General features: G+C 36.2%; 64 protein-coding genes and 1 riboswitch (2 of these 65 running past the window's edge). Of the genes, 58 read left to right on the forward strand and 6 right to left on the reverse strand.

What is annotated here, in order from left to right; genetic code table 11:
• From pstC to phoU, 4 genes are all read left to right on the forward strand, one after another.
• Positions 1–872 carry the 3' portion of a phosphate ABC transporter permease subunit PstC gene (gene pstC, locus AC3EA5_RS04960; protein WP_488607319.1) on the forward strand. 76 nt of this gene lie to the left of the window's left edge, so the window shows 872 of its 948 coding nt (coding positions 77–948); the start codon falls outside the window, past its left edge; its stop codon occupies positions 870–872.
• Position 873: 1 nt separating this feature from the next.
• Positions 874–1752 carry a phosphate ABC transporter permease PstA gene (pstA, locus tag AC3EA5_RS04965; protein ID WP_394187737.1) on the forward strand — a complete coding sequence of 293 codons (879 nt, stop codon included), beginning with the start codon at positions 874–876 and terminating at the stop codon, positions 1750–1752.
• 93 nt (positions 1753–1845) lie between these two features.
• Complete coding sequence (gene pstB, locus AC3EA5_RS04970; protein ID WP_488607532.1) at positions 1846–2604, forward strand: phosphate ABC transporter ATP-binding protein PstB; 759 nt, start codon at positions 1846–1848, stop codon at positions 2602–2604.
• Between the two features lie 19 nt (positions 2605–2623).
• Positions 2624–3283, forward strand: coding sequence for a phosphate signaling complex protein PhoU (phoU, locus tag AC3EA5_RS04975; protein ID WP_488607320.1), 660 nt, complete (start codon positions 2624–2626; stop codon positions 3281–3283).
• Positions 3284–3319: 36 nt separating this feature from the next.
• Here the strand turns inward: phoU and AC3EA5_RS04980 are convergent, their stop codons facing one another.
• Positions 3320–3793 carry a hypothetical protein gene (locus tag AC3EA5_RS04980; RefSeq protein WP_488607321.1) on the reverse strand — a complete coding sequence of 158 codons (474 nt, stop codon included), beginning with the start codon at positions 3791–3793 and terminating at the stop codon, positions 3320–3322.
• Positions 3793–4140 carry a hypothetical protein gene (locus AC3EA5_RS04985; protein ID WP_488607322.1) on the reverse strand — a complete coding sequence of 116 codons (348 nt, stop codon included), beginning with the start codon at positions 4138–4140 and terminating at the stop codon, positions 3793–3795. Before AC3EA5_RS04985 ends, AC3EA5_RS04980 begins: the two co-directional genes overlap by 1 nt.
• A gap of 171 nt (positions 4141–4311) precedes the next feature.
• On the opposite strand from AC3EA5_RS04985, the gene rpmG reads away from it, so the two are divergent.
• The 5 genes from rpmG to AC3EA5_RS05010 all read left to right on the forward strand — a co-directional run bounded on the left by rpmG (position 4312) and on the right by AC3EA5_RS05010 (position 8784).
• Positions 4312–4461, forward strand: coding sequence for a 50S ribosomal protein L33 (gene rpmG / locus AC3EA5_RS04990; RefSeq protein ID WP_394187741.1), 150 nt, complete (start codon positions 4312–4314; stop codon positions 4459–4461).
• 54 nt (positions 4462–4515) lie between these two features.
• Positions 4516–5097, forward strand: a complete 582-nt coding sequence (locus AC3EA5_RS04995) for a 5-formyltetrahydrofolate cyclo-ligase (RefSeq protein WP_488607323.1) — start codon at positions 4516–4518, stop codon at positions 5095–5097.
• A complete protein-coding gene (locus AC3EA5_RS05000) occupies positions 5094–5285 on the forward strand; it encodes a YqgQ family protein (RefSeq protein WP_488607324.1) in 192 nt (63 codons plus the stop codon). Before AC3EA5_RS04995 ends, AC3EA5_RS05000 begins: the two co-directional genes overlap by 4 nt.
• A gap of 272 nt (positions 5286–5557) precedes the next feature.
• Positions 5558–7459 (forward strand): LTA synthase family protein, encoded by a 1902-nt coding sequence (locus AC3EA5_RS05005; protein WP_488607325.1) that lies wholly within the window; start codon positions 5558–5560, stop codon positions 7457–7459.
• 209 nt (positions 7460–7668) lie between these two features.
• The gene (locus AC3EA5_RS05010; RefSeq protein ID WP_488607326.1) at positions 7669–8784 is read left to right on the forward strand and encodes a YqgU-like beta propeller domain-containing protein; all 1116 of its coding nucleotides are present in this window, start codon (positions 7669–7671) and stop codon (positions 8782–8784) included.
• A gap of 39 nt (positions 8785–8823) precedes the next feature.
• Here AC3EA5_RS05010 and AC3EA5_RS05015 read toward each other — a convergent pair whose 3' ends face one another.
• Positions 8824–9003: a DUF2759 domain-containing protein gene (locus AC3EA5_RS05015; RefSeq protein WP_394187748.1), complete on the reverse strand. Its 180-nt coding sequence runs from the start codon at positions 9001–9003 to the stop codon at positions 8824–8826.
• A gap of 162 nt (positions 9004–9165) precedes the next feature.
• On the opposite strand from AC3EA5_RS05015, the gene AC3EA5_RS05020 reads away from it, so the two are divergent.
• The gene (locus tag AC3EA5_RS05020) at positions 9166–9804 is read left to right on the forward strand and encodes an MBL fold metallo-hydrolase (protein WP_488607327.1); all 639 of its coding nucleotides are present in this window, start codon (positions 9166–9168) and stop codon (positions 9802–9804) included.
• Positions 9805–9855: 51 nt separating this feature from the next.
• Here AC3EA5_RS05020 and AC3EA5_RS05025 read toward each other — a convergent pair whose 3' ends face one another.
• On the reverse strand, positions 9856–10098 hold the full coding sequence (locus AC3EA5_RS05025; protein ID WP_394187750.1) for a DUF2626 family protein: 243 nt from the start codon (positions 10096–10098) through the stop codon (positions 9856–9858).
• Positions 10099–10425: 327 nt separating this feature from the next.
• Between AC3EA5_RS05025 and AC3EA5_RS05030 the strand changes: the two genes are divergently transcribed.
• The 12 genes from AC3EA5_RS05030 to gcvPB all read left to right on the forward strand — a co-directional run bounded on the left by AC3EA5_RS05030 (position 10426) and on the right by gcvPB (position 19674).
• The gene (locus AC3EA5_RS05030; RefSeq protein WP_394187751.1) at positions 10426–10803 is read left to right on the forward strand and encodes a Spx/MgsR family RNA polymerase-binding regulatory protein; all 378 of its coding nucleotides are present in this window, start codon (positions 10426–10428) and stop codon (positions 10801–10803) included.
• A gap of 127 nt (positions 10804–10930) precedes the next feature.
• Positions 10931–11992, forward strand: a complete 1062-nt coding sequence (gene comGA, locus AC3EA5_RS05035) for a competence type IV pilus ATPase ComGA (RefSeq protein WP_488607328.1) — start codon at positions 10931–10933, stop codon at positions 11990–11992.
• Positions 11985–13019 (forward strand): competence type IV pilus assembly protein ComGB, encoded by a 1035-nt coding sequence (gene comGB / locus AC3EA5_RS05040; RefSeq protein ID WP_488607329.1) that lies wholly within the window; start codon positions 11985–11987, stop codon positions 13017–13019. Before comGA ends, comGB begins: the two co-directional genes overlap by 8 nt.
• Positions 13020–13028: 9 nt before the next feature.
• Complete coding sequence (comGC, locus tag AC3EA5_RS05045) at positions 13029–13349, forward strand: competence type IV pilus major pilin ComGC (RefSeq protein WP_488607330.1); 321 nt, start codon at positions 13029–13031, stop codon at positions 13347–13349.
• The gene (gene comGD / locus AC3EA5_RS05050) at positions 13342–13770 is read left to right on the forward strand and encodes a competence type IV pilus minor pilin ComGD (RefSeq protein WP_488607331.1); all 429 of its coding nucleotides are present in this window, start codon (positions 13342–13344) and stop codon (positions 13768–13770) included. Before comGC ends, comGD begins: the two co-directional genes overlap by 8 nt.
• On the forward strand, positions 13760–14059 hold the full coding sequence (locus AC3EA5_RS05055; protein ID WP_488607332.1) for a hypothetical protein: 300 nt from the start codon (positions 13760–13762) through the stop codon (positions 14057–14059). Before comGD ends, AC3EA5_RS05055 begins: the two co-directional genes overlap by 11 nt.
• A complete protein-coding gene (gene comGF, locus AC3EA5_RS05060; RefSeq protein ID WP_488607333.1) occupies positions 14044–14484 on the forward strand; it encodes a competence type IV pilus minor pilin ComGF in 441 nt (146 codons plus the stop codon). Before AC3EA5_RS05055 ends, comGF begins: the two co-directional genes overlap by 16 nt.
• The gene (locus AC3EA5_RS05065; RefSeq protein WP_394187758.1) at positions 14459–14644 is read left to right on the forward strand and encodes a hypothetical protein; all 186 of its coding nucleotides are present in this window, start codon (positions 14459–14461) and stop codon (positions 14642–14644) included. Before comGF ends, AC3EA5_RS05065 begins: the two co-directional genes overlap by 26 nt.
• A gap of 36 nt (positions 14645–14680) precedes the next feature.
• Complete coding sequence (locus AC3EA5_RS05070) at positions 14681–15193, forward strand: shikimate kinase (protein ID WP_394187759.1); 513 nt, start codon at positions 14681–14683, stop codon at positions 15191–15193.
• Between the two features lie 151 nt (positions 15194–15344).
• Positions 15345–15433: riboswitch (glycine riboswitch) on the forward strand.
• Positions 15434–15746: 313 nt separating this feature from the next.
• Entirely contained in the window at positions 15747–16850 is a 1104-nt protein-coding gene (gene gcvT / locus AC3EA5_RS05075) for a glycine cleavage system aminomethyltransferase GcvT (RefSeq protein WP_488607334.1), read from the forward strand.
• 24 nt (positions 16851–16874) lie between these two features.
• Positions 16875–18221, forward strand: coding sequence for an aminomethyl-transferring glycine dehydrogenase subunit GcvPA (gene gcvPA, locus AC3EA5_RS05080; protein ID WP_488607335.1), 1347 nt, complete (start codon positions 16875–16877; stop codon positions 18219–18221).
• A complete protein-coding gene (gene gcvPB, locus AC3EA5_RS05085) occupies positions 18184–19674 on the forward strand; it encodes an aminomethyl-transferring glycine dehydrogenase subunit GcvPB (RefSeq protein ID WP_488607336.1) in 1491 nt (496 codons plus the stop codon). The genes gcvPA and gcvPB overlap by 38 nt, the downstream gene beginning before the upstream one ends.
• Positions 19675–20039: 365 nt before the next feature.
• Here the strand turns inward: gcvPB and AC3EA5_RS05090 are convergent, their stop codons facing one another.
• On the reverse strand, positions 20040–20420 hold the full coding sequence (locus AC3EA5_RS05090; protein ID WP_394187763.1) for a rhodanese-like domain-containing protein: 381 nt from the start codon (positions 20418–20420) through the stop codon (positions 20040–20042).
• Between the two features lie 98 nt (positions 20421–20518).
• On the opposite strand from AC3EA5_RS05090, the gene AC3EA5_RS05095 reads away from it, so the two are divergent.
• The 27 genes from AC3EA5_RS05095 (at position 20519) to AC3EA5_RS05225 (ending at position 46773) form a co-directional block, all read left to right on the forward strand.
• Positions 20519–21355 (forward strand): lipoate--protein ligase family protein, encoded by an 837-nt coding sequence (locus tag AC3EA5_RS05095; protein WP_488607337.1) that lies wholly within the window; start codon positions 20519–20521, stop codon positions 21353–21355.
• A gap of 180 nt (positions 21356–21535) precedes the next feature.
• The gene (locus AC3EA5_RS05100) at positions 21536–24100 is read left to right on the forward strand and encodes a vitamin B12-dependent ribonucleotide reductase (protein ID WP_488607338.1); all 2565 of its coding nucleotides are present in this window, start codon (positions 21536–21538) and stop codon (positions 24098–24100) included.
• A gap of 50 nt (positions 24101–24150) precedes the next feature.
• A complete protein-coding gene (locus AC3EA5_RS05105; RefSeq protein WP_488607339.1) occupies positions 24151–24630 on the forward strand; it encodes a hypothetical protein in 480 nt (159 codons plus the stop codon).
• A 66-nt stretch (positions 24631–24696) separates the two neighbouring features.
• Complete coding sequence (aroQ, locus tag AC3EA5_RS05110; RefSeq protein ID WP_488607340.1) at positions 24697–25137, forward strand: type II 3-dehydroquinate dehydratase; 441 nt, start codon at positions 24697–24699, stop codon at positions 25135–25137.
• Positions 25137–26198: a M24 family metallopeptidase gene (locus AC3EA5_RS05115; RefSeq protein WP_488607341.1), complete on the forward strand. Its 1062-nt coding sequence runs from the start codon at positions 25137–25139 to the stop codon at positions 26196–26198. The genes aroQ and AC3EA5_RS05115 overlap by 1 nt, the downstream gene beginning before the upstream one ends.
• A gap of 19 nt (positions 26199–26217) precedes the next feature.
• Positions 26218–26775 (forward strand): elongation factor P, encoded by a 558-nt coding sequence (gene efp, locus AC3EA5_RS05120; RefSeq protein ID WP_394187771.1) that lies wholly within the window; start codon positions 26218–26220, stop codon positions 26773–26775.
• A 718-nt stretch (positions 26776–27493) separates the two neighbouring features.
• On the forward strand, positions 27494–27703 hold the full coding sequence (locus tag AC3EA5_RS05125; RefSeq protein WP_394187773.1) for a SpoIIIAC/SpoIIIAD family protein: 210 nt from the start codon (positions 27494–27496) through the stop codon (positions 27701–27703).
• A gap of 406 nt (positions 27704–28109) precedes the next feature.
• Positions 28110–29012 carry a stage III sporulation protein AE gene (locus tag AC3EA5_RS05130; RefSeq protein ID WP_394187775.1) on the forward strand — a complete coding sequence of 301 codons (903 nt, stop codon included), beginning with the start codon at positions 28110–28112 and terminating at the stop codon, positions 29010–29012.
• 1 nt (position 29013) lies between these two features.
• Complete coding sequence (locus tag AC3EA5_RS05135) at positions 29014–29175, forward strand: hypothetical protein (RefSeq protein WP_488607342.1); 162 nt, start codon at positions 29014–29016, stop codon at positions 29173–29175.
• Positions 29176–29230: 55 nt separating this feature from the next.
• The gene (locus tag AC3EA5_RS05140; protein WP_488607343.1) at positions 29231–29674 is read left to right on the forward strand and encodes a hypothetical protein; all 444 of its coding nucleotides are present in this window, start codon (positions 29231–29233) and stop codon (positions 29672–29674) included.
• A complete protein-coding gene (locus AC3EA5_RS05145) occupies positions 29671–30204 on the forward strand; it encodes a SpoIIIAH-like family protein (protein ID WP_488607344.1) in 534 nt (177 codons plus the stop codon). Before AC3EA5_RS05140 ends, AC3EA5_RS05145 begins: the two co-directional genes overlap by 4 nt.
• A gap of 193 nt (positions 30205–30397) precedes the next feature.
• Complete coding sequence (gene accB / locus AC3EA5_RS05150; protein WP_488607345.1) at positions 30398–30910, forward strand: acetyl-CoA carboxylase biotin carboxyl carrier protein; 513 nt, start codon at positions 30398–30400, stop codon at positions 30908–30910.
• Positions 30911–30921: 11 nt separating this feature from the next.
• Positions 30922–32271, forward strand: coding sequence for an acetyl-CoA carboxylase biotin carboxylase subunit (gene accC, locus AC3EA5_RS05155; protein WP_488607346.1), 1350 nt, complete (start codon positions 30922–30924; stop codon positions 32269–32271).
• Positions 32272–32286: 15 nt separating this feature from the next.
• Complete coding sequence (locus AC3EA5_RS05160; protein WP_394187786.1) at positions 32287–32694, forward strand: Asp23/Gls24 family envelope stress response protein; 408 nt, start codon at positions 32287–32289, stop codon at positions 32692–32694.
• A gap of 137 nt (positions 32695–32831) precedes the next feature.
• Positions 32832–33212 (forward strand): transcription antitermination factor NusB, encoded by a 381-nt coding sequence (gene nusB / locus AC3EA5_RS05165; RefSeq protein WP_394187788.1) that lies wholly within the window; start codon positions 32832–32834, stop codon positions 33210–33212.
• Between the two features lie 23 nt (positions 33213–33235).
• Complete coding sequence (folD, locus tag AC3EA5_RS05170) at positions 33236–34096, forward strand: bifunctional methylenetetrahydrofolate dehydrogenase/methenyltetrahydrofolate cyclohydrolase FolD (protein WP_488607347.1); 861 nt, start codon at positions 33236–33238, stop codon at positions 34094–34096.
• An 89-nt stretch (positions 34097–34185) separates the two neighbouring features.
• On the forward strand, positions 34186–35538 hold the full coding sequence (gene xseA / locus AC3EA5_RS05175) for an exodeoxyribonuclease VII large subunit (RefSeq protein WP_488607348.1): 1353 nt from the start codon (positions 34186–34188) through the stop codon (positions 35536–35538).
• Between the two features lie 2 nt (positions 35539–35540).
• Positions 35541–35783, forward strand: a complete 243-nt coding sequence (locus tag AC3EA5_RS05180) for an exodeoxyribonuclease VII small subunit (RefSeq protein ID WP_394187793.1) — start codon at positions 35541–35543, stop codon at positions 35781–35783.
• Positions 35780–36664: a polyprenyl synthetase family protein gene (locus tag AC3EA5_RS05185; protein WP_488607349.1), complete on the forward strand. Its 885-nt coding sequence runs from the start codon at positions 35780–35782 to the stop codon at positions 36662–36664. Before AC3EA5_RS05180 ends, AC3EA5_RS05185 begins: the two co-directional genes overlap by 4 nt.
• A 92-nt stretch (positions 36665–36756) precedes the next feature.
• On the forward strand, positions 36757–38661 hold the full coding sequence (dxs, locus tag AC3EA5_RS05190) for a 1-deoxy-D-xylulose-5-phosphate synthase (RefSeq protein ID WP_488607350.1): 1905 nt from the start codon (positions 36757–36759) through the stop codon (positions 38659–38661).
• Positions 38658–39476: a TlyA family RNA methyltransferase gene (locus tag AC3EA5_RS05195; protein WP_488607351.1), complete on the forward strand. Its 819-nt coding sequence runs from the start codon at positions 38658–38660 to the stop codon at positions 39474–39476. The genes dxs and AC3EA5_RS05195 overlap by 4 nt, the downstream gene beginning before the upstream one ends.
• 502 nt (positions 39477–39978) lie before the next feature.
• Complete coding sequence (ahrC, locus tag AC3EA5_RS05200) at positions 39979–40428, forward strand: transcriptional regulator AhrC/ArgR (protein ID WP_394187800.1); 450 nt, start codon at positions 39979–39981, stop codon at positions 40426–40428.
• Positions 40429–40443: 15 nt separating this feature from the next.
• Positions 40444–42135, forward strand: a complete 1692-nt coding sequence (recN, locus tag AC3EA5_RS05205) for a DNA repair protein RecN (RefSeq protein ID WP_488607352.1) — start codon at positions 40444–40446, stop codon at positions 42133–42135.
• A 116-nt stretch (positions 42136–42251) separates the two neighbouring features.
• Entirely contained in the window at positions 42252–43205 is a 954-nt protein-coding gene (locus tag AC3EA5_RS05210; RefSeq protein ID WP_394187803.1) for a SpoIVB peptidase S55 domain-containing protein, read from the forward strand.
• A gap of 280 nt (positions 43206–43485) precedes the next feature.
• Entirely contained in the window at positions 43486–44280 is a 795-nt protein-coding gene (gene spo0A, locus AC3EA5_RS05215; RefSeq protein WP_394187805.1) for a sporulation transcription factor Spo0A, read from the forward strand.
• Between the two features lie 197 nt (positions 44281–44477).
• Complete coding sequence (locus AC3EA5_RS05220; protein ID WP_488607353.1) at positions 44478–46049, forward strand: flagellar assembly protein A; 1572 nt, start codon at positions 44478–44480, stop codon at positions 46047–46049.
• Entirely contained in the window at positions 46042–46773 is a 732-nt protein-coding gene (locus AC3EA5_RS05225) for a glycerophosphodiester phosphodiesterase (RefSeq protein WP_488607354.1), read from the forward strand. The genes AC3EA5_RS05220 and AC3EA5_RS05225 overlap by 8 nt, the downstream gene beginning before the upstream one ends.
• Positions 46774–46778: 5 nt before the next feature.
• On the opposite strand, the gene AC3EA5_RS05230 is transcribed toward AC3EA5_RS05225, so the two are convergent.
• Positions 46779–47024 (reverse strand): DUF2627 domain-containing protein, encoded by a 246-nt coding sequence (locus tag AC3EA5_RS05230; RefSeq protein ID WP_394187811.1) that lies wholly within the window; start codon positions 47022–47024, stop codon positions 46779–46781.
• Between the two features lie 122 nt (positions 47025–47146).
• Here AC3EA5_RS05230 and AC3EA5_RS05235 point away from each other — a divergent pair, with 122 nt between their 5' ends.
• The 9 genes from AC3EA5_RS05235 to AC3EA5_RS05275 form a co-directional block, all read left to right on the forward strand.
• On the forward strand, positions 47147–49198 hold the full coding sequence (locus tag AC3EA5_RS05235) for a sigma-54 interaction domain-containing protein (RefSeq protein WP_488607355.1): 2052 nt from the start codon (positions 47147–47149) through the stop codon (positions 49196–49198).
• Positions 49199–49334: 136 nt separating this feature from the next.
• The gene (gene yqiS, locus AC3EA5_RS05240) at positions 49335–50240 is read left to right on the forward strand and encodes a phosphate butyryltransferase (protein ID WP_488607356.1); all 906 of its coding nucleotides are present in this window, start codon (positions 49335–49337) and stop codon (positions 50238–50240) included.
• 25 nt (positions 50241–50265) lie between these two features.
• Positions 50266–51360 (forward strand): branched-chain amino acid dehydrogenase, encoded by a 1095-nt coding sequence (gene bcd / locus AC3EA5_RS05245; RefSeq protein WP_394187817.1) that lies wholly within the window; start codon positions 50266–50268, stop codon positions 51358–51360.
• Positions 51361–51384: 24 nt separating this feature from the next.
• A complete protein-coding gene (gene buk / locus AC3EA5_RS05250; protein ID WP_488607357.1) occupies positions 51385–52473 on the forward strand; it encodes a butyrate kinase in 1089 nt (362 codons plus the stop codon).
• A gap of 15 nt (positions 52474–52488) precedes the next feature.
• Positions 52489–53919 (forward strand): dihydrolipoyl dehydrogenase, encoded by a 1431-nt coding sequence (gene lpdA / locus AC3EA5_RS05255; protein ID WP_488607358.1) that lies wholly within the window; start codon positions 52489–52491, stop codon positions 53917–53919.
• 30 nt (positions 53920–53949) lie between these two features.
• On the forward strand, positions 53950–54960 hold the full coding sequence (locus AC3EA5_RS05260) for a thiamine pyrophosphate-dependent dehydrogenase E1 component subunit alpha (RefSeq protein ID WP_488607359.1): 1011 nt from the start codon (positions 53950–53952) through the stop codon (positions 54958–54960).
• On the forward strand, positions 54960–55943 hold the full coding sequence (locus AC3EA5_RS05265) for an alpha-ketoacid dehydrogenase subunit beta (RefSeq protein WP_394187824.1): 984 nt from the start codon (positions 54960–54962) through the stop codon (positions 55941–55943). Before AC3EA5_RS05260 ends, AC3EA5_RS05265 begins: the two co-directional genes overlap by 1 nt.
• Before the next feature lie 20 nt (positions 55944–55963).
• Entirely contained in the window at positions 55964–57271 is a 1308-nt protein-coding gene (locus AC3EA5_RS05270) for a dihydrolipoamide acetyltransferase family protein (RefSeq protein WP_488607360.1), read from the forward strand.
• A gap of 233 nt (positions 57272–57504) precedes the next feature.
• Positions 57505–57671, forward strand: partial view of a methylmalonyl-CoA mutase family protein gene (locus AC3EA5_RS05275; protein ID WP_488607361.1) — the beginning only. It continues 1474 nt past the right edge of the window; 167 of the gene's 1641 nt are visible here — the first part of the coding sequence; its start codon is at positions 57505–57507; its stop codon lies off the right edge, out of view.

The raw sequence follows: 57671 nt of genomic DNA on the forward strand, positions 1-57671 counted from the left end.
AACGAATTGAAAAATCAATTCCTATTATATTATTTCTAATTGCATCTATTTCGGTGTTGACCACATTTGGTATTGTGTTTACACTAATTTTTGAAACAATAGAGTTCTTTCAACGCGTACCATTCTTAGATTTCATTTTTGGGAAAGAATGGCTTCCGTTTTCAAATAAGGAACCGCTATATGGAATTCTTCCTTTAATTGCGGGTACCTTGAAAGTAACAGCTATTGCTGTAGTGGTTGCGGTACCATTTGGACTAGCTTCGGCTGTTTATTTAAGTGAATATGCTAGTGATAACACGCGAAGAATCATTAAGCCTATTCTAGAAGTTCTTGCTGGTGTTCCAACAATTGTTTACGGCTTCTTTGCTTTAACCTTTGTAACACCATTATTACAGCAATTCATACCGGATTTAAAGATATTCAATGCATTAAGCCCGGGTATTGTAGTTGGTATTATGATTTTACCAATGATTGCTTCATTATCTGAGGACGCAATGACATCTGTTCCGAATTCGATTCGTGATGGAGCATTAGCACTAGGGGCTACTAAACTTGAAGTTGCTGTAAAAGTAGTACTACCAGCTGCACTATCAGGTATTATGGCGTCTATTGTCTTAGCTGTGTCAAGAGCGATAGGCGAAACAATGATTGTTTCGTTAGCAGGTGGATCGACACCTCGTTTCGATTTAGACATGACAGATTCTATTCAAACCATGACAGCTTATATTGTTCAAGTTTCTACTGGTGATGCAGGATTTGGTACAACAATCTATTATTCCATTTACGCAGTTGGATTCACGTTATTCTTATTTACACTTCTCATGAACTGGTTAGCTCATGCTATCTCAAAACGGTTTAGGGAGGAATATTAAAATGCGTCATATTGATCACAAAAATGTCGTTAAGCGTATGGGAAGCCGGATGATTTTGAACAAAACATTTAAAGCCATCTTTTTCATGGCCACATTATTCGCGCTTTTATCTTTAGCGATACTGTTTTATCGAATTGTCAGCCAAGGAATTGGCTTTATATCCATAGATTTCTTTACGAACTTTGGTTCTCGTATTCCTGAAAATGCAGGGATAGTTGCTGCATTAGTAGGTTCCCTTTGGATGATGGCGGTAATCGCTCCTGTTTCTTTAATTTTAGGAGTTGGCTCAGCCATTTATTTAGAAGAATATGCTAAGAAAAATAAACTAAATGATTTTATTCGAATGAATATAGCAAATCTTGCAGGTGTTCCTTCAGTAGTGTTCGGTCTTTTAGGTTTAACGATTTTTGTACGAGCACTAGCATTAGGTAATAGTATTTTAGCCGCTGGATTTACAATGAGTTTGTTAATTTTGCCAGTAATCATCGTAGCTTCACAAGAAGCAATTCGTGCTGTTCCTAAGGAATTACGCGAGGCTTCATATGGTATGGGTGCGACGAAATGGCAAACAATTTCTAAAGTTGTATTACCGTCAGCTATTCCAGGAATATTAACTGGTGGAATATTAGCATTATCACGAGCAATAGGAGAAACTGCTCCGCTTGTTGTAATCGGGATTCCTGTTATTATTCAATTCCTACCTGACAACCTACTAAGTCAATTTACTGCATTGCCAATGCAAATTTTTGACTGGGCGAAAAGACCACAGGAAGCATTTCAAAGTGTAGCTGCTGCTGGAATTATCGTATTAATGATGTTTTTATTAATAATGAATTCAATTGCAGTAGTGATTCGTAATAAATTCCAAAAAAGGTATTAAGCCATAGCGGCATGGGAGGGTTTCAAAATGGTTCAAGTAAACTTAAATAAACCACAATTTAAAGAAACAACTGATTCAAATCAAAATGTAAATATGAATAATATCGTGTATGATACAAAACAATTAAATTTATGGTATGGGAATCATCACGCATTAAAAAATATTGATCTTGCTATTAAAGAGAACGAAGTGACAGCAATTATCGGACCATCAGGGTGTGGGAAGTCCACATATATTAAAACGTTAAATCGTATGGTGGCATTAGTCCCATCTGTGAAAACGTCTGGACAAATCATTTATCGAGATCGCAATATTTTTGATAGTGATTATAATGTAGAAGAGCTTCGTACAAGAGTAGGAATGGTTTTTCAAAAGCCGAATCCTTTTCCAAAGTCTATTTTCGATAACATTGCTTATGGACCAAGAATTCATGGTATCAAAAATAAGAAAACGTTAGATGAAATAGTAGAAAAAAGCTTAAGAGGTGCAGCCATTTGGGATGAAGTAAAAGACCGCTTACATGAAAATGCATACGGTCTTTCAGGTGGGCAACAACAACGGATTTGTATTGCACGTGCTTTGGCAATCGAACCAGATGTCATTTTAATGGATGAGCCTACATCTGCTTTGGATCCAATCTCAACTTTAAAAGTAGAAGAATTAGTACAAGAATTAAAAGAAAACTACTCAATTATTATCGTGACTCATAACATGCAACAAGCAGCTCGAATTTCAGATAAAACTGCATTTTTCTTAAATGGTGAAGTGATTGAATTCGACCAAACGGATACCATTTTTTCTACGCCTTCTGACAAACGTACAGAAGATTATATTTCGGGACGATTTGGTTGATTAAGGAGGAGAATGAACAATGGTAGTAAGAGAGAAATTTGAAAATGATCTTCGTGGTGTTCAAGAACAGTTTATAGCACTTAGTAAGCTTTCCATATCGACATTGGATAAATCAATTACAGCTCTTTTGAATCAGGACGTTGATATCGCCTTATCAATAATTCAAAATGACATGTATATAAATCGAATGGAAGAAGAAATTAATGATCGTGTAATTTTGTTACTTGCTAAGCAACAACCCGTTGCAACCGATCTGCGTAGATTGATTGTTATGCTTAAAGCAGCTCATGATATGGAACGTGTAGGGGATTATGCGGTTAATATTGCAAAAGAGACAATTCGTATAGGGAAGTCAGAATTTGTCTATCCAATACGCAATATTGAACAAATGAGAGATAAAACAATTGTCATGCTTGAACAAGTGATGCTAGCTTTCACTGAAGAAAATGTGGAGAAAGCGAGAGAAATCGCTGCTCTTGATGATCAGGTAGATAGCTTATATGGGGAAACGATCCAGCAATTATTAAGTGTTGGTGCAGAACATCCTGATAAATTAAGTCAAATCACTCAATTATCTTTTGTTTGTAGATACTTAGAGCGTTCTGCTGATCACGCAACGAATATTGCAGAGCAATTGTTCTACTTAGTAAAAGGTCGCCATTACGACTTAAACAATTAAGCAAAAGGCTTATCCAATTGGATAAGCCTTTTATCGTCATTTCGTTATAAGATTCGCAATTTCTGCAATTGTCATAGATGAATTGAGTTCATAGGTGCCAATTTGAATACCTTCTGACAACTCTTTATCTTCTAGATATTGATCAAAATCTTTGCGGTTTTTAATAATATTCGTTTGTTCCAATATCGAGCTAATATCAGTTGATGTCATTCCTGAGCGTATAATAAGAACTGTTTTCACTTGATCAGATGAAGGTTCATCAACTTCTTCAACTTGTTCGTCTGTATTATTTTCTTTAGACATAGCTTCTAAATCGAGCTGTATTTGAGCCAGTTGTTCTTTTGAAGTAGATAGCTGTGCTTGTAAAGACTTTAATTCTTCTGACTTAACTAGCTCATATCCGTTAGGTGCAGCCTTACTAACGTCAGAAGAATTAGGCATCGAAATAAATGTAAATAAAATGCCAGCAGTAAACAATCCAATACCAAGACCTCTGATTATAGATGACATCAGCGTTTACCTCCAATTACCGAATGTACCTGTTCGATAGAAAGGGCTGATCGTTTACTAATTTCCTCATCATTATAACCTTGTTGATGAAGTGCGAGTACTTGGTTAACCAAAATGTCATGTATCGGCTTTTTTTGTGTTTTACTCGATTTTAAGCTAATTTTAGGATCAATCATCAATTCTTCTTCTACAACTTTAAGTCGTCTTTTCAGTTGATTGATATCTTGATAATAATCAATTGATAAATCTTCAATTTCTTTTTCTAAGCGTTTCACTGGACTCTTCATAAAAAAAGAAAGAACAATTAATACCACGCCTGTAACCATAATCAATATTTCTAGTGTCATACTTCTCACCTCAATTAGCTTCTTTATTTTATTTTAGCATAATCACGAAGTTTTGAATGAAATGTTTAATTTCATACTAGATTTTTTCAGTAGCTATGCTATAATAGGTTAGTCGTATAAATCATGCTCAAAAATGATAACTTGAATCCTGATTAAATGGGAGGGATAAAGATGCGCGTTAATATTACACTAGCTTGCACAGATTGCGGCGAGCGCAACTACATTTCTAAGAAAAACAAGCGTAACAACCCGGAACGTCTTGAAATGAAAAAGTATTGCTCACGTGAAAAGAAAATGACTGTTCACCGTGAAACAAAATAATAACATTTAACCAAAACCTTGCGAGGTTTTGGTTTTTTTCATGGAGGGTTTTAATTGGACAAAACAATTATGCGTAATGAAGTCTTGGCTATATTAAAAGAAATGGACTCACAAACATATCAAACTCGTTCTGCTCAAATCACACAAACTTTGCTGAATGAGGAACAAATCCTTCAATCAAAAATCATCGGTATTACCATTTCCTCATTTCCTGAAGTTGATACTTGGCATTTAATTGAACATCTTTGGTCACTTGGCATTCGTGTAGCAGTACCAAAATGTCATGCTAAAACAAGAGATATGCAATTTTACGAAATTACTTCGTTCGATCAATTAGAAATTGTTTATATGAAATTACATGAACCGAAACCAGAAATTACGAATAAAATAAATGCGGAAGACATATCTTACCTTATCGTTCCTGGTGTTGTTTTTGATTCTTTAGGATATAGAGTTGGTTTTGGCGGCGGTTATTATGATCGCTTCTTACAAAAATATAAAGGTCCAACGATATCATTAGCATTTGATGAACAAGTGGTACCGTCAGTGCCAAAAGAACGTCATGATTTGCCAGTGGATATTGTTCTAACAGATCAAAATAAATGGATATGTCATTCTCAAAGAGGTAAGTCATGAAAAACTTATACGATGTTATGCAATTGTTGAAAAAATATGGGACATATATTTATACGAAAGATCGACTTTCGGATGCCATGTTAATGGAGGATGAAGTTCGAGAGTTATATAATGCTGGTGTTTTGGATTTGAAAGATTTTCAAATGGCCATTCTAATCCTTAGACAGGAAGCTACGAAGCATAAATAACCATTTATATAGGAAGAATTGATAATCTTACTGGTTATCATTTTTTTTTGGAATAAATGCATTTTCGAGAGATTATAAATAAATATAAAAAATTTGAAACTTTTTTGAGTTTTATCCGTCTAATAAAGGGTATGTGAAATGATGAGACATTTGTATATGATAACTGATGCATATGAACTGTAAGTTGCGATATTGTAAAAAAAGTATTAAGATATAATAATGTTCTCTCGAATATCTTACTAAAGATAAGGGAGATTAGAGGAGGATGTTGAATGAAGACCTTTAATTGGCCAAAACATTCGATTCTGGCAATTGCCATAGTATTGACATGGATTAAAACATATGTTGTTTATCATATAAGTTTTGACATGAAAATTGAAAATGTTATGCAACAATTAATATTGTTTTTGAATCCACTTAGTTTTCTATTGTTTATTTATGGAGTTTCACTTTTCTTTAAATCCGTGAAAGCTAGAAATCGATATTTACTGATTACCAGCAGCGTACTTGCAATTATTTTATATGCAAACGTAGCTTTCTATCGCTTCTTTAGCGATTTCATCACGTTGCCGGTATTATTCCAAACGAGCAACTTCGGGGATCTAGGAGCTTCTGCTGCAGAAAGTATTTTCTTAACAGATGTATTGTATTTTGCAGATGTTGTGATCCTTTTCATCGTAATGAAATTTATCGTGGTTGAAAAAGAATTTGGCGTTATTAAACCTGCTATTCGCAAAGCTTACTTTGTTTTAGCAGCAGCAGTGTTGTTTTTAAATTTGGGATTATCTGAAACAGAACGTCCACAACTTTTAACACGTAGTTTTGATCGTGAGTTATTAGTTAAAAATATCGGGACATATAACTACCATATCTATGATATTTATATTCAGTCAAAATCTCATGCTCAACGAGCTTTAGCTGATGGTAGTGAACTTGTAGAAGTAAATAACTTTGTTCGTTCTAATCAAGCAGAACCGGATGTGGAAGTTTTCGGATTAGCTGAGGGTAAAAACTTGATTGTTGTTTCACTTGAATCACTTCAAACATTTGTGATGAATGAAGAAATGAACGGTCAAGTTGTTACACCATTCTTAAATGAGTTATCTAGCGATAAAGATACATTCTACTTTCCAAATTTTTATCATCAAACGGGATTAGGCAAAACTTCCGATTCTGAATTTCTAGTTGAAAATGGATTATATCCATTAGGCGGTGGAGCTGTATTCTTTACTCATAGTGGGAATACGTATAACTCTATGGCTGAAAGACTAGGAGACAACGGTTATTTTACGAATGTAATGCATGCTAATAACAAGAGTTTCTGGAATCGTGACATGATGTATAATGCTTTAAATGTTGATAAGTTTTACGATGTTGATAGCTACACAGTTGAAGATGGTGATGCTGTAAACTGGGGTTTAAAAGATATACCTTTCTTTGAGCAATCTGTCGATCATATGACAGAAATGCCACAACCTTTTTACTCTCGCTTAATCACTTTAACGAATCATTATCCTTTCCATTTAGATGAACCAGATCAATTCATTCCAGAGTATGATTCCAATTCAGGAACATTAAATCGTTATTTCCAGACTGCGCGTTATATGGATGAATCGGTTAAACTCTTGTTTGAAGATCTAAAAGAAAAAGGACTTTACGAAAATTCAATTATCGTTATGTATGGAGATCACTATGGTATCTCTGAAAATCATAATGATGCAATGGCACAATATTTAGGGAAAGAAATTACTCCTTTTGAAAGTGCTCAATTGCAACGCGTACCATTCTTCATTCACGTTCCTGGATCTGATAAAGGTCAAGTGGTTGAAGAAGTATCTGGACAGATTGATATTCGACCAACACTACTACATTTGCTTGGTATTGAAACAAGTAAAGATATGCAACTAGGTGCAGATGTTTTCTCTGAAGATCACGAAGAATTTGTCGTGTTTAGAGATGGACGGTTTGTAACTAAAGATTTTGTTTATGCTGGGAATACATGCTATGAGAAAGAAACAGGTTTGGCAACTGATGCAGCATCATGTGCTCCTTATACAGAGCGCGCAGCTGAAGAACTAGGCTACTCAGATCAAATTATCAATGGTGATTTACTCAGATTTTACGATGTGAAAACGGGTAATTTATTAATTGATGAAGCGAATCAATCAAAATAAAATTTAAAACCGTTTGTGATGAGCAGATTATTGCTTATTACAAACGGTTTTTTTAGTTATGTTAGGGAATCTGTTGAGATTTCTACTGCATAAAGACATGAATTTATTCTCGTTACAATTCAAGAAAATACTCTACCGAAATAAATATGCAATTGCCTGAAACAAATTATGATTTTAAACGTACTACTTTATAAGAGGAGGTGGTCTGTTTGAAACGGTTGATAATAATCTTGGTAGTAATTCTGTTTATATATGGATGTAAAGATGATGAACCTAATGTGGTTGTTTCTACAGAACTACCTCCAGTGGAACGTCCTGACAGTTCAAATGAAGCCAAAGAAGTAAAGATCCCTTCACCATATGTTGCGAGAAGTGAAGAGTTCGACCGTGTCATTGGTTGGATTTCTGAAACAGAAATAATGTTTTTGGAGAACAATATGGAAGGGTCACATGTTTATACATACGATTTAAATTCCAATAAAAAGACACATCATGCAACTGTTGAAATGCCTATAAATGATGTAATTATACATCCTTCCAAATCTCATTTTACTTTACTCATGTCAGAAAATTCACTTCAAGCAATAATTGGAATATATGAAATGGGTGGTACAAAGGTAGATGAATTAACTATAGAGTCTTCTGAAATCGTATTTGAGTGGCACCCATCTCAAGTTGAATTGATGTCGGTAACTGCTTTTTATGAAGATTGGACGTTCGATACTTTTAGGTACTCGAGTAAAACTCAAATATTGGAATTAATTTCATCTTCTCAGCCGTTTTTGGAATGGGCTTCGGTTAATGAATTAGTGGGGGTGGAGTGGAAGGAAAATGATGCGTTATCTGGAGGTCCACTAACGACAATTTCTATTTCAGATGGTTCTATCTCTAAGTCTAAGGAGAGTAACTATATATTTGTTGACTACTTTGAAAATTTATCATTAACAGTTCAAATTGATCAAGAAAGGGAACTATTTATTTACAAACTTTCTGATTTGAAAAATAAAACGGAGAAAATATTTGAAACTCCTGCAATCAGTAATTATTCACAGTGGTTTATTCCGGAAATTATTTGGACAAATCAAGAATCATTTTTAACTTATATTTCACCTAATCCAGGTCTCTTAGATGTAAATCAGAGTCGATTAGAATTAGTGGAATTTAGTTTTAAATCCGCAAACGAACGTGTTGAATTTGATGAAGGGTATGTTCAATTGATTTGCTCGCCTAATGGGGAGTACTGTTTAAAGGGAGAAGGTTTGTTCACAATAATTAATTTGAACAGTGGGGAAGAACTGAAGTGGATTGAATATATTACGGAATGAAAAAAGCTGACGAATTAATCGTCAGCTTTTTCGTATTGATTAATGTAGTGATGGTGGATAGCCTTGGTCTATAATTGTCATTACAGTGAACCAAGCGAAAATAGCAAAGGTTGCTACATTAAAGACTACACCTAAAAGGTTTTTCTCTTTAATAGCTTGAACGGTTCCTACTGCACCGAGAATTGCCACAAGGCCAAAAATAACCATTAATAAGTTCATTAAGGACACTCCTTTTGACATTAGAAAATGAATGTCGAATACACGTTTCATGTACCATTATATGTTTTATTCAAGCATTTGTCGAGGATAAAAAGTGAACGTTCTTTGAACGTGTATGTTTTCCTACGGCGCTATCTGATACAATACACGAGAGGTGATTTCATGTTAAATATACGTACCTATCCACTTGGACCATTACAAACGAATTGTTATGTTGTTTCAAATAAGGATAAAGAATGTTTAGTATTTGATCCAGGTGAAGAAGGATTAAAATTAATCAAAGAATTGAAGAAAATGCAGCTAAAACCATTAGCAATTGTTTTAACACATGCTCATTTTGATCATATTGGAGCAGTGGATGCTGTGAGAGATGAATTTAAAGTTCCTGTTTATATTCATAAGGCTGAAAAAGATTGGTTAACGAACCCGCTTAAAAATGGTTCATCAAGATTTAATGAGCTGCCTAATATATCTGGAAGACCAGCCGATATCTTAATTGATGATGAATCTACGCTTGAAATCGGTACTTTCTCTTTTCAAGTCATCCATACTCCTGGACATTCTCCAGGTAGTTTAACATTTTGGTTTAAACATGATGAATTTGCAATCGTTGGAGATACTTTATTCCAAGGGAGTATAGGACGAACTGATCTTCCCAATGGAAATGAAAAAGTATTAATGAAATCGATTCATGAAAAAATATTGACGCTTCCTGAACAAACCATGTGCTATCCTGGTCACGGCTACCCAACTACACCTGAAGAAGAAATGAATCATAATCCATTTTTAAACGGTTTTTAACAAAATAAAACAGCTTGCATCATAAGATGCAAGCTGTTTTTGTGTTTTTGATTAATGTCCTGCTCCTGGTACGTGGATAAACGTTGTATAGTACGTGAAGCCTGCAAAGAAGATTGTTAAGTAAGCTCCAAAAATATAGATATACATACGTTCTGTAAGGTTCAAGAACCCTAGAAGAAGGAATAAACCAGTGTTCGCTAACATTAATAAAGAAGCTTCTGTCATATCACCTAAATGAAACATAACTGCAAAAATACCTGTCCAGAAACCCATAACTTTATACATATTGTTCATGAGTAGTCCCTCCTTTAAAAAACCATACAATAATCTCTTACTTATTATAAATGATTCTAATTGAAAATGTAAACTCTAGATTGTCTATAGATTGTGACAAACAAGTGTAGAGTGAAAATTTCTAATCTAATTTGAATGAATTTGTTTAAATTGGTTGAGGTATTGAGGTTCGTGAAAATGATTTAAGCCATAAAAATAAGGCTTATACAAAATGAAAAGCAAAGTCCAAAATTTTATTTTTAAATACTGAACAATTGACGTGACAAAACATATACAAATATTGTACAGTATGTATAACGTAAAAATAATGAAATGGAGGAATTAGAAATGAATCCTGTTACATTCTTTACTTATCCATCATGTACATCTTGTCGTAAAACGAAGAAATGGTTGGTTGCAAATAACGTGGAGTTTAAGGAAAGACATCTATTCCGCCAAACTCCAACTGCGGAAGAATTATATTCTTTGTTATCATTAACAACAGAAGGACTCGATGAAATATTAGCTACGAGAAGTCAGTCATTTAAAGACTTAAATGTAGAAATAGAAGATCTTCCACTTTCTCAAGTTGTAGAATTGATTATTCAAGATCCAAAATTATTAAGACGTCCAATTATTTCAGACGGAAAACGCTTAGTAGTGGGGTATCAACCGGAACATTTAAAAAGTTTTATAAGCAAAATTAAATTTTCTGAAGCTGTTTAATAGGTAAAATTAAAATTTCCTGCCATAAAAGGTAGGGAATTTTTATTTTAAGGGAAAAGCTTCCATTTCAAACGAACTGAAAGTATAATTCTCTCAACAGGCGAAGAGCGGTCATCGGCTGTTTTGGATGATTGGTAAGTATATGGTAATTGAGTTTAATATTATCGAACAAAAATGTCTCAAGTTGTTAACACGAGGACTTTTGGCCAATGCCTCTGATATACATCTTGTTCCTAATCCCGATATGTATACGATTTATTTTAGACATCACTCAAATTTGATTCCTACAGGTAAGCTTCACCTGGATATAGGAGATCGAATTATTTCATACTTCAAATTTTTATCCTCTCTCGATATTAGTGAAAAACGAAAACCTCAAAGTGGTTCTTTCGAACAAAACATTTCCGATAAAAAATGTTTTTTTAGAGTATCAACACTCCCAACGATCCACAACAAAGAAAGTCTTGTCATTCGTATGCAATTACACGATGAAACAAGACCCTTACATGAATTAATGTTAGAACCAGCAGACGCAATTGTTTTTCAAGATCTTATGAAGGAAAAACAAGGATTAATTTGTCTAACTGGTCCTACTGGTTGTGGTAAAACGACCACTATGTATTCATTGACAAGTTATAGTTCACATCAATTAAATCGACATGTTATTTCGCTTGAAGATCCAGTCGAAAATAATCAGTCTCATTTACTTCAAATCCAAGTGAATGAACGATCAGGTGTTACCTATTCAGCTGGATTAAAAGCTATTTTAAGGCATTCACCCGATGTCATTATGATTGGTGAAATTCGTGATGTTGAAACTGCACGAGCAGCAATACAAGCTGCCTTAACAGGACACTTGGTCTTAACAACTGTGCATTCCAAAAATACGGTAGGTTGTCTATTTAGATTAATGGATTTAGGGATAACCATTGATGAATTACAACAAGCCCTTGTTTGTGTATCTTCTCAACAATTACTCACAAGTTTTGAGGTGCAGAACGATGGGGAGCGGGAAGCGAGTCGCGGCTCGATATATGAAATATTGCATGGTGACACACTTCATCAAGCAATGGCAACGATTAAAGCAGGAGGAATATTTACTATGCCTCCTCATTTAACTCTCAGAGCAAAAATTGAGAAAGCTTTTATAAGTGGTGAATTTCAAGTAGGCGGATTTGAATATGGCTAAACAAGATCAAATTCCTAAAAAACTTCAGAGTCAGTTTTTATTGAGATTGTCTAACTTATTAGATGAGGGATATACCTTTCATTCATCTCTATTAATGTTACTGCCATATCATGTTAAATGTGAGCATGAAGTCTCTAGAAAGATAGATGAAACCTTAAGAAATGGTAACGGAGTCATTGAGATATTTATATTATTAGGTATTTCTGAAGATTATCTCCTTCCAATTGAAATGGCTGAATCACATGGTAGGTTAAATATCGCTATAGGAACACTTCAAAGGCATCTTTCGATGAAAGAGCGTGCAAAGGCGAGTTTAAAGAAAATCATGATGTACCCATTATTTTTATTTATTATTCTTGGTGGTTTGTTTATAGCTTTTAGAACATATTTTCTTCCAAATATGAAGACTTTGGTGGCTTCAAGGCAGTCAGCTAATCAAGATGAAATATTGAATTGGACAAACACATTACTGCACGTACCCGATATGTTAATTTCAATAACCATAGGGGGTTTCTTTCTATATTTTCTTTTTCATCAATGGTTAAAAAGAAAATCATTTGACTTTCAATTAAAAACACTTAGAAAAACACCTTATTTTTCAAGTTGGATGAAGATATTTTGGACAAGATCATTTGCACAAGAACTAGGTACGTTATTAGCCAGTGGTATTTCCCTATTAAAAGCTTTAGACCTTTTAAGAACTCAAACAAATCAGCCCTTTATTCAAGTGATTAGCATGCAAATATATCAAGCGATTAGCCTTGGCGAAAGTGTTGAAAAAGCCGTAACAATCGCTGGTTGTTTCTTGAAAGAGTTTCCAGCTTATATTTCCCATGGAGAAGCGAGTGGTCATTTAGCAAAGGAATTATTAATATTTAGTGACCTCCTAACAGAACAAATTGAAAATAAGGTAACAAAAAATTTGGCGTTTGTTCAACCCATTCTATTTGGAATACTAGCAATTTGTATATTAGGTGCATACTTATCAATTTTACTTCCTGTTTACGGAATGATCGATTTTATTTAGGAGGAACATATGAAAAAAATCAGAAATCAGTTTGGATTTACCTTAATCGAGATGATGGTTGTATTATTAATCATTTCTGTGCTTATTTTAATTGCTATTCCTAATGTAACAAAGCATTCTGCGACTATTGATCAGAAGGGTTGTCAAGCATATGTGAAAATGGTTCAAGGACAAGTAGAAGCATACCGGATGGAGTTGAATGGAGTTCCTACAGTGCAAAATTTGGTGGATACAGAGTATTTAAATGCTGATCAAATCACTTGTCCTGATGGGAGTACGCTTTCAATTGACTCCTCTGGTGTAGTTAGTTCAATTGATGTAATTGAATAGCCGTGGATATACTCTCCTTGAAGTTTTGCTCGTTCTGAGTATTGTAGGAACAATCACAATGAGTGTGATCTTTATGAGTAATTCGTATTTTGAAAAGAAAGCTTTTTCATTGTTTATGAATCAATTTAAGTTAGATATTTACCATATGCAAAATTATTCAATCGTTAATAGTTCACAAACAGAACTTGTATTTGGGAATAATGGAACAACTTATACTACTAGAAAATCTTTTTTTGAACCTATTGTTCATAGGAGTTTGCCTAAAGGAATCAAACTCTCAACTAAAAGTACGTTAAAAAGTATTGCATTTAACCCGAATGGTTCAATCGTAAATTTTGGTACTTTAACATTCGATACAACAGATTCTATAAAAACGGTGAGAATATATATTGGAAAAGGAAAGATGACAGTTGAGGAATGAAAAAGGATTTTCTTTTGCAGAAGCAATGTTGACTTTGACTGTAACGATGGTGATATTTGGCTCGCTGCTACCAATCTGTTATCGAATGTTCGCTAAATTAAACGATCAAAAGATCGATGTTCATTTAGCCTACACATCACATCAAGCTGCTATCGAACGGGGAAACGGAATCCTAACGGGAAACCGTGTTATGGATAAAGTGAATTACTCATGGACATGGGAAGAGAGATTGCTTTGCATTGATTACACAAAAACAGAGATTACTTATCAATCATGCGAAAATTATTAACAAGCAATGGGTATACATTCGTCGATGCTTTGGTTCAAATCATGGTATTTTTACTTTTTTCCAATATGATTTTCTTCTACTTTGAATGGCTTATAGATTCCGAGAAATATTTGACTCATACAGAAGAAATGGAATTTGAATTGTTTTCACTAGAAATTTTACCGTATTTATTAAATTTACAACATGTAGAGGAACAACCAAATAGTGTTGGAATACGATTTCGACAGTCCGAAGAAGAATTTGATATTGAGTTCACAGGAAATTTAATCCGTAAACAAAAAAATAGATTAGGTCATGAACCTATGTTGTTACATATTACTAAGAGTCAGTTTCAACTAAATGGTACAAAGTTAACGATAGCTGTTGAATTTGAAAGTGGACTTAAGAAGGAACGTGTTTATGAACTTTCATTTGCTGAGGAATGAAAAAGGAATTCTTTTGCCTGCTGCATTGATTTTATTATTTGTAATCAGTGGATTACTGATTGTTTTTGTGGGGGCTTATGTAACCCAAATGGGAATTTATGAAATGTTGGAAAGTCGCTATATATCTGCTACGATAGTACAAATGGAAAATCAAGAATAAAAATGATTCGATGATCCGTAATAAGCGGGGTATAGTATGAGAAAAATTTATTTAGTCGGTTTCATGGGTAGTGGGAAGAGTGCGATCGGTAGAAGGTTAAGTTTTTTGTTGAAAATTCCCTACTATGATATGGATCAAGAAATTGTGAAAAAAGTAGGGATGTCTATTCCAGATATTTTTAGGGAATATGGCGAGCCGTTCTTTAGGGAGCAAGAGAGAGCGTTTTTGAAGACATTTCGAGATGAGTGGTGTATTGTGTCAACTGGCGGTGGAGTTGCAATTGATGCATTGAATAGGAGACTCATGAGGCAAACGGGTTTAGTTCTATTTTTGGATGCAACGTTTCCTGACATTTGGAAACGGATTCACAAAGATGTTAACAGACCCATTGTACAAGCGTCTACTAAAGAGGAGTTAGAATCACTTTATACTTATAGAAAGCGTTTCTACAAATCTGTTGCTCATATAACAATTAGAACAGAAGGCCGTTCATTGAGACAAATAACTGAATATGCTGCTTTTCAAGTGAATAGACTAAAAGGCGAATGAATATCTCGAATCTTAGATTATTGTTCGTGAATGGCTGTTGTAGTAAAAAAGATTGCGCTTTCCTTGTGTTCAATGTTAGGATATAGACAAAGCGGTAAACGCTTTATGAACATTGAATTTTTTATATTCCAAAACAGTTGTTTTGGGGCGGATGAGTATACGGGGAGAGAACGCAAATAGCGTCGCCGAAGGAGCAAGTTAAATAACGAATCTCTCAGGCAAAAAGACTCGTATAGGACGCATCTCTGGAGAATGCTATATCAATATATAGCTACCAAAGAGGAAAGCCGATTTCAGGTAAACTTTCAGGTGCCAGGACAGAGAATCCCTTTAATAAGGGGATTCTCTGTCCTTTTTTGTACTGATTAGGAAACAATAGTTTACAGATTTCAGTAGTAGAGAAAATTAGCTTGAATCATTTTTGGTACTAGTTATTCTAGTATTGATACGAGAATGTAAGTTTAGGAAGATCAATAAACAAAAACAACATCGTGTGCAATATACTTGTATTCTTTGTTTTTTGATTATTGTGTTAAAAAAGGAGGAAATGAAAATGTCAGAGCAATTACAACGTACTCCCTTGTTTGACGTATATGCATCATATGGTGGGAAAACAATTGATTTTGGTGGCTGGGAGTTACCAGTACAATTTTCTAGCATTAAATTAGAACATGAAGCGGTTCGTACCAAAGCGGGATTATTTGATGTATCTCATATGGGTGAAATTATTGTAAAAGGTGAAGATAGTTTGTCTTATTTACAGCGCATATTAACAAATGATTTGTCAAAGCTTCAAGGTGGACAAGCGATGTATTCTGCGATGTGTTATGAAGATGGTGGTACAGTAGACGATTTATTAGTTTATAAAATTGCTCAGCATCATTACCTTTTGGTTGTTAATGCTTCTAACATTGAGAAAGACTTTGAATGGATGAAAGGTTTCTTATTCGGTGATTTGGCAGTTTCGAACGTGTCTGATTCTTATGGTCAAATAGCATTTCAGGGACCTTTAGCGGAAACTGTTTTACAAAGATTAACGAAAGAAGACCTTTCAGAAATAACATTTTTTAAATTTAAAACACAAGTGAAAATAGGCGAATATGAATATCTAGTTTCAAGAACTGGTTATACAGGTGAAGATGGCTTTGAAATCTACGGAGATCCGGAAGAAGTAAAAGCTTTATGGCATGAAATTTTAAAAGAAGGTAAGGATGACGGCGTTTTACCATGTGGTTTAGGTGCACGTGATACATTACGTTTTGAAGCTTGTTTAGCGTTGTATGGCCAAGAACTTACAAAAGATATTTCTCCACTTGAAGCTGGAATTGGCTTTGCTGTGAAATTGAAGAAAGAAGATGACTTTATTGGACAGAAAGCACTTGTCCAACAAAAAGAATCTGGCATACCACGTAAATTAGTGGGACTTGAAATGATTGATAAAGGGATTCCTCGTACTGGTTATCCAGTATTTATTAATAATGAAAAAATCGGTGAGATTACAACCGGAACGCAGTCACCAACATTAAAGAAAAATATTGGTTTAGGTTTAATCGATCGAAAATTCAGCGATCTTGGAACAGAAGTAGAAGTTGAGATTCGTGGAAAGCGTTTAAAAGCAGTAACAGTTGCGACACCATTTTATAAACGACAAAAATAATTGTTGGAAAGAGGTTGTGCCCGGATGAAACATCGTTACTTACCAATGACAGAGCAAGACCAAAAAGATATGTTAGATACAATTGGAGTTTCTTCTATAGATGAGTTATTTTCAGATATACCTGAAAAAGTAAGGTTTAAAGGTCAATATAATATCAAACCAGCTAAATCTGAATCATCTCTACTAAAAGAACTTTCTCAAATGGCTGCCAAAAATGCAGATAACAAGACGTATGCTTCGTTTTTAGGTGCAGGTGTATACGATCACTATAAACCGATTATTGTAGATCACGTTATTTCTCGTTCGGAATTTTATACGGCATATACGCCTTACCAACCGGAAATTTCTCAAGGTGAACTTCAAGCTATTTTTGAATTTCAAACAATGATTTGTGAGTTGACGGGAATGGATTTAGCCAACTCTTCCATGTATGACGGTGGTACAGCTTTGGCTGAAGCGGGAATGCTAGCAGCTGGTCATACTAAGCGTAAAAAACTATTGATTTCAGGTGCAGTTAATCCGGAATCTCAAGACGTTGTGCGTATGTATGCTTTAGGACAATCGATTGAAGTCGTTCAAATTCCAACTAAAGATGGCGTTACAGATCTTGATGCACTTAACGAGTTAATTGATGATAATACAGCAGCTGTGCTTGTTCAATATCCGAACTTTTATGGTCAAGTTGAGGATTTACGTAAAGTTGAAACAGTAACTCACGAAGCGAAAGCCTTAATGGTTGTTTCTTCTAATCCACTGGCACTTGGTATTTTAACTTCACCAGGTAAACTTGGAGCTGACATTGTAGTTGGGGATGCTCAGCCATTTGGAATCTCTGAATCATTTGGGGGACCACATTGTGGTTATTTTGCTGTTACTACGAAGTTAATGCGTAAAGTTCCAGGACGTTTAGTTGGTGAAACAACAGATGAAGTGGGACGTAGAGGATTTGTCTTAACATTACAAGCTCGTGAACAACATATTCGTCGTGATAAAGCAACTTCCAACATATGTTCGAACCAAGCATTAAATGCATTAGCAGCTTCTGTAGCGATGACTGCACTTGGTAAAAAAGGTGTTCAAGAAATTGCGACACAAAATATTTTAAAAACGAATTATGCTAAAAAAGCTTTCGAAGCTCAGGGGTTTGAAGTTGTATATCAAGGTCCTCATTTCAATGAAATCGTTGTTAAAGCAGATACCGATATCACTGTTCTAACAAAAGAACTGTTGAAAAAGGGTATTATCGGTGGATTTGACTTAGGTAAAGTTGATGATAAGTTAGCAGGACATGTATTAATTGCTGTTACTGAACAACGTACAAAAGAAGAAATCGATGCGCTTGTGCAAGAAATGGGGTCTTTCCGTGCATAAAGATAATCAACCACTAATTTTTGAAATTACAAAAGAGGGACGCGTAGGATATAGCTTACCTGAACTTGATATACCAGAAGTTGACTTAGCTTCATTATTACCTGACGGTTTATTACGCGAAGAGCTTGCTGAACTTCCCGAAGTATCAGAACTAGATATTATGCGTCATTATACAGCTCTTTCAAAAAGGAATCATGGGGTAGATTCAGGATTTTATCCTTTAGGTTCATGTACTATGAAATACAATCCGAAAATCAATGAGTCAGTTGCTCGATTCCCAGGCTTTGCAAATATTCATCCATTACAAGATGAAGAAACGGTGCAAGGTGCTATGGAGTTAATGTATGACTTACAAGAACATTTAATTGAAATTACTGGGATGGATGAAGTTACACTTCAACCTGCTGCTGGTGCTCATGGAGAATGGACGGCTTTAATGATGATTCGTGCTTTCCATGAAGCAAATGGAGATACTCAGCGTACAAAAGTAATTGTGCCTGACTCTGCTCATGGAACAAATCCAGCCTCAGCTACTGTTGCTGGTTTTGATACGATCACAGTAAAATCCGATGAAAACGGCTTAGTGGATTTAGAAGATTTAAAACGTGTAGTTGGGGACGATACCGCTGCGCTGATGTTAACAAATCCAAATACTCTCGGATTATTCGAAGAAAACATTTTAGAAATGGCTTCTATTATCCATGGTGTTGGTGGAAAGTTGTATTATGACGGAGCAAATTTAAACGCAGTTATGTCTAAAGCACGCCCTGGAGATATGGGCTTTGACTGCGTACATTTGAACTTGCATAAAACATTTACAGGTCCACATGGTGGCGGTGGCCCAGGTTCTGGTCCAGTAGGAGTAAAAAAAGATTTAATTCCGTTCTTACCAAAACCAGTTCTTGTGAAAACTGAAGAAGGATATGAGTTCGATTACAATCGACCGAAATCTATTGGACGTGTTAAACCCTTCTATGGCAACTTTGGAATCAATGTACGTGCCTACACGTATATTCGTTCAATGGGTCCAGATGGTTTGAAAGCAATTACTGAATATGCGGTTTTAAATGCGAATTACATGATGCGTAGACTTCAGCCTCATTTTGACTTACCTTATGATCGCCATTGTAAACACGAATTTGTGTTAAGTGGTCGACGTCAAAAGAAACTGGGTGTTCGTACACTTGATATGGCAAAACGATTGCTTGATTTCGGATATCATCCACCAACAATTTACTTCCCATTAAACGTGGAAGAGGCTATGATGATTGAGCCAACTGAAACTGAATCAAAAGAAACGTTGGATGCATTTATCGACGCGATGATTCAAATCGCAAAAGAAGTTGAAGAAACACCAGAAATTGTTCAGCAAGCACCTCATACAACGGTTATTAAACGTTTAGATGAGACGAAAGCTGCTCGTACACCTGTGTTACGTTATAAAAAAGATTAAAAACAAAAAGAGAGCTCTAATATGAGCTCTCCCTAAACTGTAAACAAACTCGTGAAAGATAGTTTGTTTACAGTTTTTTTAATGAATGAAATGACTGGTTTCCATTGGATCGTGACAATATATCCAACTGGAGACGGTCAATAAATTCATTTCTTTTTGTTGCGACTAGTCATTGGTAATTTAATCAGCAAGGAACCTCGCACTAAAATGTCTTGCTCAATGGCGTTTGATAGTACTAGTACTTATAAAGTTCAAAATGAAAAAACGTTGCTTTGCAATGACTTGCTTAGAAACTCGAAGTTATGCAAAAAAAAGGATTATCTCTCAGTCGTTAAATGACTTTTGAGATAACCCCTTGAGCGTGTTTATTTTGCTTTGATTTTACCAGTCCATTGACGGAAGCCGCCTTGTAACTGATAAATTTGATTGTATCCTTTTTTCTTTAAGAACAAAGCAGTTCGAGCACTTCTTGCACTGTTTTGGCAATATAAGTAAACTGGTTTGTCAGAGCGGATCTCTTTGTAACGTTGACGCATTTGTGAAGAAGGAATATTACGTGCTCCTAAAATATGACCACCGTCATATTCTTTTGGTTCACGAACATCCACTAGCTGAGCTTTGCGATAACCTTCGATAAACTGCTCTTGTGTTAAACCAGAAACAGCTTTCTTTAAACGAAATGAAGATACTAAAAAATAAACAATCAAACCGAATAAACCGGCTGCGATAATATACAAGTATTCCACGAATTGTTCCCCTCTCTCTCTATTTATATTATAAAAGAAAGTATAGCCACAATTCAATGTGTTTGTTAATATGTATTTCATCGTAAGGAGGAATCTTGATGTCAAAACCAACTTGGTATTTTATAAATTCTGGAGCATGTAGCCCTTCATTCAATATGGCACTAGATGAAGCATTGCTAGATTGGCACAGTGCTGGTGAAATTCCTCCAGTTGTAAGATTTTATGAATGGAACCCTGCTACTTTATCGATTGGGTATTTCCAAAATGTTGAAAAAGAAATTGATTTAGAGCAACTAAAAGCACATAATCTTGGATTTGTGCGAAGACCAACCGGTGGTCGAGGTGTTCTACATGAACATGAGTTAACTTATAGCATCATCGTCAGTGAAGAGTATCCAAACATGCCTGCAACTGTAACGGAGGCATATCGTGTGTTAAGCGAAGGTTTATTAATCGGTTTTCAAAAACTTGGTTTAGATGCATACTTTTCTGTACCGGATACGGATGAAAAGAAAAGTGCACTAAAAAACCCTAAAAGCGCTGTATGCTTTGATGCACCTTCTTGGTATGAATTAGTGGTAGAAGGAAAAAAAGTTGCTGGTAGCGCACAAACGCGCCAAAAGGGAGTCATTTTACAACATGGTGCGATTTTGTTGAATCTGGATGCGGATAAACTCGTATCATTGTTTAAATATCCTTCTGAACAAGTAAAAGAAAGAATCCGAAAAAGTTTACCCGAGAAAGCTGTCGCAATTAATCGATTAAGAGAAAAACCCGCAAATATGGAAGAATGTATTCAGGCATTTAAACAAGGTTTTGAAGATGGCTTACAAATTCATTTTGAAGAATTTACTTTATCAGATGTTCAAATTAAATATGTACAATCACTTGAAGCTAGTCGTTACGCTAATGACGAGTGGACTTATCGAAAATAATGGGTAAAAAGGATTATTTTTAAGAATAAATTGAAACTATTATCCTATAGACGTTGGGTATGTATGTTCGATGCTCACTCCTAATCATTTGAATAAAACATCCATATATAGTATCTTATTAAATATCGAATACACTATATATTGTGTTTGCGTTGTTTAATGTTTAGAGGAGGAATTTAAATGGTCATTGTAAAAAAACAAAATAATTTTTCAGTAAATGTTGAAGCTTTAAATCAAGATATTGCTGCATTTCCACAGGTTCACCCGATAAGTAGTGATATGAAAATAACTCATAAGGGTGTTTCAAGGTTAGTTATGATTGATCGTTACTCCTTTAAAGATACGAAAAAGCAAACGCTAAAAGTTGGAGATTTTGTCGTATTAACCGTTAAAGAAGATCCGAAATTTCCAGCACGAGGTCTTGGGTATATCGTTTCAATCGATAAAGCATCAAGCAAAGCAGAAGTAATGATTGAAGAAGATTACCGCAGCGCTATTGATGATGCAGAAGAACAAGCTACAGGAATTGTTAAACGTTCAATTCATGTCATTGAAAAACCACTTGAAGTTTTTTATGAACAAATTGCCATGCGAAATGCTACTGGTTTAGCTTCTGTAGAAACTACACCAGAGAAAAAGACAGAGTGGTTTAATAAATTTTATAAACAATTGGTTGAATTGAAATTCATACCAGCTGGTCGTGTCATTTATGGCGCTGGTGCAGAAACAGATGTAACGTACTTTAATTGTTATGTTATGCCTTTCGTCCCAGATTCGCGTGAAGGTATCTCTGATCATCGAAAACAAGTAATGGAAATTATGAGTCGTGGTGGTGGGGTAGGTACAAATGGTTCTACCTTACGTCCGCGTAATACGTTAGCTAAAGGAGTAAACGGCAAATCATCTGGTTCCGTTTCTTGGTTAGACGATATTGCCAAACTTACTCATTTAGTTGAACAAGGTGGTAGCCGTCGTGGAGCACAAATGATTATGCTGGCAGACTGGCATCCAGATATTGCAGAATTTATTATTTCTAAAATGCAAAATCCAAGAATTTTAAGATTCTTAATTGAAAATACAGAAGACGAAACAATCCGTTTACTTGCGAAAGAGAAATTAAAATTTAAGCCTTTAACACATCAGGAAGAATCTATGTATCAAGGGATTATTAATTACAAGACGATTCCTGGTCACGGTGGATTTAACGAATCAATCATTCGTGATGCTGAAACAAAGATTAATGATGGTGGTACATACAGTGTCCATAATTCTGAGTTTTTAACTGGGGCTAATATTTCTGTTACTTTAACAGATGATTTCATGAAGGCAGTAGAAGCAGATGGCGATCACGCTCTTCGTTTCCCTGCAGTTGAAGAGTATACACCTGAACAAATGGCTGAGTATAATGAAAAATGGCATGAAATTGGTGATGTACGTGAGTGGGAGAAGTTAGGTTACGGGGTAAGAACTTACCGTATGATGAAAGCAAAAGAGTTATGGAAATTAATAAATATCTGTGCAACATATTCTGCAGAACCAGGTATTTTCTTTATTGACAATGCAAATGATATGACGAATGCAAAAGCATACGGTCAACAAGTAGTTGCAACCAATCCATGTGGAGAACAACCATTAGCACCTAATTCTGTTTGTAATTTAGCTGCTGTTAATTTAGCTCAATTTGCAAATAAAGAAAACAAAACTGTTGATTTTGAAGCACTAAGAGAAACAGTTCAAGTTGGAGTTAGAATGCAAGATAATGTCATTGATGCTACTCCTTATTTCTTAGAAGATAATCGTAAACAAGCTCTTGGTGAACGCCGAGTTGGTTTAGGTGTTATGGGCTTAGCTGATTTGCTTATTTATTGTGAAAAAGAATATGGATCTGATGAAGGAAATCGATTGGTAGATCAAATTTTTGAAACCATCGCTGTCGCTGCATATGAAACATCTGCAGAATTGGCTACTGAAAGAGGAAGCTTTCCATTTTTAGAAGGTTCTACGCTAGAAGAGACGAATCGATTAAGACAAGCGTTTATTGAGACTGGATTTATGAAGAAAATGCCTGAAGATATCCGCATTAAAATTCTAGCAAGTGGAATCCGTAATTCACATTTATTGACTGTTGCTCCAACCGGTTCAACAGGAACTATGGTTGGTGTAGCAACTGGATTAGAACCATATTTCTCATTTACGTATTACCGCAGTGGAAGACTTGGGAAATTCATAGAAGTCAAAGCTGATATTGTACAGGATTACTTAGCAACAAATCCCAATGCTAGTGAAGAAAATCTACCTGAGTGGTTTGTCACAGCAATGGAACTGGCACCTGAAGCTCATGTGGATGTTCAGTGTATTATTCAACGTTGGATTGATAGTTCGATATCAAAAACGGTGAATGCTCCGAGAGGATATACAGTGGAACAAGTTCAAAAAGTGTATGAACGTTTGTATAAGGGTGGAGCTAAAGGCGGTACTGTATATGTTGATGGAAGTAGAGATGCACAAGTTTTAACATTGAAAGCAGAAGAAAATATTGTGGACGAGCATTACCATGAAGAAAAAGTGATGAAAAATCGTCCGGTTGTTTTAATTGATACGATTCAAGATTTACGCTCGACTAATGTAACTATTGGTTCAGAAGTTGGAAATACTTGTCCTGTTTGTCGTACTGGAACAGTAGAAGAGATGGGCGGATGTAATACGTGTACAAATTGCAATGCTCAATTAAGATGCGGATTATAATACGATTTAAATACACCTTGTTGCTTTTAAAGCGACAAGGTGTATTTATTTTGCCGAAAATGATTAGGCATCGCAATGTTCGTCAAAAACTAATCGAAAAGGAGATGTTGTACATGGACAAAAAAGCTTATCTCGTTATTTCAGCCGTAACTGCTTTCATATTTACTATTATTTTGTTGTTTTTGAAGACATTTAAATTTATATCTTGGAACCCCACAGGTTGGTCGAAAAAATATCAATTATTCACAGAAACTCACATATCAGTGAGGTGGATCATACTTGGTATTGTATTATTTCTATTCATATTGTTCCTATTAAAATTACTTTCTTACACTAAAAATATACAGCCTTTGTTAACATCTATCGTGTTAGGAATATGTCTTTGGGTAGGAGTGGAGTGGATGATTGCATCGGACTTTTCTTTTTTTAAAAAATCAGCCATTCCTTTTATGGCTGTGGTTTTAATCTTTACTCAAGCATTAGCTGAAACGGCTGTTTACTATGGAAGAGTTGTACATCAAGGGAATTGAAATAGGTTGCCCTCTCATTCGGTTATGCTAAAATAAAAGAGTGCATACATATAGGAGGGTTTCTGAATGAAAATTCTATGCTTAAATGGCCCTAATTTAAATCGACTGGGTAAGAGAGAACCTTCTGTCTATGGAACCGAAACCTTAACTGACATTGAAAACTCTCTTATCCAATATGGGAAACAACATCAAGTTAACATAAGTTGTTTTCAGTCTAACCATGAAGGTCAATTAATTGATTGGATTCATGAAGCTGAAGATAACGATGTAAAAGGAATTATACTCAATCCAGGGGCTTACACACATACGAGCTATGCAATAAGAGATGCAATTGCGTCCATTACTATTCCTGTGATTGAGGTTCATATTTCAAATATACATAAGAGAGAAGCCTTCAGACATTTATCCGTCCTAGCAGCAGTGTGTGAGGGTCAAATCAGCGGACTGGGTTCATTTGGGTATCAGTTAGCTCTAGAAACATTCATAAAGAGAAATGGGGAATTGTAATGGAGAAATTACGTAAACTTCGTCAAAGTTTCGCTGAACATAATATTGAGGCGATTCTACTAACAAGTGAATATAACCGTCGTTATATAACTGGTTTTACTGGCACAGCAGGGGTAGCGATTATTACTCAAGAACATGCCGTTTTTATCACGGATTTTAGATATACTCAACAAGCTCAAAAAGAACTTGTAGGGTTTGAAATCGTCCAACACTCGAAGCCGATAATGGAAGAAGTCGGAGCACAATTAGAAAAAATGAATATCAAATCAGTCGGTTTTGAAAAAGATCATATGAGCTATGCGATGTTTGAAATCTATCAAAAAGCGATCAAAGCAGATTTAATTCCTGTATCTGGCTTGGTTGAAAAAATCCGCTTGATTAAGACGGAGCAAGAGATTAAGATATTAAAGGCAGCAGCAAACATTGCAGACGCTGCATTTGAACATATTATCACGTATATCAAACCTGGTAAAACGGAGCTTGAAGTTTCAAATGAATTAGAATTCTTTATGAGAAAACAAGGAGCTAGTTCTTCATCTTTCGATATTATCGTAGCTTCAGGACTTCGTTCAGCATTACCTCATGGTGTAGCAACGGATAAAATTATTGAAACTGGTGACTTTGTTACTTTAGACTTTGGAGCGTTATACAACGGGTATGTATCTGATTTAACTCGTACTGTTTCTGTTGGAGAGCCTTCAAAGGAATTAAAAGAGATTTACCAAATTGTTCTTGATGCTCAATTAAAATCTTTAGCAGAAATCAAACCAGGTATGTCAGGTATTGAAGCTGATGCTGTTGCGCGTGATTATATTAAAGCAAAAGGTTTTGGAGATGCATTTGGTCATTCACTAGGACATGGTATTGGTCTAGAAGTACATGAAGGTCCTGGCTTATCATTCCGATCTGAAACGATTTTAGAAGAGGGAATGGTTATCACCATTGAACCAGGAATTTATGTTCCGGAAATCGGTGGCGTACGTATCGAAGATGATACAATTGTTACATCTTCGGGTAATGAAAAATTAACACATTCAACAAAAGAATTACTTATTTTATAGACTCTGGAGGAATATACACATGATATCAGTAAATGATTTTAAAACAGGTTTAACAATTGAAGTTGATGGTGGAATATGGCGAGTTCTAGATTTCCAACATGTAAAACCGGGTAAAGGTGCAGCTTTTGTTCGATCGAAACTACGTAATATTCGTACAGGCGCAGTAAATGAAAAAACATTCCGTGCGGGTGAAAAAGTTGCAAAAGCACAAATCGATAACCGTAAAATGCAGTATCTTTATGCAAATGGTGATGTTCATAACTTCATGGACACAGAATCATATGAACAAATTGAACTTGATACAAAACAAATTGAACATGAATTGAAATTCCTTCGTGAAAATATGGAAGTTCATATTATGCAATATCAAGGTGAGACATTAGGTGTCGAGCTACCGAATTCAGTTGTGCTAGAAGTAACAGAAACTGAACCAGGGATCAAAGGAGACACATCAAGTGGTGGTACGAAGACAGCGGTAGTTGAAACTGGCCTTTCAGTTCAAGTACCTTTCTTTATCAACCAAGGTGATAAATTAATTATTAATACAACGGATTCTTCTTACGTTTCAAGAGCATAATTTTAAGAGATGGGTATGTCTTTCTTTTTAGAAAGACATGCCCATCTCTTACTTTAGACAAAATAGTAATTGTTTATATAACATCATAATTCGAATTTATAACGAATAAACTTCATATTGAAAAGAATGTGGTCGGCTATTTCTTTCGCTTTCCGCGGACGAAACGCTAGCCTCCTCGGCTCAGCTGTCACCGACTGCTGAGCCGGTGGGGTCTAGCATATTTCGTTTTTCCGAAGGAGTCTTCAGAAATAGCCGACCATTTTCCTGCTAAATAGTATGCAGCAGAGTTATGGTTACATCATCGCTCCGCTAGCTTCGAAACATGATAGTGCGTTGCATCCTTTCACTAACTTCGCAAGAAAGAGGTTGGGACATAAGTGGAATTTATATATTTGAGGCAAAAATCTATATTAAGAAATGGATACTTTATGAATTGATTGAAGTGGAGTGGCGCGTGAGCTTTAGACACTTGAGCGGATAACAGCAGAACAAAGACTAAGTGCGCCACGCCCTGTGGCAACGTCTTTGAAACCAACATCCTGTTGGCCACGTGCCCCCGGAAAGCGTCCCCGCAACGGAAATCAATTTAGCATAAGCAATAAAACATCAAAATTTCTCACTGAGAAATTTTGATGTTTTTTGTTTTGTCCCAGCCCCATCTCTTTTTCATACTCAAACCTGTTTTTGCATAAAGTACATAAACGGAGGAGGGGACAAGTTGGAATTTATTGATGTTCTCCGAGTAGCAGGAATAGGATTAATATTGGCTTTTTTGCATTTGTTTTTTGAGCAAACAGGAAAAAAAGAGTTTACGTTTTTCCTCTTTGTTTTTGGCTATATGTATATGACTGCTGAAATGCTCAGATTTTTAAGGTACTTTTTTTCGGAAATCTCCACGTTTTTCGAATGGCTAACAACTTCGGTTTAAGCTATGATTAGTATTTTTCTTTCTATACTCATGATTTTACTCCTACTATTACTACACTTAATACTTCCTCAGTTCACACCCATTTTCACGACATTCTTTTTCTTCATGCTACTAGCCCATGTCTTTATAACATTACTCGTACCTTTTACCCAACAAATCATTTTAGCGGTGCCTTCTGAAGGCGGACCCATCATTCGAGTATTATTAATCTCAGTTTTTTTTACCTTTCTATCTGAAGCGTTGTCTGCTTGGTTTAGAAATCTCTCTTACGATCTCTATATACCAATGATTCAAGTTAGCTGTAATGTAATCGTGTTATCACAGTGGATACCATTGATTAAAAAAATGTTTTCAATATTATCAACTCTGATTATTGAGTAATGTGCTGAAAGGAGAGGAAGAGCCTGTGTTAGAGCCCTTAATCTCCTATTTGTTTGGAATTAGTACTTATTTTGTTGTGTTAATCATCGGAATTCTAATCGCTTCTATTTTAGATATTATGATTCCAAACGGACAAAAATGGACAAGGTTTTCTTTATTTGCAATCGCTGTTTTATTTACAATTACGCCGGCAATTGAAGCTATTCAAAATATGAAGGATTTTGCATCGAATATGATTTCCTTATTCATGAGCGTCTATCCGGTATTAACAGCTGGTCTGTTTATGAATGGAGGTACATTAGCTTTCTCCATCTGGAATCCCGCGTTATTTTTCTTTATTCAATTTTCCGTATTTCTTTCCGAAAAACTACTGATTCCTTTACTTATAACAACCATTTTGCTCGATTTTGTTAGTCGCTTTCACCCAAGTACTTCTTTTACAAAATTATCCGATTTAATTCGGACTTCCTTATTGAGCATTGTTTCAGCCATTGTAGTAAGTTATAGCTTTTTTATATCCATTCAAGGATTCATTTCCTGGAATATTTCCAGTGCTTTTAGTGAACCCGTAAAAAAATTAATCCAACAAAACATTCCATTTGTAGGTTCTTTTTTTTCTGAGAGCTTAAGTACATTTAGTCGATTTTCTTCTTCCATAACAGCTGTTACTGGTTCTGGACTTGCAGTAGGTATTTTAGTGATTGTCTTAGTTCCAACGATAAAAACGATTTTGATCGCTTTTTGCTATCGATTTGTTGCAGCCTTCATCGAACCATTTGCACCAGAAGATCTTGCAGATTTTTTAGATGATATTGGGAAGTCACTATTTGTTTTAAGTATGATTTCGTTCCTCATTGCATTTGCCTTTTTCTACACGGCAATTTTTGTAGTTATTATCTTAAAATTGTCCATGTTAGTGAGGGGTTGATATGCACGGATGGTTAAAAGGTTTAATTGCCATAATCTTTATCAGTCAGATTGCTCAACTCATGTTTAGCAACAAAGATTCAGTAGAACATATTCAACGAATTACCCGTTTTGCGATCGCTATCTATTTAATCTTGTATTTATCTACATTTTCATATGCATAGACAGGCATACCTGTTCATATAGTTTATCAAATGCATCGTTTTGCAAGAGAAGGGAGTGTGGGAAATATCCACTCTATTTAACAACAAGAAGTTTCCACCTATCATCTTGATTGTGTCGATGCTATTAATTTTCTTCGTTATGAATGGTGTGCCTTTTTTGAATGACTCTACTTCTACACCAACATCCGAAGATGGAGCATCCGCTTCACAAGAACTTAAAGAAGTATTACAAAAAATAGACGGAGTAGGTGATGTAGAATTATTCATTTATAGTGGCAAACAAAATGAAGTGGATTCAAAAAGTAGTTTACCAACCTTTTCATTATTTAATGAACAAACAAGTAAGGAAAGTGGGATTCAGTCCATACTTGTAGTTGCAGCAGGTGCTGATAATATACAAGTTCAAAATAAATTAAAGCAATATTTGTCTTCCATATTTATTTTGCCAGAACATAGAATTGTAGTCGTCCCTATGGATGAGAAAGGGGTTTTGAAATGAAGGTCAAAAAACGTACAGTGTGGATGCTTACTCTCTTAAGTTTGGTTGCGGTTATTTCCGTATATTATGTTCAAGAAGATCCGAATTCACCATTTGATGGATTGGCGATATTTTCGAATGAAACATTAGATCAATTAGCAGTTGAGGAAACGGGTGAAGTGACACCGGTATTAGCACAAAGTTCACTATTTGAAGAAATGAGAATGGAAGTTGCGAACCAACGTAGTCAACAAAGGGAACAATTAGAGGCTCAAATTGCATCTAATGAACTATCAGCTGATCAAGTAAACGAAGCGTACTCAGAAATGGAAGATTTAGCGAAAAGAGAAGCAACAGAAGCAATGTTAGAAATGTTAGTTCAAAACCTTGGGTACTCAGATGCTTTGGTACGCACAAGTGATGGGAAAGTATTAGTTACGGTTGTATCGTCAGAACAATCAAAAGCTCAAGCTAATGAAATTATCTACATTGTCATGAATGAATGGGAAGATGCAAAAGAAGTTAAAGTAGAATTTGATGATGGACAATAATAATAGACAATAAGTATCGGTCGTAATATTTGCCACAGCCGCAATTGGTTGTGGTTTTATTGTGTTTAATTAAACTTATTACTAATAATTAGTACCAACTCTTAAGTATTTTTGGGTTATCTATTTCAAATTGAACAAAAAAAGACTAAAATAGAAGGGGTACGTAATTACATACACTTAAGGGGAGTTCGCGATGTTAAAAGTACAAGAAATACGTGAAATCATAAAATTAATCGATCATTCAACAATTGATGAGTTTGTTTACGAGTCTGAAGGAACAAAAGTGAAATTAAAAAAGAATAATGGTCATGTTCACACAGAAGGTTTGAGCTCAACACCTCAACCTGTTGCACAACCAATTGTAAATGCCGTACAAGAAGCACCAGTTGCAGCAGCACCAAAAAATGATAAAGTTGAATCGTTTTCAGCTGAAGAAGTAAAAGAACCAGCAATTCTAGATGCTTCATTGCACAAAATTACTTCACCAATGGTTGGTACCTATTATCAATCATCATCACCGGATTCACCTGCATATGTTCAAGTTGGTGACAAGGTAAATGCTGACGCGGTAGTTTGTATTGTAGAAGCTATGAAATTGTTTAATGAAATCGAAGCAGAAGTGTCAGGCGAGATTGTTGAAATCTTAGTTGAAGATGGACAACTTGTAGAATATGGCCAACCTCTGTTCTTAGTAAAAGCGAACTGAGGGGGATTAAAATGAAAAAAGTACTAATTGCTAATCGTGGAGAAATTGCAGTTCGTATCATTCGAGCTTGTAAAGAATTAGATATCGAAACAGTTGCCGTTTATTCAGAAGCTGATCATGATGCTTTACATGTTCAAATGGCTGATGAATCATATTGTATCGGTCCGAAATTGTCTAAAGATAGTTATTTAAGCTTTTCTAACATTATTAGTGTTGCCAAGCTAACAGGTTGTGACGGGATTCACCCAGGTTATGGTTTCTTAGCGGAAAATGCTTCGTTTGCTGAATTATGTGAGCAATGCAATATTACATTTATTGGACCTACTTCAGATGCTATATCTAAAATGGGTACAAAAGATGTTGCGAGAGAAACGATGAGAAAAGCTGGAGTGCCAGTCGTACCAGGTTCAACAGGCATCGTTGCTGACGACCAAGAGGGTCTCGCAATAGCTCGAGAAATTGGATTCCCTGTAATCATAAAAGCTACCGCTGGTGGTGGAGGTAAAGGGATTCGTGTAGCTCGTACGGAAGAAGAGCTTGTAAAAGGAATTCAGATTACGCAAAAAGAAGCTGCTGCTGCTTTTGGTAATCCAGGCGTCTATATTGAAAAATTCATTGAAGTTTTCCGCCACATTGAAATCCAAGTTCTTGCCGATCAATACGGAAATGCAATACATCTTGGTGAAAGAGATTGTTCCATTCAACGTCGTATGCAAAAGTTAGTTGAAGAAGCTCCATCACCTGCATTATCTCCAGAATTGCGTGCTGAAATGGGTGAAGCTGCTGTAAAAGCTGCACTAGCTGTAAACTACCGAAGTGCTGGGACAGTAGAGTTTATTTTTGACCATATTAATCAAAAGTTTTATTTCATGGAAATGAATACACGTATTCAAGTTGAACATCCGGTTACTGAGATGATCACAGGAATCGATTTAATTCAGCAACAGTTGAAAATTGCTTCTGGTGAAAAACTAAGCTATGAACAATCTGATGTAAAAATAAACGGTTGGTCAATCGAATGTCGTATTAATGCAGAAAATCCCGCTAAAAACTTTATGCCTTCAGCAGGTAAAATTTCAATGTACTTAGCACCAGGTGGTTATGGAGTTCGTGTGGATTCTGCAATGTATACGGGTTATAGCATCCCGCCATACTATGACTCTATGGTTGCAAAACTAATTACACATGCTGATACACGTGAAGAAGCAGTGGCTAAAATGAAACGTGCATTAAGTGAGTTTGTAATTGAAGGAGTATTTACAACGATTCCTTTGCATGCAAAGCTAATGGATCATGAAGTATTTAAATCTGGAGATTTCGATACGAAGTTTTTAGAAACGTATGATGTATTAAACTCCTAGAGAGGATGGATTAAAATGGTCGAAAAAACAACTTCCGCTTATGTTCAAATGACACCATCGGGTAAAGAAGAACTAGGTAAAATAGAAGTAGCACCAGAAGTGTTAGAAGTAATAGCAGGTATTGCTACCACTGATGTTGAAGGAGTAGCTGGTACGCGTGGAAGCTTTGCGTCAGGTGTCGTTGAAAGACTTGGCAAAAAGGTGCATGGTAAAGGGATCAAAACCGAATTAACAGATCAAGGTTTATTTGTTGAAATTTACTGTGTTGTTCAATACGGAGCTGCTATCCCAACTGTAGCAAAAGAAGTTCAAAATCAAGTCCGTCAAGCGATTTTCAATATGACTTCACTTGAAACAAAAGAAGTAAATGTTCATATCACGGGTGTTCAATTTGAACATCAAAAAGAATCAACTATAGAATAATGCTAAAGCATCACTCCTTCATTGTGAGTGATGCTTTTTTCTGAACTTTCGAAAATCATGTTGAGTATGTTTTGTAAGTACGAAATATGCTATGATGTGTTCGGATACTTAAAGCAGGATAAAAGGAGAACACATACATGAAAAGAAGAGAAGCCCGTGAAAAAGCGTTGCAAACTTTGTTTCAACTTGAAAACACTGGTCTAACTGTAGAAGATGCAAAAAGTCATGTTTTGGACGGTAACTCTGACTCGTTCTACGAACAATTAGTAGTTGGAACGACTGAGCACTTAACACAAATTGATGAATCATTAGTTAGTCATTTAGAAAACTGGTCATTAAGCCGATTGCCTAAAATTGAACGTACCGTTTTAAGATTAGCGGTATATGAGTTATTGTTCATGAAAGACGCACCAGCAAAAGTAATCATGAACGAAGCGATTGAACTTTGCAAAACGTTTGGTGACGAAAAGTCTAGTAAATTTGTTAATGGAGTTCTTTCAAAATACGCAGATTCTTAAGCGATTTATATTAGGGGGCCAACATGTCGAGTGTCTTGATTAATGGAAATGAAATAGGAAAAGTCATACGCAATAATTTACAAACACGTATTGAAGATTTGAAAAAGCAAGGGGTCGTTCCAGGTCTAGCTGTTGTACTGGTAGGAGATAATGCTGCTTCAAAAACCTATGTTACCAATAAACAAAAAACATGCGAATCATTAGGCATGCACTCGCGTCTACTTTCGTTTACATCCTCTTTAAGTCAAGAAGAATTAATGGCAACTATACATGATTTAAACACGGATGAGTCTATTCATGGAATCCTTGTGCAATTGCCTCTTCCTAAACATTTTGATGAATCACTAATTTTATCTGCCATCTCACCGGATAAAGATGTTGATGGCTTTCATCCTAATAACGTGGGGAAAATGCTTTTAGGACAAGAAACATTTTTACCATGTACGCCATTTGGTGTAATGAAGTTATTAGAACATAGTGGGATAGAAATCGCAGGAAAACATGCTGTGGTCGTAGGTCGAAGTAATATTGTAGGAAAACCAATGGGTCAACTACTTTTACAGAAAGATGCGACCGTTACCTATGCTCATTCAAAAACTCCAGATTTAGGTTCTATTACTCGTCAAGCAGACATTTTAGTTGTGGCAGTTGGAATTGCTAAGTTAATTCAAGCTGAACACATTAAAGATGGAGCTATTGTAATTGACGTAGGAATGAACCGTGATGAAAACAATAAGTTGTGTGGTGATGTTGATTTTGCTTCCGTTTCACAAAAAGCATCATTTATTACACCAGTACCTGGTGGAGTTGGTCCAATGACGATCACGATGTTGATGGAAAACACCATTCAATCAGCAGAAAATAAGTTACGTCAAGACAAATGAGTTTATTACAGGTAAAATAGGTAAAAGAAGCTGTTTTTCTTATAGAAAGACAGCTTTTCTATTTCTTCTTTTTAAGGAGCTATGATTTCGTGTCTTCTATTTCTTATTTAACGGTTAAAGCCTTAACTAAATACATAAAACGTAAATTTGATGCCGATCCCCATATGCGAAATGTATATGTAAAAGGTGAGCTTTCAAATGTTAAAATTCATACAAGTGGTCATATTTATTTCACACTCAAAGATGAACAGTCTAGGATGCCGGCAGTTATGTTTGCAGCTCAAGCTCGTTCAATGAAATTTAAGCCTGAAAATGGCATGAATGTTTTGATTCAAGGTGATATTAATGTCTATGAAAATTCTGGTCAATATCAGCTCTATACACAACATATGCAACCAGATGGGATTGGCGAGTTATTTATTGCCTACGAACAACTCAAGAAAAAGCTCGATCAAGAAGGACTTTTTCATCCATCAAGAAAAAAAGTCATCCCATCTTTCCCTAGCAAGATTGGTGTCATTACGGCAACGACTGGTGCTGCAATACGAGATATTGTAACGACTTTAAATCGTCGGTATCCTCTAGCTGAAGTTCTCATATTTCCCGCTTTAGTTCAAGGTGCTGGAGCAGCTCCAAGTATTGTAAAGTCAATTCATGCAGCACATCAAAATCATGGGTTAGATGTGTTGATTGTTGGGCGTGGCGGCGGCTCTATTGAGGATTTATGGGCTTTCAATGAAGAAGTTGTTGCACGTGCGATCGCTGATAGTACTATCCCGATCATCAGTGCAGTTGGTCATGAGACAGATACAACCATTGCTGATTACGTATCCGATCTTCGAGCGCCAACTCCAACGGCTGCTGCTGAATTAGCAGTGCCAAGTCAAATTGAATTATTACAACAAACAGTAAGACTTTCCAATCAATTAGTTCAGTTAACAACCACATTGATCACTCAGGAAAGAAAAAGGTTAAATCGAGTAGCATCATCTTATCCTCTTGCTTATCCGGAGCGGCTTTATCGACCTTTTATTGAAAGGTTGACAAGATTACAGGAACAACTAGAGAAAAATAGAAAAACAATTTTGGTGAATAAAACAGATTTGTTTACTCAGAAAACGATGCGTTTGCAACTGCAAAATCCAAATCGAATGATTTTACCATTGCAAAAAAACGTACAAAACTTGCGAAGTAGACTTCAAATGGCGACTAAGAGTACTTTCCAAGAAAAAGAAAAGTCTTTTGTCAGTACAGTTAGAACACTTGAAGCTTTAAATCCATTAACGATTATGAGTAGAGGATATAGTATTGCTTATCAAAATCAGCAAGTCGTGAAATCAATTCATGAAGTGAAAGTAGACGAGACGATCGAAGTGTCTTTACAAGATGGGCAAATTCAAGCTACCATTACATCTATTTCTGAAAAAGTAGAAGGAGAATGAAAATGACAAAAAAAGCAGTTTCTTTCGATCAAGCAATTCAAGAACTTGAGGATATTGTACGTCAATTAGAACAAGGTGATGTACCCCTAGAAGATGCTATTTCGCTTTATAAAAAAGGAATGGAACTATCTTCAGTCTGCCACGATAAATTACAAAATGCGGAGAAACAATTAATTTCGATTATGGATGAGAATGGAGAAAAAACACCTTTTAATCAATCTGATAAAGAAGGAAAAACTGAATGAATACGAACCTCAATCATTTTATGAATGCCCATTTACCCTTAATTGAAAGAGAGCTTGAATTTCAAATTCAATCCATTTCTGCTCCGCAACCATTAAAAGAATCCATGTTGTATTCTGTGTTAGCTGGAGGAAAGCGGATTCGACCTCTTTTTCTTTTGGCTGTGTTAGATTTTTTAAATGAACAACATAAAGATGCATATACTATTGGTGCTGCGATTGAAATGATTCATACGTATTCATTGATTCATGATGACCTACCAAGTATGGATAATGATGATTATCGCCGCGGAAAATTAACGAATCATAAAGTGTACGGTGAAGCATTAGCCATCCTAGCTGGTGATGCACTTCTAACGTATTCTTTTGGCGTGATTGCTCGCTTACCTAACTTGACTTCCGAGTCTAAACTAGATTTAATTCAAGCCTTTAGTGAAGCATCTGGTGCAGAAGGAATGGTTGGTGGTCAAGTACTTGACATGGAAAGTGAACGAAAAAAAATAAGTGTTACTGAACTTGAATTTATTCATAAAAACAAAACGGGTGCATTGTTAGAATTCAGTATTTATGCAGGAGCAATTTTGGCAAATGCTACAGGTGATAAGGTCGAGGCACTAAAAAATTACGCCAGTCATATAGGCATTGCTTTTCAAATTCAAGATGACATTCTTGATATAGAAGGAACTTCAGAAACCCTGGGTAAAACGGCAGGGAAAGATGTGGCGAGTGATAAAAATACATATCCTGCCTTGTTAACCTTACAAGGTGCGAAAGATAAAAAGGAATGGCATATTAATCAAGCCCTTTCTAGCCTACGATCAATTAATGAAGAATCAGGTATATTAGACGAATTAGCTGCTTATATCATTAATCGAAGCAATTAACATAGTGAGGTATTGTTTGTACAATTCCTTTACATTGTTATAATGAAATTAAATAAAAAATACAGATAACTGGGAAAAGGTGAGTGATGGATATGGATTTAAATACAATAACTAATCCATCTTTTATAAAAGATTTATCACACGAACAACTTTTAGAATTAAGTGATGATATTCGTGCGTTTTTAATTGAAAAACTTTCTGTAACTGGTGGGCACATCGGACCAAATCTTGGTGTAGTCGAACTTACAGTTGCCTTACATCGCGCATTTAATAGCCCAGAAGATAAATTCATTTGGGATGTTGGGCACCAAGCTTATGTGCATAAAATTTTGACTGGACGTGGCAATCAATTCGATACATTACGCCAATTTAAAGGCCTTTGTGGATTTCCGAAGCGCATCGAAAGTGAACATGACGTTTGGGAAACTGGTCACAGTTCCACGTCACTTTCCGCTGCTATGGGTATGGCTGCAGCGCGTGATATTAAAAAAGATAAAAATTATGTGATACCAATTATCGGTGATGGCGCACTTACCGGTGGGATGGCCTTGGAAGCTTTGAATCATATTGGGCATGAAAAAACGGATATGATTGTCATTTTAAATGACAATGAAATGTCTATTGCACCCAATGTAGGAGCATTGCATACTGTTTTAGGGAAATTACGAACAGCCGGTAAATATAACAAAGTTAAAGATGATTTAGAATATTTGTTGAAGAAAATCCCAGCAGTAGGTGGAAAACTTGCTTCTACTGCTGAGCGTGTAAAAGATAGCCTGAAGTATTTATTGGTGTCAGGTATTTTCTTTGAAGAGCTTGGCTTTACCTACTTAGGACCAATTGACGGCCATAACTATCAAGATTTACAAGATACCTTACAAAACGCGAAGAAGATGAAAGGTCCTGTGCTTGTTCATGTTCTGACGAAAAAAGGGAAAGGCTTTAGCCCTGCAGAAGAAGACAAAATCGGTACTTGGCATGGTACAGGTCCATATAAAATGGAGACTGGCGCATTTGTTAAGTCTTCATCAACGGCACCTTCTTGGAGTGGTCTAGTGGCTGAAACCGTTCGTAAACTTGCGCGAGAAGATGAACGCATTGTAGCAATTACACCTGCAATGCCGGTAGGATCTAAATTAGAAGGCTTTGCGAGTGAATTTCCAACTCGAATGTTTGATGTTGGTATTGCAGAACAACATGCCACAACAATGGCGGCTGGGTTAGCAACGCAAGGTATGAAACCTTTCCTAGCGATTTATTCGACATTTTTACAACGTGCCTATGATCAAGTCGTTCATGATATTTGTCGCCAAAACTTAAATGTTTTTATCGGGATAGATCGTTCTGGTTTAGTTGGGGCAGATGGGGAAACGCATCAAGGCGTTTTCGACATTGCTTTCTTAAGACATTTACCGAATATGGTGATCATGATGCCGAAAGACGAAAATGAAGGTCAACATATGGTGAAGACAGCAATTGAATATAATGATGGTCCTATTGCTCTTCGTTATCCTCGTGGAAATGGACTTGGCGTCCCGATGGATGAGCAATTGCAAACGATTCCAATTGGAACTTGGGAAGTGCTACGACCTGGAAGTGATGCAGTTATTTTAACATTTGGGACAACCATTCCTCTTGCGTTAGAAGCAGCTGAGCGATTGTCAATTCTCGGTATTCAAGCTGAAGTTGTGAATGCTCGATTTATCAAACCGCTAGACGAATCCATGTTGCATGAAATTGTTAAGCGCAAGCTTCCAATTTTCACAGTTGAAGAAGCTGTTCTTCAAGGTGGGTTTGGTAGTAGTGTTATCGAATTCTTAAGTGATCATCAATATTCACAGACTACGGTTAGTAGAATGGGTATACCTGATCATTTTATTGAGCACGGAAGTGTTGAAGAATTATTAGATGAAATTCACTTAACCTCTGATGAGTTAGTCGTAAGAATAGAGGATGTTATTAAAGAAAAACGTCAGACAGGTACACATGTGCTATGAGTAAAATTGCGAAAGAACGAGTGGACGTTTTGTTAGTAGAACGCGGATTAAGTGAAACGCGTGAAAAAGCAAAGCGAGCTATTATGGCTGGGACAGTCTTTTCAAATGAAAACCGTCTCGAAAAACCAGGAGAAAAAATTCCAATTGATACGCCTCTCCAGGTAAAAGGAAATACATTGAAGTATGTAAGCAGAGGGGGCTTAAAGCTCGAAAAAGCCCTTGAAATTTTTGATTTGGATGTAACAGATAAATTAATGTTAGATATAGGGGCTTCAACGGGTGGGTTTACGGACTGTGCCTTACAAAATGGGGCTAAACATTGTTATGCGCTTGACGTTGGATATAATCAGCTAGCTTGGAAAATTCGTCAAGATGAACGTGTGACAGTAATGGAACGTACTAATTTTCGTTATGTCACACCGGCTGATTTAACGAAAGGCATGCCTGAATTTGCTACAATTGATGTTTCATTTATCTCTCTTAAACTGATTCTTCCTGTATTAAAAACATTGCTTGTTCCAGGAAGTAGTGTCATTGCATTAGTCAAACCACAATTTGAAGCTGGCAAAGATAATGTAGGCAAAAAAGGCGTCGTTCGTGACCCGAAAGTCCATTACTCTGTGTTAGAAAAGATTGCTCAATTCGCTCAAAATGAAGGTTTCACTCTTCAAAATGCTTCGTTCTCTCCTATAACTGGAGGAGAAGGAAATATTGAATTTTTATTTCATTTGATCGCTACAGAATCAGAAGAACCTGTTTATACCTACGATCAATTAAAATCGTTAGTCCAAGAAGCACATAAACAATTAACTTAAACACGTCCTCGCATAGGAAGTGTTTAAGACTATACACAAAAGAATAATAGCATTAGAAAACCGATTTCTTTTCAATTGTCGAAGGCGGCGTAAAACATCTGCTCCTGTTTCTGTTTCTGCATCGCTTCACTAGCTTCGAAACATGGAAAAGAGTTGCATCGCTATGCTAGCTTCGAAACATGAAAAGGCGTTGCATCACTGCGCTAGCTTCGTCGCAAAGATTAGAGCCATGGTTCTAATCTTTCCAGTGGAATCAGCAAGAACTGAAGACCTTGAGGAAGTAGCAAAGACTAAAAACGCCACGTCGTGTGGCAACGTCTTTGAAACCAACTTCCTGTTGGCTCCCGCGGAAAGCGTCCGTCGTAATGGAAATCAACATTTATTTATTTACTGTCTAAACACGTCCTCACATGGGACGTGTTTTTCTTGTTAGTCTTATTCGTTGGTGGTACGATATGAGATATTAAGTATATTTATTCATTCATATTAGGAGTGACTTTCAATGAACAAAGGACAACGTCATATTCGGATCAGAGATATAATTGCAAATCATGAAATTGAAACGCAAGATGACTTGGTTGATATTCTAAAAAATGCTGGCTACAACGTAACGCAAGCAACGGTTTCAAGAGATATTAAAGAACTACATTTAGTAAAAGTACCATTGCAAGATGGTCGTTATAAATATAGTTTACCTGCAGATCAACGGTTTAATCCTATGCAAAAGCTTCACCGAGCTTTAACAGATGCTTTCGTAAGTATTGATGGGGCAAGTCACTTTTTGGTGATGAAAACGTTACCTGGTAATGCTCACGCAATTGGTTCTTTAATTGACCACTTAGATTGGCGTGAAATTTTAGGAACTATTTGTGGAGACGATACATGTCTTATTATTTGTCGTGACGTAACAGAACGAGATATTATAAAGACTAGATTGTTGGAAATGTTATAAACGAGGTGGGATATCATGCTGAAGGAATTATCGATTAAAAACTTTGCGATTATTGAAGAAGTATCGGTTAGTTTTACTGACGGCTTAACTGTATTAACTGGTGAGACTGGCGCAGGGAAATCCATTATTATCGATGCAGTCCATTTGTTAGCAGGTGGGCGAGGATCTCAGGAATTTATTCGACATGGGGCTAAAAAAGCTGAGTTAGAAGGTCTTTTTTTCATTCAAGATGAGAAGCACCCTGTTTTTAACAAACTGATTGAATTTGGCATTGAGCCTGATGAAGATACGATTATTTTGAGAAGAGACATTAATGATCATGGAAAAAGTGTATGTCGTGTCAATGGACGTTTAGTAACTATTGCTATATTGAGAGAAATTGGTGGATCTTTAATCGATATTCATGGTCAACATGAGAGTCAAGAATTAATGGATGATCGTCTACATATTACCTTGTTGGATCAATTTGCAGGAAAAGATTTAATGATTCAAAAAGAGAAATATCAGAATACATATAATGCGTATAAAAAATTAAAAAAAGAGCTTACTAGTATAAATGATAATGAGCAACAAATTGCCCAAAAAATTGATTTGTACGAATATCAGATTCGGGAAATTGATGCGGTTCAATTAAACGAAGGCGAAGAAGAAACTTTAACGGATGAGAGAAAAAAACATCAAAATTATCACAGAACTTTTGAGAAAATTTCAAAGGCATACGAAGCCATTAACAATGAATCTAGAGGGTTAGACTGGGTTGGACAAGCTATGAGCGAATTGACGGATGTGGCATCTTACGACGAACAATTTAAGGAACCTTCCGAGATAATTTCTTCTACATTTTATTCTTTACAAGAATCCGCATATTATTTAAAAGGAATTTTGGATGAAATGGAATTCGATGAGGGCAGATTAAACGAAATTGAAGATCGTTTAGCTACGATCCAATCAATGAAGCGGAAATACGGTTCATCAATTGAAGATATTCTTGTGTACCGAGAAAAAATTGGTTTGGAACTCGACGAACTTATTAACCGTGATGAGCGCGTTCAAATGCGTCAAGCAGAGTTAACGAAAATTGAATCGGAATTGGAAACTAAAGCAAGCAAATTAACTAAATTAAGAAAATCAGCTGCAGTTGAATTAAGCCAGTCCATACTAACTCAACTTCGAGAATTATATATGGAAAAAGCAACATTTCACGTGAAGTTTTCTTCACAAAATGAATTTGATAAAGATGGAAAAGATTCACTTTCATTTTATATGTCGACAAATGTTGGTGAACCAGAAAAACCTTTATCAAAAATTGCTTCAGGTGGTGAACTTTCAAGAATGATGCTCGCATTAAAGAGTATTTTTTCAAAACACCAAGGTATTACTTCGATTATTTTTGATGAAGTTGATACTGGAGTTAGTGGTCGAGTTGCACAAGCTATTGCTGAGAAAATTTCCAGCATTTCAAATTCATCACAAGTATTATGTATTACTCATTTACCACAAGTTGCCGCAATGGCCGATCAACAGCTTTTGATTGCGAAAGAAGTTCTGGATGAACGAACTACGACAACTTTAACTGAAGTATCCGGTAAAGAGCGAGTTCATGAACTTAGTCGTATGATGTCTGGGGCAGAAATTACGGCTCGAACTTTAGATCATGCAACGGAGCTTTTATCCACAGCTGAAGAGCGAAAAAAAATAAATAAATAATGTATACCGAAAAGCACTTGCTGTTAAAGCAAAGTGCTTTTTTTCGAAAAAATTACCTTTCATAACTACTTTGTGAAGACACATAGTAAGTACATCTTGATGAATGGAGGTGAAGTATGCGATGGAATCTAGGTAAGCGAATTATTGCTTTAGCGGCAATCTGCTTCATGTCAATGCCGATTCATTCATTAGCAAATTCGGATGAGTTAATTCCGATGGGACAATCGATTGGTGTGCAACTGAAATTAGAAAGAGTTACCTTTGTACATGATGTGTTAATTGAAGACGAAATATGGTTTAAAAGTGGAGATCAAGTTTTAAAAGTCGGTGACGAAACCGTTGAAACAACAAAAGACTGGAAGAAGATTTCATCAAAAATAAATACAAACGAAGTAAAAGTATCATTTAATCGAGCTAATAAACAACATCTAATTACCGTGTCTAAGCATCAATTGAGTGAGTTATTACCGTTTATGCGAGACCATACGGAAGGTATTGGAACATTAACGTATGTTGACCCTAATACGAGTGAATATGGTGCATTAGGACATCAAATCGTTGATCAACAAATTGAAAAAATTCCTCCATTCTTAGGAGGGAGTATTTTTCTTTCTGAAATAGCGAGTATTCATAAAAGTGTACCTGGTCGTCCAGGGTACAAAATTGCTAAACAAATTTCCATTCGTGAGAATGCCGGAATTGTGAATGCAAACACGGTTTATGGGATATTCGGTAATTTACTGGATAAGAACTTGCAAAATGGACAAGCAATTCCAACGCTTCATGTAAATGAGATTAAAGAAGGTAAAGCAGAAATATTAACCACATTAAATGGGAAAAAGGTTGAAACTTACGTCATTGAAATAATTAATGTAGAAGATACAACTTTCCAGTTTCACATTACGGATGAACGATTAATTAAAAAAACGGGTGGCATTCTGCAAGGAATGAGTGGTAGCCCGATTATCCAAAACAATAAATTTGCTGGTGCCATTACACATATGGTTGTTGATAATCCCACAAAAGGTGCTGCAATTACAATTAGAGAAATGATAAAAAAACATCCTTAACCTTCGCATAAAATTGAAATAATGCATAGATTTAACCACACTTAAATAAGTGTGGTCTTTTTTTTGTAGTTTGATACAATAAGCATAACGATAATTCGACAAAAGCATAGAAAAGATTGACAAACGTCGAAACTTGACTGAATATTCGAACTAAAGACTTATTTTTATAATTAATAAAGGAATTGACTATTAATTGTCGAAACTGACATGTGTGGAATTGGGAGAATGTGGCGAAAACAAACAACCATGTACGCTAAAGCTATTCAAGGGGGAAATTGAGATGGAGAAAATTAAAGTCGCAATTGCAGATGATAACAAGGAATTAGTAAAAACACTGGAGTCGTATCTTGGGAATCATCCTCAAATCGAAGTGATTGGTACGGCTGCAAACGGTAAAATTTGTTTGAATATGATTGAAAATGAGGCTCCAGACGTTTTACTATTAGACATAATCATGCCTCACTTAGATGGTATAGCTGTGTTAGAAACGATGCAAAATAATGAACAACTAGCTTCAATACAAGTAATCATGTTAACAGCTTTCGGTCAAGAAGATGTTATGAAACAAGCGGTGGATTTAGGCGCGTCGTATTTCATGTTGAAACCATTTGAATTTGATCGTTTAGTAAACCAAATTCTTCAGGTATCTGGCCATCGTCAAGAAAACAAACAAAGTTCGGCAGGTATTTTACAAGGACTTCCACAACAAAAAGTTAATCAAAAAATGATTGATACAACTATTACAGCTGTCATTAAAGAAATTGGTGTTCCTGCACATATTAAAGGTTACGCTTATTTAAGAGAAGCTATTCATATGGTGTATGAAGACATCGAATTACTAGGCTCTATTACAAAAGTGCTTTATCCAGAAATTGGAACGAAGTTTAATACGACTGCTTCTCGAGTAGAACGAGCAATTCGTCATGCAATTGAAGTGGCGTGGAATCGTGGGAATTACGAATCTATATCGAAAACATTCGGTTATACAGTTCATCACTTAAAGAGCAAACCAACAAATTCTGAGTTCATTGCCATGATCGCAGACAAAATTCGTTTGGAGCATATGGCAAGCTAAAAATATAAAATACTGATGGGGCTTTCTCTTAAGTCATAAATGACTAAGAGGTGGCCCTTTTTCCTTGCAATAATTTACTAATATCCATGAATGTGTGAATTATGATAAAAATCTATTTGTAGAAAATCTTCAGATTTTTATCAACAAATCGTGAATTTATGATTATAATGGAAAGGTGAGAAGGGTGGAGAAACATCTTGTTACTGGAAGAAAATAAATTCATTTCATTAAATGAGGTCGAAGGTAAAGTGATGATAACAATTCATAAACCTGGATACCCATTAAAGGAATTTGAAAAAATATTACATAGAAACCCACGGATTAAAATTCCGAACTTTATAGAACTTAAGAAAGCTTTAATTAGTGAAGAACTAGAGGATTTTGAAGTCGGCTTATTTTTACCGTCGATTGAATTAGAATATACAAATGATTTGATGTCTGCACATATCATTGTTCATGAAACCATTGAATATTATGATGAGTATGAAACGAATCTTAATAGACGAGTCAATTTGCTATTGAGAGAAAACGGGATTATTCATGGAATTCAAGATATTATTTTGAAGGAAATGAAAACGAGTAAACCTTATACGATCGCAAAAGGAACTCCTCCACAAAAAGGGTCGGATGCTAAAATTAAGTACCTTGAAAGACCTGAGAGAAAACCAATTATTGATGAAGAAGGTAAAGCAGATTACTTTGATATGAATTTCATTCTCGAAATCAATAAAGATGACTGGTTAGGAGAAAAGCTTGAAGCACAAGAAGGCGTCCCGGGTACGAATATTAAAGGGGATACGATTCCTGCAGTAAAAGGGAAGGACCTTAACTTAAAATATGATTCTAAATCTGTATACGAGATTGAAGAATTAGGGAAAAGTGTTTTGCGTGCACAAATGAATGGGGTATTAGATATTCAAGATGGTAAAATTATGGTTCATAAGCACCTTCCGATAAACGGGGACGTGGGTGTTGAAACGGGAAATTTGAAATTTGATGGCTCCATAAGCATCACTGGAACCGTCATTAGTGGATTTTCTGTGATTGCATCTGGTGATATTTCCATTGAAAGTTCTGATGGCGTTTTTCATGCGAAACATATTCAGTCTGTTCATGGTGACATTTATATTCGTGGCGGCATTTTTGGCAAAGGAGAGTCGCTGGTTGAGGCTGGTGGTTCAATCTTTGTCAAACATTCAAATGAGAGTATTCTTTCCGCAAACAAAGACATCCATATAGGCTATTATGCTTTAGGATCAACCATTCGAGCGAATAATGTCTTCGTGAATGAATTAAAAGGGAAAATTATTGGTGGTCGGACAGAAGCTATAAATGTGATAACCACTGCTTATTCCGGAAATCATTTAGAAAGAAAAACCGATTTAATCGTACATGGTATTAACCGGCAAGCCCTCCAAAATGAAGTGAAAATTAAAGCGGTTGAGTTGAGAGAGATTCAAGAAGAAATTTATTCATTCGAGAAAAAAGTTACTCAACTTCAGTTAATGTTAGGGAAAATGTCTCCGCAACAAATCGGGGTTTATGAAGAATCTAAGCGGTTATTAGAAGAGAAACAGAAACTTTCTTCACAATTAGATAAGGAAATTCAACAAATTTTGGTTACGTTACGAACACCGGACGAATGTGAGATCAGAGTTACAAAAGAAGCACATGCAGGAACACATATTCAAGTTGGTTCAAAAACGAAATCACTCAATCATGTAACATCAGGTGTATTTAAAATAGAAAATGGTGTATTAAATGTCTAGATTGCCAATTTACGCTCATCGAGGTGCATCTGCTTATGCTCTTGAAAATTCCTTTACTGCTTTTGTGAAAGCGAAAGAAATGGGTGCAGATGGTCTTGAAATAGATCTTCAATTAACAAAAGATGAGGTACCAATCGTTACACATGATATTGATTTTTGGCGATTGGCTGGAAACCCGAAAAAAGTTTCTGATTTGTTATTAGAAGAAGCTCAAAAAATCAAGTTAGGTAAAAGAAGGTTTTGGCGAAAGTTTAACGGTGAGCATGTAATGACGTTCGAAGAAGTGCTACAATTTGCTATCCGCAATTCGTTGAAATTAAACGTGGAACTAAAAGAATCTTTTTTGACGGCAAATGATAGTGCATATTTGATATTCGCTCGTTCATTCGAAGGAATTGATATTCATTTCTCATCTTTTCATTATGAAGTTTTGGAACGAATTAAAAAAATAAATCATTCCCTTGAAACTGCTTTCATAGGGACAAAAAAATTAAATTGGCAGCAACTTTCGTTTCTAGCAGCCGCAGATGCTATCCATGTGCATAAGCGATACTATAAAAAAGAAAATTTAGACTTAGCGGAGCAATCTTTAAAGAAAGTACGATTTTATGGAATAGATGGAAAAGAATCTTTTATCATCAATCCTCATCCAGTTGTTGCTGGGTGGATAACTGATTACCCAGATGTTGTTTTAAAGAAACAAAAAGGAATCTCAATGTCATAATGACATTAGGATTCCTTTTTTTTTGCAAACTTAGCTTGTACTTTCCCGTTTTTACGATCACGGTGTAATAAAAATCCTGCAAAAAAACCTAAACCGATAATTAAGAATAAAATCCCAATCACCATTTGAAGCCATAAAAAGGGGATGGGTCCAATTAACTTTCCAAAAAAAGTATCTCTTATCAATTTAATTCCCCCGGCTGCTAAGAGACCTGGGATTAGTAAAACGATGAAAGCGAGCATTCTAGCCATCTGACAATCACTCCTCTTCATTGTATTTTACTAGCCGCTATATCTTTGTCAAGACAAGGAGAATCTTGTATGATAGAAATAGAATTTGCAATAGATTGCATATAGTTAACGGGGTGTTTTGAATGTCTTTGCAAAAAGTGTTGATTGTTGGTGGGGGCATTGGAGGAACTGCTATTTTAAAGTTACTCTTATCAGCTGAATTTTTTGAAGTGGAAGCTATTATTGATATTAATAAGAATGCTTCAGCGTTAGAAATTGCTAAACAACATCAAATCACAGTTGATGATGATTGGCGCAAATATATCAACAATGATTTACATATGATTTTTGATTTAACGGGACAAACTGAAGTATACCAAGCGCTCCTTAAAGCCAAACAAGACCATGTAGTTCTTATCCCTGGTAGTGTCGCTAATATGCTTGTCCGCTTATTAACCGAAAAAGATACGTTGCTTCAGTTAACAAAAGAACATGCCCATCAGCAACAATTAATTTTCAACTCAATTGACGAAGGCATGGTCGGAGTTGATAAAAATAGTATTATAAACTTTTTCAATAAAAGTGCGGCTCGCATGACAGATGTAACTGCGGAGGATGCTGTAGGAAAACACATTTATGAAGTTATTCCAACAAGCGCACTCCCACGGATTTTTGAAAGTGGAAGAACCGAATTAAATAAGGAATTAGTTTTAAGCAATGGAGCAAAAATTGTCACATCTAGATTTCCTGTTGTGAATGAACAAGGCGAGCGAATTGGCGCATTTTCCATTTTCAAAGACATAACAGAAGTGGTGAACTTAGCTGAAGAAATAACCAATTTGAAGGAAATTCAGACCATGCTACAAGCGATCATTCAATCAAGTGATGATGCGATTTCTGTCGTTGATGAAGATGGGAAGGGCTTACTCATTAATCCTGCTTACACTCGAATTACTGGTCTTGAGACTGAAGACATCATAGGTAAGCCAGCAACTGCAGATATTAGTGAAGGTGAAAGTATGCATTTAAAAGTACTTCAAACGAGGAAAGCGATTCGAGGAGTAAACATGCGAGTCGGACCAGCAAAACGTGAAGTGATCGTTAATGTTGCACCAATTATCGTTAACAATCGATTAAAAGGTAGTGTTGGGGTTATCCATGATATGACAGAAATTCGTTCACTTATGAAGGAATTGGATCGAGCGAGGAGTATTATCCGGACGTTAGAGTCAAAATATACGTTTGATGACATCATTGGCGATTCAAAAGAAATGAAGATTTCAATTGATCAAGCGAAGCTAGCCGCTAAAACACCTGTCACTGTATTACTTCGGGGTGAATCTGGTACCGGTAAAGAGCTATTTGCTCATGCTATACACAGTGCGAGTGATCGAAAATACAACAAATTCGTACGTGTTAATTGTGCAGCCATTGCTGAACATTTATTAGAAAGTGAATTATTTGGTTATGAAGAAGGCGCATTTACAGGTGCAAAACGTGGAGAGAAACGTGGATTATTCGAAGAGGCGAATCACGGTAGTATCTTTTTAGACGAAATTGGCGAACTTTCAAGTAGTACCCAAGTCAAACTATTACGTGTTTTACAAGATGGTGAAATTGTTCGTGTGGGTGGGACAAAAGCGATACCTATTGATGTAAGAGTTATTGCAGCAACCAATATACACATGGAAAAAGCGATGCTTGAAGGAACATTTAGAGAGGATTTGTATTATCGTTTAAATCGAATGCCAATTCAAATTCCACCTTTAAGACATCGTAAGACAGATATTAAAGCTATCGCTGAACGTTTATTAGTAAAGTTAAATCAAGAGTATGGTCGTAATGTAGAATTGATTTCTGAAGTAGCCTACAATCGCTTGCGAGTTTATGATTGGCCAGGCAATGTAAGGGAATTAGAAAATGTTATTAGCCGTGGAATGATTTTTATGAAGCCGACTGAATCCATATTAGATGATCACCACTTGCCAATCTCAATGATGAAGCCTTCCGAATCTCAAATGAATCAATTAAATCAACCAATTCTTCCGCTTGCAGATCAAATTGAAAGAATTGAGAAAGAGATCCTATCATCTACATTAAGAAATACGGGTGGCAACAAATCGAAAACAGCTAAAAATCTAGGGATTTCACTTAGAACGCTCTACTACAAATTAGAAAAATATGAATTGGATTAACGAGTTGTGCAAAGAATTGCATGGTTTGCAACAATTTGCATGCAAGAAAAGGCGAAAATGAGTAGAATAAAGCGTTTTCATCGTTGTCTTATAAGGCGATATTATGATTAAATTATGAGTGGTGAGGTGATTACAAATGAAATTAGAAGATTTAATTCGCCAAGCATCTGAGTCTACAGAAAATGTCGTAGCGGTTGCAGCTGCTGCGGATCTTGAAGTTTTAGAAGCTGTAAGTTTGGCAATTGAACTCGAAATGGCTAGTTTCCGTCTTTACGATGACGAACCTAAGCTAAAAGCTTTAATTAACGAACATTACCCGCATTTAGTGAATCATCCGAGGATTTATACGCAGCATGTTAAGGACGCTCAACAAGCTGCTTTAGCTGCAGTGAAGTCAGTTCGTTTGAATGAAGCAAATGTATTAATGAAAGGTCATATTCCAACAGCAGTAATTTTAAAAGCTGTATTGAATCCTGATTTTGGATTACGAACTGGAAAAGTACTTTCTCATGTGGCTGCATTTGAAATTAACGGTTATGATCGTCTGATTTTTGTAACGGATGCGGCAATGAATATTGCTCCGGATTTATCTCAAAAAGCTCAAATTATTCAAAATGCAGTTAAAGTAGCACATGCCGTAGGAGTTAGTAATCCAATCGTGGCACCTTTAGCAGCAGTAGAAACAGTAAATCCAAATATGCAGCCAACCTTAGACGCAGCAGCACTAGTAAGCATGAATATGCGTGGTCAAATAAAAGGCTGTATTATTGATGGACCTTTAGCTTTAGATAATGCTATTTCAGTAGAAGCTGCCCAACACAAAGGCATTTCAGGTGAACATGCTGGACGAGCAGATATTTTGTTAGTCCCATCAATCGAAGCTGGAAATATTTTGTACAAATCACTTGTTTATTTTGCAAAAGCAAAAGTCGGTGCAGTTATTGAAGGTGCAAAAGCTCCAATCGTTTTAACTTCACGTGCAGATAGTGCAGACAGTAAACTGAATTCACTTGCATTAGCTATTTGCTCATCACAAAAATAAACATCTATTATAGGAGGAATTTACAATGGAAATTTTCAAATATATGGAGAAATATGATTACGAACAATTGGTGTTTTGCCAAGATAAGACTTCAGGATTAAAAGCTATTATTGCCATTCATGATACAACATTAGGACCTGCCCTTGGTGGTACTCGTATGTGGAATTACGCAACAGAAGAAGAAGCAATTGAAGATGCACTTCGTCTAGCAAAAGGAATGACATACAAAAATGCAGCTGCTGGCTTAAATCTTGGTGGTGGTAAAACAGTTATTATCGGAGATCCATTAAAAGATAAAAACGAAGAAATGTTCCGTGCTTTCGGTCGTTTTATTCAAGGTCTAAACGGTCGTTACATAACTGCTGAAGATGTTGGTACTACTGTAGCAGATATGGACTTAATTCATGAAGAAACAAATTATGTAACTGGGATTTCTCCAGCATTCGGATCTTCAGGTAATCCATCTCCTGTAACAGCTTATGGTGTATACCGTGGTATGAAAGCCGCTGCAATGGAAGCATTCGGTAGTGATTCTTTAGAAGGCAAACGCGTTGCAGTTCAAGGTGTAGGTAACGTTGCATATAATTTATGCCGTCATTTACATGAAGAAGGTGCAATATTAATTGTTACTGATATTAATCAAGCTTCAGTTGACCGTGTTGTAAATGAATTTGGAGCTACTGCAGTAAACACTGATGAAATTTACTCACAAGACGTTGATATTTTTGCTCCATGTGCATTAGGTGCGATTATTAATGACGAAACGATTCCACAATTAAAAGCTAAAGTAGTTGCTGGTGCAGCTAATAACCAGTTGAAAGAAACGAGACATGGTGATCAATTACATGAACTTGGAATTGTTTATGCTCCAGATTACGTAATTAATTCAGGTGGAGTTATTAACGTAGCAGATGAATTATATGGTTATAACCGCGAGCGCGCGATGAAGCGTGTTGAAACAGTATATGACAGCATTGCAAAAGTAATGGAGATTTCACGTACTGAAGGAATTCCTACTTACTTAGCAGCTGACCGTTTAGCAGAAGAGCGTATTGCTCGTGTGGGTAAATCACGTAGCCAATTCTTACAAAATGGCAAACATATTTTAAGCGGACGTTAATCACGTCTTTTGGGAGGAATCATTGTGCAAGAACATTCATATCGCATTCTTGTTATCAACCCAGGTTCCACTTCTACAAAAATTGGTGTTTTTGAAAACGATGTTTTATTGATGGAGAAAACGATCCGACATTCTTCGGAAGAAATCGGCAAGTTTTCTTCAATCATTGATCAATATGAATTTCGTAAGGAAACCATTTTAGAAGCATTGGATGAAGAAGGAATCAACATTTCGAAGTTATCGGCCGTTTGTGGTAGAGGCGGCCTGCTTCGTCCAATTGAAGGTGGTACTTATGCGGTTAATGAAGAAATGCTTAAAGATTTGAAAAAAGGTTTTTCAGGACAACATGCTTCAAATTTAGGTGGGATTTTAGCATTTGAAATTGCAACAGGTTTAAATATTCCTTCATACATCGTCGATCCAGTCGTTGTGGATGAGTTAAATCCAATAGCCCGCATTTCAGGGTTTTCGTTAATTGAACGAAAATCTATTTTCCATGCACTCAATCAGAAAGCTGTTGCACGACGATATGCTAAACAATGTGGTAAAGCATATGAAGATATGCGATTAATCGTTACTCATATGGGTGGCGGTATCACTGTAGGAGTTCATGAAAATGGACGAGTAGTAGAAGTGAATAATGGCTTGCATGGTGACGGTCCATTTAGTCCAGAACGTGCAGGTACGGTTCCTGCAGGCGATTTAATTGATTTATGTTTTTCGGGTGAATACTATCGCCATGAAATCATGAAGAAATTAGTCGGTCAAGGCGGGTTAGTTAGTTATTTAGGAACCAATGATGCTGTAGCAGTTGAAAAGAGAATTGCTAAGGGTGACCAAGAAGCAGAGCTTGTATATGATGCTATGGCGTATCAAGTAGCTCGAGAAATTGGTTCTGCGAGTGCTGTATTAGAAGGAAAAATCGATGCGATTATCTTAACTGGTGGTTTAGCATATGGGAAAGATTTTGTCGAAGCTATTTCGAAACGAGTGAATTGGATTGCTGATGTGATTGTTCATCCTGGTGAAAATGAATTGCAAGCTTTAACTGAAGGTGCGATTCGTGTTTTAAACGGTGAGGAACAAGCGAAGGTTTATCCGAATTCAAAGTAAAAGGAGGATAAGCATATGGCAAAAAATTATGATGTAGTCATAATTGGTGGAGGAACAGGTGGCTATGTAGCTGCTATTCGTTCTGCACAATTAGGTCTTAAAACAGCAATTGTTGAAAAAGGTAACTTAGGTGGAACATGTCTTCATAAAGGCTGTATCCCAAGTAAAGCATTACTTCGCAGTGCTGAAGTTTACGCAACGACTAAAAACCATGCGGCAGATTTCGGAGTGAATACTGGTGAAGTTTCATTAGATTTTTCACGCGTTCAAGCTCGTAAAGAAAGTATTGTTTCCCAACTTCATCAAGGTGTTCAAGGTTTGATGAAAAAAGGAAAAATTGATGTATTTGAAGGTACTGGCCGTATGTTAGGACCATCTATTTTCTCACCATCTCCAGGTGGTACCATTTCAGTAGAAATGAATAGTGGAGAAGAAAACGAAATGTTAATTCCTAAAAACGTAGTCATCGCAACTGGTTCAAGACCACGATCACTACCAGGTTTAACAATTGATGGAACTCAGGTAATGAGTTCAGACGAAGCATTGATGATGACGGAATTACCTAAATCGATTTTAATTGTCGGTGGAGGGGTTATCGGGATTGAATGGGCTTCGATGTTAAATGATTTCGGCGTTGAAGTTACGGTAATTGAATACGCTGATCGCATTATCCCAACTGAAGATGCTGACATTTCTAAGGAAATGCAAAAATTATTAACTAAAAAAGGCATTAAATTTGCGACAAGTGCTAAGGTTTTAGCTGATTCTTTAGAAACAACAAAGGATTCTGTCACAATATCAGCTGAATTAAAAGGTGAAACGACAGCGTTTACTGCAGAGAAAATGTTAGTTTCTGTTGGACGTCAAGCGAATGTTGAGGGTATTGGTATTGAAAATACGGATATTATTGTTGAAAACGGCTTTATTCAAGTTAAAGATACTTTCCAAACAAAAGAGTCTCATATATATGCGATTGGAGATGTAATTGGCGGATTGCAGTTAGCTCATGTAGCTTCTCATGAAGGAATTACAGCTGTTGAGCATATTTCAGGACAAAAAACGCATGCCATCGATTATAACTTAGTATCTCGTTGTATTTATTCAAATCCAGAAGCTGCAAGTGTAGGAATTACTGAACAACAAGCTAAAGAAAAAGGCTTTGATGTTAAAGTAGGTAAGTTTTCGTTTAAAGCCATTGGGAAAGCATTGGTTTACGGTGAGTCTGACGGATTTGTTAAAATCATCGCTGATAAAAAAACGAACGATATCCTAGGTGTTCATATGATTGGACCACATGTTACGGATATGATTTCTGAAGCAGGACTTGCAATGTTACTTGATGCAACACCTTGGGAAATTGCTTCTACTATTCACCCTCACCCAACACTTTCAGAAGTTATGGGCGAAGCGGCACTAGCAGTTGAAGGTAAAGCGATTCATATGTAATTTCTGATATTCAAAAAGGGGGATGTACAAATGGCAACTAATCGTCATGAAGAATTAGGGTTATCAAATGATGACGTACTTAAAATTTTTGAAACAATGCTAATGGCTCGTCGTGTTGATGAGCGTATGTGGTTATTGAACCGTGCTGGTAAAATTCCTTTCGTTATTTCTTGTCAAGGACAAGAAGCGACTCAAGTTGGAGCTGCTTTCGCACTAGATAACACGAAAGATTATATCGCTCCTTATTACCGTGATATGGGTGTAGTTTTACACTTCGGTATGACAGCTCGCGATTTGATGCTTTCAGCGTTTGCTAAAGCGGAAGATCCAAACTCGGGTGGACGTCAAATGCCTGGCCACTTTGGACAAAAGAAAAATCGTATTTTAACAGGTTCTTCACCTGTAACTACTCAACTTCCTCATGCTGTGGGTGTTGCATTAGCAGGTAAAATAAAACAAAAAGATTTCGTTACTTTCGTGACATTAGGTGAAGGTTCATCTAACCAAGGTGATTTCCATGAAGGATTAAACTTTGCCGGTGTTCATAAATTACCTTGTATAACTATGGTTGAAAACAATAAATATGCAATTTCAGTTCCTTACGACAGACAAGTAGCTGCTAAAAACGTTTCAGATCGTGCAATTGGTTATGGAATGCCTGGTTTCACCGTTGATGGAACAGATCCTTTAGAAGTTTATAAAGTGGTAAAAGAAGCTGCTGACCGTGCCCGTAACGGGGAAGGTCCAACTCTTATCGAAGCCATTTCACATCGATTAACAGCTCACTCTTCTGATGATGATCAACGTCAATATCGCACAGCTGAAGATCTTGCTGAAGGGCAAGCGGCTGATCCAATTGGTAAGTTCGCTGCTTATTTAACAGAATTGAACATCCTTACTGAAGAAATTGAAAAAGAGTTAAATGATCGCATTATGAAAGAAGTAAATGAAGCAACGGATTATGCAGAGAACGCGCCATACGCTGCACCAGAAGATGCTTTAAAATACGTCTATGCTGAAAAAGACGGGGGGAACGCATAATGGCAGTTATGTCTTATATTGACGCAATTACACTCGCAATGAAAGAAGAGATGGAACGTGATGAAAACGTCTTTGTACTTGGTGAAGACGTAGGACGTAAAGGTGGCGTATTCAAAGCTACTCAAGGTTTATACGATCAATTTGGAGAAGATCGCGTAATGGATACTCCATTAGCAGAATCTGCAATCGCAGGTGTCGGAATTGGTGCTGCAATGTACGGTATGCGTCCAATTGCAGAAATGCAATTTGCTGATTTTATCATGCCAGCCGTTAACCAAATCATTTCTGAAGCTTCTCGAATTCGTTACCGTTCAAATAATGACTGGTCTTGTCCAATCGTTTTCCGTGCACCTTTTGGTGGGGGAATTCACGGTGCACTTTACCATTCACAATCTGTTGAAGCGATCTTTGCAAACCAACCTGGTTTGAAAATCGTGATTCCTTCCACACCTTACGATGCAAAAGGCTTACTAAAAGCTGCTATTCGTGATGATGATCCAGTTATGTTCTTCGAGCACAAACGCGCTTACCGATTAATCAAAGGTGAAGTGCCTGAAGATGATTACACAATCGAAATTGGTAAAGCAGACGTTAAACGTGAAGGTGAAGATATTACCGTAATCACATACGGACTTGCTGTCCACTTTGCACTGCAAGCTGCAGAACGTTTAGAGCAAGACGGAATTTCTGCACATATTCTAGATTTGCGTACAATTTATCCATTAGATAAAGAAGCAATTATTGAAGCTGCTTCAAAAACAGGAAAAGTACTACTTGTCACTGAAGACAATATGGAAGGTAGCATTATGGGTGAAGTAGCAGCAATCATTGCTGAAAACTGCTTGTTTGATTTAGATGCACCGATTAAACGTTTAGCAGGACCTGATGTACCTGCAATGCCATATGCACCGACAATGGAAAAGTTCTTTATGATTAACCCAGATAAAGTTGAAAAAGCAATGCGTGAACTTGCAGAATTTTAACCTGAAAGGAGGAGTTACAATTGGCAATCGAACAAATTAAAATGCCTCAACTCGGTGAATCCGTAACAGAAGGAACAATCGAAAAATGGTTGGTTCAACCGGGTGACAAAGTGAATAAATATGATTCACTTGCAGAAGTGAATACAGATAAAGTTACAGCTGAAATTCCTTCATCATTTACAGGTGTCATCAAAGAACTAATCGCTACAGAAGGCGAAACTTTAGCAGTAGGTGCCGTAGTTTGTACAATCGAAACTGAAGGTGGCGCTTCTACTGAAGAATCAACTCCTGAAGATGCTCCTGCCGAAAAAGAAACAGCCGCTGAAATGCCAGCTGCTGAATCGAAAAAAACGGCAGCTCCTGTTCAACGTGAAAAAGGGTCAAAAGCTCGTTATTCTCCAGCGGTCTTAAAACTTGCTCAAGAAAACGATATCGACTTAACACTTGTAGAAGGTACGGGAAATGAAGGGCGTATTACGCGTAAAGATTTACAAGCAATTATCGAAAGTGGGAACATCCCAACTGCTAAAGCTGAACAAGTTGCTCCTCAAAAAGAAACAGTATCAGCACCATCTCAACCGGCTGCTTCGAAACCAGCTGCAGCAGCAAATGTACCTGTTGCCGAAGGCGATATCGAAATTCCTGTTACAGGTATTCGTAAAGCAATTGCCGCTAATATGTTACGTAGTAAACACGAAGCACCACATGCATGGACAATGATTGAAGTAGATGTTACGAACCTTGTTCAATACCGTGATTCCATCAAAAATGAATTCAAGAAAAAAGAAGGATTTAATGTTACTTACTTTGCATTCTTCGTCAAAGCTGTTTCTCAAGCATTAAAAGAATTCCCAATGATGAATTCAATGTGGGCGGGCGACAAAATCGTACAGAAAAAAGATATTAACATCTCAATCGCTGTAGCAACTGAAGATGCATTGTATGTTCCGGTTATTAAAAACGCAGATGAAAAAACCATTAAAGGTATTGGTCGTGAAGTTAATGAACTTGCAGCTAAAGTACGTGCAGGTAAGTTGAAATCTGATGAAATGCAAGGTGGTACATTTACTGTTAATAACACAGGATCATTTGGTTCTATTCAATCAATGGGTATCATTAATTACCCACAAGCAGCAATTCTTCAAGTGGAATCTATTGTTAAACGTCCAGTTATTATGGCGGGCGGCATGATTGCACCTCGTGATATGGTAAATCTATGTTTATCACTTGATCACCGAGTTCTTGATGGATTAGTTTGTGGACGTTTCCTTGCGCGTGTGAAAGAAATTCTTGAAAACATGACAAAAGAAAACACTTCTGTTTATTAATGAAGAGTTTTAAGTAGACCTCTTGCGGATTGTGAAACCTACTTTTCGTAGAAAGTATGTTTAACATTCGTTAGAGCTTTAACTTGAAACTAAACTTATCAATAAAGTCCGATGCCGAAACTCTCGGTCATCGGGCTTTTTTTGCTTTTATGAAAGCCCTTTCTAAGTTAGACTAGAAGTAAGCAACAGATCTAAAGGAGGGACGCGAAAGCATCCACATGACAATCACAAAAATGAAAACTATAAAATTTCCAAATGCTTCTTACGACGACTGGAAAGTAGAAGCCGTTCACTCACTTAAAGGTCAATCATTCGATAAATTAATCACTCCAACCTTTGAAGGAATCCAACTTCAACCACTATATACAGAAGAACATCTGAATAAGTCATTAAATTACTC

The sequence above is a fragment of the Paenisporosarcina sp. genome, from assembly GCF_057785155.1.

Coding starts and splice junctions, on each gene's coding strand:
- pstA (WP_394187737.1), top strand. CDS start 874: ATGCGTCATATTGATCACAAAAATGTCGTTAAGCGTATGGGAAGCCGG.
- pstB (WP_488607532.1), top strand. CDS start 1,846: ATGAATAATATCGTGTATGATACAAAACAATTAAATTTATGGTATGGG.
- phoU (WP_488607320.1), top strand. CDS start 2,624: ATGGTAGTAAGAGAGAAATTTGAAAATGATCTTCGTGGTGTTCAAGAA.
- AC3EA5_RS04980 (WP_488607321.1), bottom strand. CDS start 3,793: ATGTCATCTATAATCAGAGGTCTTGGTATTGGATTGTTTACTGCTGGC.
- AC3EA5_RS04985 (WP_488607322.1), bottom strand. CDS start 4,140: ATGACACTAGAAATATTGATTATGGTTACAGGCGTGGTATTAATTGTT.
- rpmG (WP_394187741.1), top strand. CDS start 4,312: ATGCGCGTTAATATTACACTAGCTTGCACAGATTGCGGCGAGCGCAAC.
- AC3EA5_RS05000 (WP_488607324.1), top strand. CDS start 5,094: ATGAAAAACTTATACGATGTTATGCAATTGTTGAAAAAATATGGGACA.
- AC3EA5_RS05005 (WP_488607325.1), top strand. CDS start 5,558: ATGAAGACCTTTAATTGGCCAAAACATTCGATTCTGGCAATTGCCATA.
- AC3EA5_RS05015 (WP_394187748.1), bottom strand. CDS start 9,003: ATGAACTTATTAATGGTTATTTTTGGCCTTGTGGCAATTCTCGGTGCA.
- AC3EA5_RS05020 (WP_488607327.1), top strand. CDS start 9,166: ATGTTAAATATACGTACCTATCCACTTGGACCATTACAAACGAATTGT.
- AC3EA5_RS05025 (WP_394187750.1), bottom strand. CDS start 10,098: ATGAACAATATGTATAAAGTTATGGGTTTCTGGACAGGTATTTTTGCA.
- AC3EA5_RS05030 (WP_394187751.1), top strand. CDS start 10,426: ATGAATCCTGTTACATTCTTTACTTATCCATCATGTACATCTTGTCGT.
- comGA (WP_488607328.1), top strand. CDS start 10,931: ATGATTGGTAAGTATATGGTAATTGAGTTTAATATTATCGAACAAAAA.
- comGB (WP_488607329.1), top strand. CDS start 11,985: ATGGCTAAACAAGATCAAATTCCTAAAAAACTTCAGAGTCAGTTTTTA.
- comGC (WP_488607330.1), top strand. CDS start 13,029: ATGAAAAAAATCAGAAATCAGTTTGGATTTACCTTAATCGAGATGATG.
- comGF (WP_488607333.1), top strand. CDS start 14,044: ATGCGAAAATTATTAACAAGCAATGGGTATACATTCGTCGATGCTTTG.
- AC3EA5_RS05065 (WP_394187758.1), top strand. CDS start 14,459: ATGAACTTTCATTTGCTGAGGAATGAAAAAGGAATTCTTTTGCCTGCT.
- AC3EA5_RS05070 (WP_394187759.1), top strand. CDS start 14,681: ATGAGAAAAATTTATTTAGTCGGTTTCATGGGTAGTGGGAAGAGTGCG.
- gcvT (WP_488607334.1), top strand. CDS start 15,747: ATGTCAGAGCAATTACAACGTACTCCCTTGTTTGACGTATATGCATCA.
- gcvPA (WP_488607335.1), top strand. CDS start 16,875: ATGAAACATCGTTACTTACCAATGACAGAGCAAGACCAAAAAGATATG.
- gcvPB (WP_488607336.1), top strand. CDS start 18,184: ATGCGCTTGTGCAAGAAATGGGGTCTTTCCGTGCATAAAGATAATCAA.
- AC3EA5_RS05095 (WP_488607337.1), top strand. CDS start 20,519: ATGTCAAAACCAACTTGGTATTTTATAAATTCTGGAGCATGTAGCCCT.
- AC3EA5_RS05100 (WP_488607338.1), top strand. CDS start 21,536: ATGGTCATTGTAAAAAAACAAAATAATTTTTCAGTAAATGTTGAAGCT.
- aroQ (WP_488607340.1), top strand. CDS start 24,697: ATGAAAATTCTATGCTTAAATGGCCCTAATTTAAATCGACTGGGTAAG.
- AC3EA5_RS05115 (WP_488607341.1), top strand. CDS start 25,137: ATGGAGAAATTACGTAAACTTCGTCAAAGTTTCGCTGAACATAATATT.
- efp (WP_394187771.1), top strand. CDS start 26,218: ATGATATCAGTAAATGATTTTAAAACAGGTTTAACAATTGAAGTTGAT.
- AC3EA5_RS05135 (WP_488607342.1), top strand. CDS start 29,014: ATGCACGGATGGTTAAAAGGTTTAATTGCCATAATCTTTATCAGTCAG.
- AC3EA5_RS05145 (WP_488607344.1), top strand. CDS start 29,671: ATGAAGGTCAAAAAACGTACAGTGTGGATGCTTACTCTCTTAAGTTTG.
- accB (WP_488607345.1), top strand. CDS start 30,398: ATGTTAAAAGTACAAGAAATACGTGAAATCATAAAATTAATCGATCAT.
- accC (WP_488607346.1), top strand. CDS start 30,922: ATGAAAAAAGTACTAATTGCTAATCGTGGAGAAATTGCAGTTCGTATC.
- AC3EA5_RS05160 (WP_394187786.1), top strand. CDS start 32,287: ATGGTCGAAAAAACAACTTCCGCTTATGTTCAAATGACACCATCGGGT.
- nusB (WP_394187788.1), top strand. CDS start 32,832: ATGAAAAGAAGAGAAGCCCGTGAAAAAGCGTTGCAAACTTTGTTTCAA.
- folD (WP_488607347.1), top strand. CDS start 33,236: ATGTCGAGTGTCTTGATTAATGGAAATGAAATAGGAAAAGTCATACGC.
- AC3EA5_RS05180 (WP_394187793.1), top strand. CDS start 35,541: ATGACAAAAAAAGCAGTTTCTTTCGATCAAGCAATTCAAGAACTTGAG.
- AC3EA5_RS05185 (WP_488607349.1), top strand. CDS start 35,780: ATGAATACGAACCTCAATCATTTTATGAATGCCCATTTACCCTTAATT.
- dxs (WP_488607350.1), top strand. CDS start 36,757: ATGGATTTAAATACAATAACTAATCCATCTTTTATAAAAGATTTATCA.
- AC3EA5_RS05195 (WP_488607351.1), top strand. CDS start 38,658: ATGAGTAAAATTGCGAAAGAACGAGTGGACGTTTTGTTAGTAGAACGC.
- ahrC (WP_394187800.1), top strand. CDS start 39,979: ATGAACAAAGGACAACGTCATATTCGGATCAGAGATATAATTGCAAAT.
- recN (WP_488607352.1), top strand. CDS start 40,444: ATGCTGAAGGAATTATCGATTAAAAACTTTGCGATTATTGAAGAAGTA.
- AC3EA5_RS05210 (WP_394187803.1), top strand. CDS start 42,252: ATGCGATGGAATCTAGGTAAGCGAATTATTGCTTTAGCGGCAATCTGC.
- spo0A (WP_394187805.1), top strand. CDS start 43,486: ATGGAGAAAATTAAAGTCGCAATTGCAGATGATAACAAGGAATTAGTA.
- AC3EA5_RS05225 (WP_488607354.1), top strand. CDS start 46,042: ATGTCTAGATTGCCAATTTACGCTCATCGAGGTGCATCTGCTTATGCT.
- AC3EA5_RS05230 (WP_394187811.1), bottom strand. CDS start 47,024: ATGGCTAGAATGCTCGCTTTCATCGTTTTACTAATCCCAGGTCTCTTA.
- AC3EA5_RS05235 (WP_488607355.1), top strand. CDS start 47,147: ATGTCTTTGCAAAAAGTGTTGATTGTTGGTGGGGGCATTGGAGGAACT.
- yqiS (WP_488607356.1), top strand. CDS start 49,335: ATGAAATTAGAAGATTTAATTCGCCAAGCATCTGAGTCTACAGAAAAT.
- bcd (WP_394187817.1), top strand. CDS start 50,266: ATGGAAATTTTCAAATATATGGAGAAATATGATTACGAACAATTGGTG.
- lpdA (WP_488607358.1), top strand. CDS start 52,489: ATGGCAAAAAATTATGATGTAGTCATAATTGGTGGAGGAACAGGTGGC.
- AC3EA5_RS05260 (WP_488607359.1), top strand. CDS start 53,950: ATGGCAACTAATCGTCATGAAGAATTAGGGTTATCAAATGATGACGTA.
- AC3EA5_RS05265 (WP_394187824.1), top strand. CDS start 54,960: ATGGCAGTTATGTCTTATATTGACGCAATTACACTCGCAATGAAAGAA.